Source organism: Mobilicoccus pelagius NBRC 104925 (genome assembly GCF_000247995.1).
GTDB classification, from domain to species: domain Bacteria; phylum Actinomycetota; class Actinomycetes; order Actinomycetales; family Dermatophilaceae; genus Mobilicoccus; species Mobilicoccus pelagius.
Genome location: NZ_BAFE01000051.1, coordinates 1 through 57171 on the forward strand (window position 1 = coordinate 1; position 57171 = coordinate 57171).

The following is a 57171-nucleotide window of genomic DNA, read 5'->3' on the forward strand; positions in this document are numbered from 1 at the left end:
CGCGCAGCCCGACACGGCATCCCGAGGCCGGGGTGATCGTTCCCACGGACGCCTCCGTGAAGGCGTCGGTCGTGGGTTCGGATCGCGCGGGGGCCAGGGGTGAGTCCGGGGGTGCGCCGGAGCGTGTTCGCCGGGCAGGGCGGGGCGACGGGGCGGTGTCCCCGCGTGGTCTCGACATCTCGGCATCACGGGCGGGGCGACGAAGCGGGGCCGGCGTGGGGTGCAGGGCGTTCCCAGTCCGCCTCCAGGGTCCTCTCCCACCTCGCTCGTAGAGTGGCCCCACCCGGCGTGTGCCCGCGCGGTCGGGGGATCTCGTGAGGCCGGTGCGGTCCTCGTGCTCGCATGTGGCGACCGATCCGGTCGTCCCGACGTCGACGACCGCGATCGATCCTCACGACGTGGAAGAGGGAGGAAAGCCCGTGACGACCCAGCCCGTCGACCCGACAGGCGCCGTGGCGCGTCTCGGCGAGTACCGCCTGCACGGCGTCCTCGGCGAGGGCGGCATGGGGGTCGTCCATCTCGGCACCGATCCTTCGGGGCGGGCCGTCGCCGTCAAGGTCCTCCGCGACCACGTCGCCCACGACCCCGTCGCGAGGGCCCGCCTCGCGCGGGAGGTCTCGACGCTCCGGCGGGTCGACCACCCTGCCGTCGCGCCGTTCCTCGGCGCCGACGTCGACGGGCCCCGCCCCTACCTCGTCACCCGGTACGTTCCCGGGGAGCCGCTCGACGCGTGGGTGCGGGAGCACGGCCCCCTGCACGGCCGGGAGTTGCGCGACATGGCGCGCACCCTCGCGGACGCCCTCGACGCGATCCACGCCGCGGGTGTCGTCCACCGCGATCTCAAACCGGGCAACGTCCTCGTCGCGGGTGGGTCGCCCGTCGTCATCGACTTCGGCATCGCCCACGTCGCCGACGAATCGCGCCTCACGTCGACCGGACTCGTCATGGGCACGCCCGGGTATCTCCCGCCCGAACTTCTCGACGGGCAGGACGTCTCGCCCGCGACCGACCTCTGGGGCTACGCCGCCACGCTCGCGTTCGCGGGCACCGGCCGGCCGCCCTTCGGCGGTGGTCGCACCGAGGCGATCCTCGACCGCGTCCGTCGCGGTGCCTCCGACCTCGACGGTCTCGAGCCGTGGATGCAGCAGGTCGTGCGTGCCGGCCTCGACCCCGACCCCGCGGGGCGGCCGTCGCTCGGCACGATCCGTCGGGTACTCGAGGATCCGGCGTCGGCGCCCCGTCTGCTGCCGCCGCTGCCCGTGCCGTCACGTGGCGGGTCGTCCGCGGTCGGCGCCGCTGCAACCGAGCCCGTCCCGTCGGGGGGCGCGGCCTCCGCCGTCACTCCGGCCGGCCGGGTCGACGCGTTCGTGTCGGGCGCGACCGCACCCGTCGGTGCCCCCCGGGTGTCGGTGTCCGGGGCCGGTGCAGCCCGCCCCGTGGGCGTCGGGGCGACGGAGCCCGTGGTCACCGACCCCGACGCGGACGATGCACCGTCGCGTCCCCTCGACCGGTTGACCGCCTGGGCGTCGCGGGTCGGGCGCCCGGGCCGTTCCACGACTTCCGAGGCCCCGCTGCCTCCGAGCGCACCTCTCGCGCAGTCGACTTCCGTGGGGGAGGCGCCCACCGCCGCCCAGCCGGTCGTCGCGACACGCGTGATGCCCGCCGTGCCCACCCCGCCCGTGGCGCGTCCCACGACCCCGGCCGGCCCGCCCCCGCAGCGGTACGCGACGTTCCGCCCGGAGGCCTCCGCGCCCGTGCCGACGCCCGCACGGGCCGCGCCGCCCGTCCGGCCCGGCGGCCCCTGGACGGGTCGACCGGCGGGCGGGACGTTCACGGCCGGACCGTACGGGGCATCACCCGCGCCGGTCGCGCCCCGCCCCGTCTCGATGCGTGGCGGCACGGTGTTCGCGCTCGGTCTGCTCCTCGTCGCGCTCACGGCCCATCGGCCGGGGCTCGGCATCCTCGTCGCGCTCGGATGGTCGTGGCTCGCCCGGTTCGTCGACCGCGTCGTCACCTCCGTCCTCCTCCGCCGTGCCGCGCGAGGACGCCGTGACACCGACGTCGCCGTCGCGACGCTCGCGAGCCCGTGGCACCTCGTCGGGTCGGGGTTCTCCGCCCTCGTCGCGGGAGTCGTCCCGGTGCTCGTCGGTGCGGGATTCGTCGTCGGGTTGCGGGCGATGGCGGGGGATGTCGTCGGCCTGCCCGTGGGCACCGCCTCGCGACTCATGGTGGGTGCGGCGGCCGCGGCCGTGGTCGCCTGGTGGGGTCCGGGCGGTTCGACGGTGCGGAGGGGGACGCGCACGATCGTGCGGTCGGTCGCGCCGGGCCGGGCGGGTGCGGTCGTCCTCACGGTCGCCGCGGTGGTGTCGGCGGCGGTGCTCGCGCTCCTCACGCAGTCGACCGGGTGGGAGCTCACGTGGTGGCCGTTGGACGGCCTGGAACGCCTCGTCCCGGCGGCCGCCCGCGCACTCGGTCTCTGAGGTTGGCAAGGGCGCGTCAAGGTCATGCGTCCATGTCGCGTTGGTCACGATGAGGTCACGGACGAGGATGCCGGTGTGCACGTCGACGTGCACGGATGTCCCCGGCACGAGCATCGCCCGTGACCTTTTCGTTGCGCAATCGTGACGGAGCTATTGCTCAGCCGGGATCGCTGGCCTAGAGTCGCCAGCGTTTGGCCGACAGGTTTGGTCCTGTCCTCGGGGGCCGACATCAACTACACACATCCACACTGCGCACTCCCGCGCTGAGCTTCGTCGGGGAGTGCCTCGCCGGAGACACCGGGCAGACGAAGGTGGGGGACCCAGTGGCCGCGATCCGGCCCGGTCGTCGTGAGACGACCTCGGGGTGAAGCCGAGTTTCTCGGCCGGGCAGCCTGACGCCCGAACCCGACAGCTAACCCCACAAGCGCCGTCAGGAGAGGATCCGACCATCCACATGTACAACGCCAAGCACCGCGTCGCCACCCCTGCCACCAAGGTCCGTCGCACGTTCATGACGGCCGTCGTCGGCGGCGCCACCCTCATCGGCGGCATGGCCGCCGGTGCCCCGCAGGCCCAGGCCGCCGGGGGCGGCGTCTGGGACCGTGTCGCGGCTTGTGAGAGCGGCGGCAACTGGAAGACCTCGACGGGCAACGGCTACCACGGTGGCCTGCAGTTCTCGAAGGGCAGCTGGCGCGCCGCGGGCGGTAGCCGTTACGCGTCGATGCCGCACCACGCCACCAAGTCGCAGCAGATCGCCGCCGCGAAGAACCTGCTCCGCATGCAGGGTCCGGGCGCCTGGCCGGTCTGCAGCCGCAAGGCGGGCCTGACCCGTGCGAACGGCATGTCCGGTGGCGGCTCCGTCGCCGCGTCCCGCAGCACGAAGCGCGTCGCGAAGAAGCACACGTCGAACCACGTGGGCCTTTCGCGTGCGGAGGTCCGCAAGCTGCAGCGCAAGGTCGGCGCTCGCGTCGACGGCGTCGTCGGCCCGGAGACCGTCCGCAAGACCGAGCGTTACCTCGGCCTGCGCATCACCCACAAGCGTCACCTCAGCGGCGCCGCCCTCCGTGGCGCGAACCGCCTCGTCTGAGTCCTCTCCGCACGACGGCCCGATCTCCTCACGGAGGTCGGGCCGTCGTCGTGCACGCACCCAACCCGGCGCGTCGAGCCGGTATCCTCGACAAGTCCGCCCACGTCCCACGGGGCCCCGCGGACGCCGCTGGAGTGGCGCAATCGGTAGCGCACCTGTCTTGTAAACAGGTGGTTGAGGGTTCGAGTCCCTTCTCCAGCTCCACATCGGTCCTTCTCCGCCGGGTGGCGGGCGTGTCGGCGGTTCCCACGCGAGACGGATCCGCGGCTGACGTCGCATGGCTCACGGCGCGAAGAGAGCAGGTCCGTCGGGCTGTCGGGTATGCCCCGGTCGTTTAGGCTCTGGCCCAGCAGCGGGAGGGGCGGGCGTGAAATCACTACCGGTACAAGGGGTACGCGAGGCCGTCCAGGTGGGCGCCCGGCTCCGCAGCGCGCGGCTCGAGCGGCGGTACACCCTCGAGCAGGTCGCGCAGCTGTCCGGCATGACGAAGGGGTTCCTCAGCCGCGTCGAACGCGACATCACGTCGCCGTCGGTCGCCTCGCTCGTCACCCTCTGTCACGTCCTCCAGATCGAGGTCGGCTCGCTGTTCACCGCTCCCCGCACGACCCTCGTTCGGCTCGAGGACGCCCTCGAGGTCGACCTTGGCGGCATCGGCATCGACGAGCGCCTCGTCACTGCGCACGACGAACGCTCCGTCCAGGTGCTCCGCAGCGTCATCCAGCCCGGCGGCCACGGCGAGGACGAGCTCTACTCCATCGACTGCGAGATCGAGATCTGCCACGTCGCCACCGGCCGTATCGAGATCGTCCTCAACGAGGAGACCCACGCCCTCGACGCCGGCGACACCCTCACCTTCCCCGGCCGTGAACCCCACACCTGGCGCAACCTCGGCGACACCGAGGCCGTCGTCCTCTTCGTCCTCCTCCCCGGCCGCGACAGCCGTGCCGCCCCGGTCGACTGACGCGGAATGCCGTTCGGCCCCGCCGGAGCGATCACCGACGGGGCCGAACGGAGGGGCGACAGAGCATGAGGAAGAAGATCCCGGCCGTCTCGATGAAGAACTGGGCCTGCTCGGCGAGGGTGATCGACCACATGCCGCCGACGACGGAGTACACGAGGACGACCGTGCCGCCGAGAACGATGCACGCGGAACTCCTCGCCGCGATCCGGGCGGTGCACGGCGGGAACTCCGTCGTCGCGCCGAGCACGCCCACCCACCCGAGCAGCGGCCTGCGGGGCCTCGACCTCGTCGGCGCGGACGTCGTCGAGGTGGCGCCCGCCTACGGCCATGCCGAACTCGCCGGCCTCGCCGCGGCGAACGTCGTCTGCGAGTTCGTCTCGCTCCTCGCCCCCAGCTCCGGTGCGGCGCCCGGCCGCCCCGCCTACGGTGCGTCGAAGCCGGTCTACGGCGCCTGAAGCGCCATCAGAACGGAGTCGATCACGTGTATCGCGCCCTGCCCCTACGTGTTGACAGGTCAGGGGGTTGTCGTCCGGTGGGCCCTCGGATCGAGTCCGTTCGGATGGCGTCACGGTGCGGGGCGCGAGGCTCAGGCCGTCCCGACGACACGACGGCGGCCCGCCACCCCTTTCGGGTGACAGGCCGCCGTCCTGCGTCGCGAGGCGTGTCGCCGGTGGTCAGCGCGGCATCGCGACGTACTTGATCTCGAGGTACTCGTCGATGCCCTCGAACCCGCCCTCGCGGCCGAAGCCGGAGGCCTTGACCCCACCGAACGGTGCGGCCGGGTTCGAGATGACGCCGGCGTTGACGCCGACCATGCCGTACGCGAGCTTCTCCGCGACGCGCATCGCCCGGGCGTTGTCCCGCGTGTAGAAGTACGACGCGAGGCCGTACTCCGTGTCGTTCGCGCGGGCGATGACGTCGTCCTCGTCGGTGAACGTCTGGATCGGCGCCACCGGGCCGAAGATCTCCTCACGGGCGATGTCGGAGGTCGGCGGCACGTCGAGGAGCACCGTCGGGGCGAGGAAGTTGCCCTGCTGGGGCACCTCCTCGTCGCCGCACACCTTCGTAGCGCCCGCCTCGACGGCGTCGTCGACGAGGCGACGGACGTTCGCGACGGCCTTCTCCGTGATGAGCGGACCGACGTCGACGCCCTCCTCCATGCCGTCACCGACCGTGAGGCCGCGCATGCGGGCGGCGAACTTCTCGCCGAACTCCTTCGCGACGGACTCGTGGACGAACAGCCGGTTGGCGGCCGTGCAGGCCTCGCCGATGTTCCGCATCTTCGCGGCCATCGCGCCGTCGACGGCGGCGTCGACGTCCGCGTCCTCGAAGACGATGAACGGCGCGTTGCCGCCGAGCTCCATCGAGAGACGCAGCAGCTGCTCGGCCGACTGCTCGGCGAGCTTGCGGCCCACCCCGGTCGAGCCGGTGAACGTGAGCTTGCGGGCGCGCGGGTCGCGGATGAGCGGCTCCATGACGCCGCCCGAGTTGCTCGTCGTGACGACGTTGACGACACCGGCGGGCACGCCCGCCTCACGGAGGAGCTCGACGAGCGCGAGCATCGTCAGCGGTGTCTCGCTCGCCGGCTTGATCACCATGGTGCAGCCCGCCGCGAGGGCCGGGCCGATCTTGCGGGTGCCCATCGCGAGGGGGAAGTTCCACGGCGTCACCATGAGGCACGGCCCGACGGGCTGCTTCATCGTGAGCAGGTGCGACGCGCCGTTCGGGGCCGTCATGTACGTGCCGTGGATGCGGACGGCCTCCTCGGAGAACCACCGGAAGAACTCGCCGCCGTACGTCACCTCGCCACGTGCCTCCGGAAGGGGCTTGCCCATCTCGAGGGTCATGAGCGTCGCGAAGTCCTCCGCGCGCTCGGTGAGGAGGTCGTAGGCGCGGCGCAGGATCTCCGACCGCTCCCGCGGGGGAGTGGCGGCCCACTCCGTCTGTGCGTCCGCCGCGGCCGTGAGGGCGGCGAGGCCGTCGTCCGGGGTGGCGTCGGCGACGGAGGCGAGCACCCCGCCCGTCGCCGGGTTGCGCACCTCGAGGGTCGCCCCTCCGGTCGCCTCACGCCACTCCCCACCGATGAACAGGCCGGTGGGGACGGCGTCGACGATCTCCTGGACGTCCTTCTTGTCGGTCATCGTGACTCCTTCTGCGTCAGAGGGACTCGGTGAAGACCTCGTCGAGGACGTCGAGCCCCTCGTTGAGGAGGTCCTCGCCGATGACGAGCGGCGGCAGGAACCGCAGCACGTTGCCGTACGTCCCCGCGGTGAGCGTGACGACGCCCTTCGCGTGGCATGCGGCGTTGATCTTCTTCGTGAGGTCGGCGTCCGGCTCGGTCGTGCCCGGCTTGACGATCTCCACCGCCATCATCGCCCCACGGCCACGGATGTCGCCGATGACCCCGTGCTTCTCCGCCATCGCGCCGAGGCGCTCGCGGAAGATCTGCTCGATGCGCTTCGCCTTGCCCGCCAGGGCCTCCTCGCTCATCGTCTCGATCGCGCCGAGCGCACCCGCACACGCGACGGGGTTGCCGCCGTAGGTGCCGCCGAGGCCACCGGAGTGGACGGAGTCCATCATCTCCGCCCGGCCGGTGACCGCGGCGAGCGGCAGGCCGCCTGCGATGCCCTTGGCCATCGTCATGAGGTCGGGCACGACGCCCTCGGCCTCGCAGGCGAACCAGTCACCGGTGCGGCAGAACCCGGTCTGCACCTCGTCCGCGATGAACACGATGCCGTTCTCGCGGCACCAGTCGGCGATGCGACCCAGCCATCCCTTCGGCGGCACGATGAACCCGCCCTCGCCCTGGATCGGCTCGATGAGCACGGCCGCGACGTTCTCCTCGCCGACCTGCGCGTGAACGGCGTTCGTGAACGCGGCGAACGCGTCGTCCGTCATCGTCGCCTCGTCGCCCGCCCAGCGGTACGGGTACGCCATCGGCATGCGGTACACCTCGCCCGCGAACGGCCCGAAGCCCTTCTTGTACGGCATGTTCTTGGCCGTCAGCGCCATCGTGAGGTTCGTGCGGCCGTGGTAGGCGTGGTCGAACACGACGATCGCGTCGCGCTTCGTGTGCGAGCGGGCGATCTTCACCGCGTTCTCGACGGCCTCGGCGCCGGAGTTGAACAGGGCGGTGCGCTTCTCGTGGTCGCCGGGTGTGAGCTCGTTGAGCTTCTCGCAGACGGCCGTGTACTCCTCGTAGGGCGTCACCATGAAGCACGTGTGCGTGAAGTCGTCGAGCTGCGCCTTCGCCTTCTCGACGACCTTGGGGGCGGAGTTGCCGACGCTCGTGACGGCGATGCCCGACCCGAGGTCGATGAACTGGTTGCCGTCGACGTCGACGAGGATGCCGCCGCCGGCGCGCTCGACGTAGACGGGCAGACCGATGCCGACACCGGCCGAGACGGCGGCCTTGGTGCGGGCGTGGAGTTCCTGGCTCTTCGGGCCGGGGATCTGCGTGACGAGCTTGCGCTCCTGGGGGACGGGCACGGTTCCTCCTGGATGTCGCCGGGAGCCGGCGGGTCGGTGAGAAGGGCTGAGGGCCCTCCCATTCCATCGTTCTTCCTGCTCACCCTGGGGGCCCGCAGGTATTCTGTCCAATATCGATTCTCGATGATTTCCATGCCGGGTAGGAATGGTCGGAGGTGACGGTGACGGGAAATGCGGCAGGCACGGGGTCGCGCCCGCGGTCGGGCGCTCCGGCGCGCGCGGGCATGGCCGTGGGTGAGGCGCGTGCCGTGAGTACGTCGTCCTCCGAGGGCGACCGCACCGCGAGCCGCCCGGTGCCGGACGGCGGCGCGCGATGAGCGCCGTCGACCTCCGCGCGCTGGAGTGCTTCGTCGCAGTCGCAGAGGCGGGCACCGTCACCGCCGGTGCCGAAGCCCTCGGCGTCGGGCAGCCCGCCGTCACCCGTCAACTGCAGCAGCTCGAACGCCGCCTGCGTCTCCGGCTCTTCCACCGGGAGGGCGGCCGGGTCCGCCTCACCGCGGCCGGGCGTGAGCTCCTCGACCCCGCCCGCCAGGCCCTCGGGCGTGTCGACGACGTCGCGACGACGGCACGCGCGCTCGCCGCGGGACGGCTCCAGGAGGTGCGCATCGCCGCGACGAGCACGACGAGCGACGACATCCTCGCCCCGTGGATCGCGACGTGGGACTCGGATGCGCCACTGCCCGCGATCGAGGAGTCCCCCGTCGACGGACTCGCCGCAGCCCTCCATGCGGGCGCCGACCTCGCCGTCATGCCGATCGCCCCGCCACCCGGGCTCGCCGTCCGCACCGTCACCGAGCTCCCCGTGTGGGCGTGCGTGGCCGCCGACCATCCCTGGGCGTCACGGGAATCCGTGCCCATCGAGGAGCTCGCCGTCGCCGATCTGCTCCTCCTGCCCCGCACCTTCCATGCCCGACGACGCCTCGACGCGGCCCTCGAGGCGGCCGGTCTCGCCGTCGATCCGCTCGCCGTCGTCGGGTCCCCGGTCGTCGCGCAGGCGCTCGCCGCCTCCGGTCGTGGTGTGTGCGTCCTCACCGACGACCCGCGATTCGGCCTCGTACCCCTGACGATCCAGAACCCCGGCGGCGCACCCGTGACGATCCGCCTCCACGTCGCGTGGGAGCCCGGCCACCACGCCGCCGACACCCTCTCCGCCCTCGCCGACGACCTCGCCCGCTTCACCCGCGCCCGCTACCGCACCGACCCCACCCAGGAGTCCGCATGACCCCTTCTCCGATGCCCGACGGCCTCGACGCCCGTGGGAAAACCCCCTCGACGTCGGTCGCGGGTGCGCCCGACGCGTCCGAGGCATCCGAGACGCCCGGACGGGGGCCGCAGGAGGTCCACGTGATGACGGAGCCGGGGTTCGACACCCCGATCTGGATCGACGGGATCCCCACGCCACCCGAGGATCTCGGCCTCCGCGACGAGGTCGCGGAGCGCATCCGGGACTGGGCGCGGGTCGTCGACGTCGTCCGTGAGGGCGCCGATGCCGGCCCGGAGGGCACCGTCGCGATGCTCGCCGACTGGATGGGGGCCTGCTCCCTCGGGAGTCGTCACGCCCTCCTCGGTCGCTGGGTGGGCGACCGGGTCAAGGACGCCGTCGGTGACGTCCCCGTCGTCCTCCACCTCGATCCGCCGCATCCCGGCGATCACCGCCGCCCCGAGCCCGTCGTGGTCCCGCCGCACCGGGAACGGGAGACGATCCCCGTGCGACTCATGAACGAGCACGGCGCCGACCTGCCCGTGCGGGGCGACACCGTGACGGCCTGGGGCGTGGGGCGGTTCTCCCCGGCGCTCGAGGAACGGCTCACCGCGTGGGCGCGGCAGTGGGCCGAGCTCGCCGACCCGAGCGACGAGAGCCCGTTGCGCGACGACGTGGTGCGGGCCCACGAGGAGGAAGGGGCCGCGCTCCGGGACGCCCTCGCCGCGGAACTGGGGCCGGACTACGTCGTCACCCTCGTGCCGTGAGACCTGCGGGTGCGATCCAGGTGGGGTGGCGGATGCGGGTGGAAGAGCGCGGGAGGCGTGTCGTTCGTACGCTGGACGGGTGGCATCCCTTCCCGCCCTCGCCGTCGACCAGGCGCGTTCCCTCTCGCGCGCCGCGCAGAACAAGCTCGGCCACGCCCTGCGTGACCGTGTCGCCGGGGAGGACGCCCCCGCCGCGGCGCGCCGCATCTGGCAGACGCCGGGCCTGCGCTGGTTCACCGAGGACGACCCCATCTGGATCGTCAACCAGGACGCCGCGATGTTCCCCGGCGGGATCACCTCGCTGCTGCTGCAGTCGCTCCACCCCGGCGCGATGGCGGGCGTCGCCGGTCACTCCGGCTACAAGGGCGACCCGTGGGGGCGGCTGCAACGCACGAGCACCTATCTCGCGACCGTCACGTTCGGCACGATCGAGCACGCGCAGGAGGCGATCGCGCACGTGCGGGGCATCCACGAGCGCGTCCGCGGCAAGGACCACCGCGGCCGCCCCTACCGCGCGAGCGACCCACACCTGCTTCGCTGGGTGCACATCGCCGAGAACTGGTCGTTCCTCACCGCCCACCAGAACTTCTCCGACCGGCCCCTCACCCCCGCGCAGGCCGACACGTTCGTCGACCAGACCCGCGTGAGCGGTGAACTTCTCGGCGCCACCGACCTGCCCCGCACGGTCGCCGAGCTCGAGGCGCAGATCGAGGGCTACCGGCCCGAGCTCGAGGCCTCGCCCGCCGCGAAGGACGCCGCCCAGTTCCTCCTCCGCGAACCTCCGCTCCCACTCGCCGCCAAGCCCGGGTACGCCCTCCTCGCCGCCGGGGGTGTCGCCCTCCTCCCGCCGTGGGCCCGAGAGGAACTCGGCATCCCCCTGCCGCGACTCGTCCGGCCCCTCGCCCACGGGGCGGGCCGGTTCGGCGTCGCCGCCGTCCGCTGGGGCATGGCCGGACTCGACGACGACGAACGCCTCCGCCACGGCGACACCCACTGAGTGCGTGACGTGCCCGCCCCGGCGGGCAGCCTGCTCCGACCCCTCGTCGAGCGGGCGGTGTCGGCGGGGCGCGTCTCCCCGCAGGCCACGGACATCCTCGACCGCCTCACGCCGCGGGTCGAGGACCTCTGCGGTCCGACCGAACCCCCGGCGCCCGTCCACGGCGACCTGTGGGCCGGCAACCGCCTCGTCGACGTCGAGGGACGCTCCTGGCTCGTCGACCCCGCCTGCCACTACGCCCACCGCGAGATCGACATCGCGATGATGCACCTCCTCGGCGGCTTCGGCCCCGAGGTGATGAGCGCCTACGACGTGGAGTGCCCCCTCGCCGACGCCTGGCAGGAGCGCATCCCCTGGTACCAGCTGTCGCCGCTGCTCGTCCACGTGATCCTCGTCGGCGGCGGCTACGGTCAGGCCGTCGTCGACGCCCTCCGCCGCTACGTGTGAGTGGTCGCGTGCCGGAACCCCCGGGTGGGCTCGTGCGGGCGCAGGCTGCGAAACCGCCTGGACGCGTCGGGGAGAATGAACACATGAGCCTCAAGGAAACGATCCAGGGCGACCTCACGATCGCCATCCGCGAGCGCGACCAGGTCCGCTCCGCGACGCTGCGCCTCGCCCTCACCGCCCTGACCAACGCGGAGGTCGGCGGCAAGGAGCACCGCGACCTCACCGACGACGACGTCCTCGGCGTCCTCGCCAAGGAGGCGAAGAAGCGCAAGGAGTCCGCCGCCGCCTACGACGGCGCCGGCCGCCCGGAGCTCGCCGAGCGGGAGCGGGCGGAGCTCGCCGTGCTCGAGGCCTACCTGCCCGCGCAGCTCGAGGACGCCGAGCTCGACGCCATCGCCGCCGAGGCCAAGGCCGAGGTGGGCGCGACGGGCATGACCCAGATGGGTCAGGTCATGAAGGCCGCCCAGGCCACGGTCGCCGGCCGGGCCGAGGGCGGTCGTGTCGCCGCCGCCGTGAAGAAGGCCCTCGCGGGCTGACGCTCACCTCCCGGTGGCTCTGCCTCGTGCGGGGCGGGCCGCCGAGGTCGAGCCACCCGGCCCGCACGGTGCCGGAGAGGCGCCGGGAATCTCGTGCCACCTCCCGCACCGACGATCGGCACAGGATGGGGCGCCGCCGGCGAGGGCCACTGCCGTGTCGATCCTCGCCGACGTCGACGACCACGGCGGCGCGGCGGCGGTGAACGTCGATCCACACGACCGTCACCGCCGAGTGCTCAGATCGAACGGTCGCCTGCCGTACGAGAACACATGAGTTCGCCGCGCCGAGACATCGCCGAGGCAGAGGCCCGGATGCGCGTGACGTTCGGGACGCGCACTGCCATCAAGAACCTCCACGAGATCATCGATCCCGACGAGACCGTCCAGGAGCTCGCCGCCTGCCTCTACGCCGGCGGCGACGGCGTGCTGATCCTCACCGACAAGCGCATCCTCGGCCTCCGCGACGACTACTCGAAGTACCACTACCGCGACCACGCCCTGGTCGGCGCGCAGAAGCTCGACTACGACCCCGTCGTCCACGACGGGTTCGCGTTGACGACGGCCTCCGGTCGCCTCGTCGTCCGCAAGATGCACGTCGAGGACTCGGGTCGTCTTGTCGCGCGGTTACGTGAGCTCGTGCCGCGCCTCGTCCTCGAGGTGACCCGACCGGGCGCGCGGGGCCGGGTGCCGATCCGGACCGAGGCCCCGTCCGCGCCGCCGGCAGCACCCGCCGCCGCGCCCGCGACGCCGCCGATCGACTCCGCCGCGGCCACGCAGGCCCAGGCCGCCGGTGCGGCGACCGCTGCCGTCGCTCCACCTGCCGCGGCGCAGCCGGCCCCGGCCGCCGCCCCCGAGCCGGCACCGGCCGAGGCCGACAAGACCGTCCTCATGGGCGTTCTCGCCGACCTCCACGCCAAGGGTCTGCTCTCCGACGCCGAACTCGCCGCCAAGCTCGCCCAGGTGGCGGCCCAGCCCTGAGCGGCAGTGCGGCCGTGGAGCGGACGGGGTCTGGCGTGCCCCGGTGCGGCCCGAGTCGGCGTCTGGCACCCGCCCACCGGGGCACGCCTCCTGGAGCCCCGGCACCCGACCGTCGTGAACGACGACCACAATCCGCGTCTCGCCGCGTCAGTGGGGCGCTGACCTGCAACGCCGTCGGCGAGGGTGAGGTTCTGGTCGTCGTTCGATGCACGTGACGGCGACGCGCATCCTGGTACACACGAACGCAGCGGGGCGGTCGCCGTCGCGACCACCCCGCTGCGTGTCTGCTGCGTCCGCGCCTCGGCTCACGTGAGCAGGTGGCGGGAGATGACGAGGCGCTGGATCTGGTTCGTGCCCTCGAAGATCTGCGTCACCTTGGCCTCGCGCATGTAGCGCTCGACGGGGTAGTCCTTTGTATAGCCGTAGCCGCCGAAGACCTGGACGGCGTCGGTGGTGACGCGCATGGCGGCGTCGGTGCAGATCATCTTGGCGACCGAGGCCTCCTTGCTCATCGGCTTGCCGGCGTCCTTGAGGCGGGCGGCGTGGAGGTAGCTCGCGCGGGCGCTCGTGACGGCGGCCTCCATCTCGGCGAGGAGGAACGCGAGGCCCTGGAACTCCGAGATCGGCTTGCCGAACGCCTTGCGCTCCTTGGAGTAGGCGACGGCCTGGTCGAGGGCGGCCTGGGCGAGACCCGTGGCGGCCGCGGCGATGCCGAGGCGACCCGCGTCGAGGGCGGAGAGGGCGATCGACATGCCCTGCCCCTCCGTGCCGACGAGGTGGTCGGCGGGCACCCGCACGTCGTTGAAGATCACCTGACCGACGGTGTCGCAGTCGAGGCCCATCTTGCGTTCGGGCTTGGCGAACTCCAGGCCGGGGGTGTCGGCGGGCACGTGGAAGCAGGAGAGACCGCGGGGGCCGTCGTCGCTCGTGCGGGCGAACGTCGTGTAGAAGTCGGCGTGGCCCGCGTGGGAGATCCACGCCTTGACGCCGTTGACGACGTAGTCGTCGCCGTCGCGGCGGGCGCGCGTGGAGATGGCCGCGACGTCGGACCCGGCGTCGGGCTCGGAGAGGCAATAGGCGCCGAGTTTGCTTCCGTCGAGCATGGATTCGAGGAATCGGGACTTCTGTTCGTCGGTGCCGAACGCGAAGATCGGGTTGCACGTGAGGGAGTGCACCGAGACACCGACGGCGACGCTCATCCACGCCGACGCGATCTCCTCCAATGCCTGCAGGTAGACCTCGTACGGTTGTCCGCCGCCACCGACCTCCTCGGGGTAGGGGAGGGTGAGCAGGCCCTGGTCGCCGAGGAATCGGAAGATCTCGCGGGGGAACTCGGCCTTGGCCTCCATCTCGTCGACGATGGGGCGGAGGCGTTCGTCGCACACCTCGCGGGTCATGGCGATGAGGTCTTCGGCCTCGGAGCTGGGGAGAAGTCGCGTGGCAGTCATGAGGCCAGGCTAGGGGAGTCGCGCGCCCGGCACGGCGCCCGCGCGCGGGGCGTGGACGACGGGCGGGCCGGTCGGCGGTGAGTCGCGCCCTGCCGACGTCCCCGCCAGCTCGGGCCCACGGCCGTGGGGCAGGGATGTCGCGAGCGGGACGACGCGTGCACAGGCGCAGATGCGGTTAGAGTGCTGGGGTGACAGACGCATCTGCGCCCCGAGACTCCTTCGACGTGCGAACCGCCGCCGCCCTCCTGGGCGTCAGTGACGACACGCTGCGGCGGGCCGTCGCCAAGGGTGAACTCGCCGCGGCCAAGGATGTCGGGGGCCGGTTGCAGATCTCCGGCGCCGACCTCATCACCTACGCCGAGGAGCGCGATTCCGCTGTGCCGCAGGGCGGCACGGCGAGCTCGGCGCGCAACCGTCTCGTCGGTCTGGTCACCGACGTCCGTACCGACACGGTGATGGCCCAGGTGCAGATGCGATGCGGCCCGCACCTCATCACCTCGCTCATGAGCGCCGACTCCGCGCGCGAACTCGGCCTGCGGCGAGGGGTTCTCGCCGCCGCCGTCGTCAAGTCCACCACCGTCGTCGTCGAATCCGTGGGAGACCTCGCATGACCACCACCCGCACCCGCCTGTTCGCCCTCGCCGGGGCGCTCACTCTCGCGCTCTCCGCATGCGGCGGCAACGACGCCCCCGTGCCCGCCGACAAGGCCGCCGCGTCGCCGTCGGGCGGCTCCGGCTCGTACGCCCCGATCACCGTGTTCGCCGCCGCCTCGCTGCACACGGTGTTCGACGAGATCGGCGCCGACGTCGAGAAGCAGACCGGCGCGAAGATCACGTTCTCCTACGCCGGCTCCTCCGACCTCGCCGCCCAGCTCAACTCGGGCGCGCTGGGCGACGTGTTCGCCTCCGCGAACGAGAAGCAGATGACGGTGGCCGTCTCCGGTGGCTCCGTCGCGAAGGATGCTCCGACGCCGTTCGCGACGAACACACTGACGATCGTCACGCCGAAGGGGAACCCCGCGCACGTCACCGCACTCGCCGATCTGCGGAAGCCCGAGGTCAAGACGGTCGTCTGCGCGCCGCAGGTGCCGTGCGGGGCGGCGACCGGGGAGCTCTTCACCGAGGCCGGGCTCACCGTCACACCCGTGAGCGAGGAGTCGGCCGTCACCGACGTGCTCGGCAAGGTGACCTCCGGGCAGGCCGACGCCGGACTCGTGTACGTCACCGACGCGACGGGCGCGGGGGACGACGTGACGGTCGTGAAGACTCCCGAGGCGGCGAAGATCGTCAACGTCTACCCGATCGCGATCACGGCGCACGGCGTCGAGGATGCGGGGCGGCAAGCGACGGCCGAGGCGTTCGTCGAGGCGGTGCGGAGCACGGAGGGGCAGCAGCTGTTGAGCCGCGCCGGGTTCGGCGCCCCCACCTCGTGACCCCGGGGCCCCGCTGGCTCCTCCCGGCGGCGATCGTCTCGCTCCTCGTCGTCGTCGGGCCGCTCGTCGGTCTGCTCGGGCGGGTCGACTGGGTGGAGCTGCCCGCGCTGCTCACGAGCGAGTCGTCGCTCGCGGCCCTGTGGTTGAGCCTCCGCACCGCAGTGGTGAGCACGCTGCTGTGTCTCGTGCTGGGCACCCCCCTCGCCGTGGTCCTCGCCCGCGCACCGTCGGCGGGGTGGGTGCGCTGGTTGCGAGGTCTGGTCCTCCTGCCCCTCGTCCTGCCGCCGGTCGTCGGCGGCCTCGCACTGCTCGCGACGTTCGGACGCACCGGGCTCGTCGGACGGCACCTCGAGGCCTCAGGAGTGCACATCGCGTTCACGACGATCGCCGTCGTCCTCGCGCAGACGTTCGTCGCGATGCCGTTCCTCGTCGTCGGATTGGAGGGGGCCCTGCGCACGGGCGGCACGCGGTACGAGCGGGCCGCGGCCACCCTCGGTGCGTCACCGACGCGGGTGCTCGCCCACGTGACGCTTCCGCTCGCCTGGCCCGGGCTGCGCTCGGGGGCGACGCTCGCGTTCGCACGGTGCCTCGGGGAGTTCGGGGCGACGCTCACGTTCGCCGGGTCGCTCCAGGGCGTCACCCGCACGCTGCCTCTCGAGATCTACCTCCAGCGGGAGGTCGCCCCCGACGCGGCGATGGCGCTCTCGCTCGCCCTCGTCGTCGTCGCCGTCCTCATCGTCGGGATCACTTACGACACCGGCGGATCCACCGACCGTCGCGGGGAGGGCGCATGAGCGGGGCGACGTCCCGGGGCGCGCGAGGTCGTGTCGTCGGCGGCCACAGGGGTAGAGACCGCCGGCGTGGAGACGGCGGGGGTGCGTTGTCGTGGAGGGGGGAGTTCGCGCCGCGTGACCACGTGACGAGCCTGACCGTCGCGCCGGGACGCACGCTCGCGCTCGTCGGGCCGAACGGCGCGGGCAAGAGCACGACGTTCGACCTCCTCACGGGGTTGCTGCGGCCCACGCGTGGTCGCCTCACGGTGGGCGAGACGGTGCTCTGCGACACCGACCGCGGCGTCGACGTGCCGACTCACCGTCGCCGCATCGCGCTCCTCGGACAGGAGCCGTTGCTCTTCCCGCATCTCGACGTCGCCGCCAACATCGCGTTCGGGATGCGGAGTCGCGGTGTGCCGCGGGCGGAGTCGCAGACCCTTGCGCAGGAGTGGGCGGAGCGTGTCGGTGTCGCGGAGTTCGCGCGGCGCCGACCCCACCAGCTGTCCGGGGGACAGGCGGCGCGGGTGGCGCTCGCGCGGGCGCTCGCGAGCGAACCCCGGGTGCTTCTGCTCGATGAGCCGTTCGCGGCGCTCGACGTCGACGTCGCCCCGTCGATGCGGCGCGTCGTCGTCCGAGAACTCGAACGCACGCAGGTGCCGACGATCCTCGTCACCCACGACCTCCTCGACGTCGTCGCCCTCGCCGACCACGTGGCCGTGATCGACGGCGGACGCCTCGTCGAATGCGCCCCGACCCCCCAATTCCTCCGGGCGCCGACGAGCGCGTTCGGGGCCTCCCTCGTCGGTGTCGACCATGTCCGCGGGACGGTCGTCGAGGAGGGGCTCCTCCGCTCGGGCGCGGGGCTCCTCGTGCGGGGGATCGGCGCGGACGTCCTCCCCGGATCCGCCGCGGTGGCGGTGTGGTCGCCGAGCGCCGTGGCGCTGTATCCCACTGCGCCACTGGGAAGTCCGCGGAACGTGTGGCGCGGGGTCGTGGTCGACCTCGCCGACCGTGGCGGCGTCGTCCGCGTGCGGGTGGAGCTCGGCCCGGGGACGACGATCGCCGCCGACCTCAGCCCCGCCGCCGTCGCCGACCTCGCCCTATCGCCCGGGGGTATCGTCCACGCCGTCGTCAAGGCGCAGGAGGTGCATCTCCACCCCGCCCGGTGACCGGCCACGTCCCCTGGGCCTCTGCGCCGGCCTCGGTCGCGGACGCCGCATGGCCATGCCGCAGCTCGGGGAAGGGTCGGAGACCGCCGCGACTAACGGGCGACCTCGCGGTGGCCGGCGTCGAGACGACGGGTCCAGCCCTTCGCGTCGAGGTGTTCGAGGAGGGGGATGGCGACGCGGCGGGTGGTGTCGAGCGCCTTGCGGGCCTCGCTCGTCGTGAACGGCTGCGGCAGGCCCGCGAGGATGCGCATCGCCTTCGCGGGGGCGATGGGCTGGAGCAGGACGCCGTCGTCGAGACGCAGGAGACGCCCGGCGCGCACCGCGGCGGCGACCTCCCGTGGGCCGAGGCCCGCCGCGTCGAGTTCGGGCTGCTCGGGAGCGGCGAACGGCTGCGCCGCGAGTCGTGCCTCGATGCGGGCGAGTCCGGCCTCGGCGGCACCGAGGTCGGCCCGGATGCCGGGCTCGTGGACCCGCCCACCCTCGTGCGTGAGGCCCGCGGCCTCGGCGAGCGGTCCGACGAGGTCGAGACGGGGGATCCCGGCGGCGGTGCGAGCGGCGTCGGCGGGCATCCACGGTTCGAGGGGGTGGGTGCGGGCGTAGTCGGCCGTGACGTCGCTAAGGGCCTCCTGCCAGCGTGACCACACGCGCTCGTCGACGAGCAGGTCGGCGCGGCGGACGATCCCGGCCGGAAGGGTGGTGAGGTCGTCGTCGCCGACCCCGAGGCGTCGCGCCTCCTCGACGCCGAGGTACCCGCGGGCACGGACCTCGATCGTGAGGTCGACCCCGGCGGCCCGTGCGGCGAGCTCCTCGGCACGGCGGGCCCCGGCCCCGCGACGCCGCAGCTCGGGCGGGTCGACGTCGAGGACGAGGGCGCCGGCGACGCGGCCCGTACCCGGGTCGCGGAGGATGGCGCGATCTCCTGCGGCGAGGGGCAGCGGCTCGGCGAGCGTGAGCCGCGCGCCGTCGCTGCCCAGCGGGCGGACGCGGGCCTCATGGGCGGCGGTGCCGATGTGGAGCATGAGGTGCTCGGGGAGGTCGGCCGCCGTGCGGGCCCCCTCGGGCAGCGTGAGGCGGACGTCGAGGACGGACGTCGCGTGCCACGCCCCCGGGGTGAGCAGCGCCTGGCCGCGGTGGAGGTCCGCGGTCGCGACGCCGCGGAGGTTGACGGCGACCCGGGCGACCCCGCTCACCGCGTCGCGGGGCTGCTCGAGGGAATGGAGGCCGCGGACGGAGACACGGCGGCCGAGGAGGTCGAGGGTGTCGCCGACGCGGATCGTGCCCGCGGGGAGGGTGCCGGTGACGACGGTGCCGGCGCCGTTGATCGTGAACGCCCGGTCGATCCACAGCCGGACGCGGGCCGCCGGATCGGGGGCGGGGAGTGCGGCCACGAGGTCGGCGACGGCGGCGCGGAGCTCGTCCATCCCGGCGCCCGCGCGGGCGGAGACGGCGAGGGCGGCGCGCGGGGCGAGGCCCGCCTCGGAGAGTTCCGCGCGGGCCCGGGCGAGGGCGGGGGCGGGGTCGGCGAGGTCGGCGCGGGTGACGACGAGGAGCGCGTGCTCGACACCGAGGGCCGCTGCGGCGGCGAGGTGTTCGGCGCTCTGCGGCATCCACGACTCGTCGGCGGCGACGACGAACATCACCGCGGGCACCGGGCCGAGACCGGCGAGCATGTTGCCGATGAACCGGCGGTGCCCGGGCACGTCGACGAACGCCACGGTGCCGCCGCCCGGGAGCGTCGTCCACGCGTACCCGAGGTCGATGGTGAGCGCGCGCCGCTGCTCCTCCTCCCATCGGTCGGGCTCGATGCCGGTGAGGGCCTTGACGAGGGTCGACTTGCCGTGGTCGACGTGGCCGGCGGTGGCGACGACGGACATCGAGCTCATCGGGCGTCTCCTTCGTGGGCGACGGTGAGGATCGCGGTGAGGAGGCGTGCCTCGTCGTCGGCCTCGACACCGCGGAGGTCGACGAGGCACGCGCCGCCGGTGACCTGGGCGACGACGCCCTCGCGGCGCAGCGGCGCGCCCCAGCGGTCGGGGAGGGCGACCGCGACGCTCGGCAGGACGACCCCCGGTGCACCTCCGCCACCGACCGCGGCGTCGTGTGCGACGACCCGCCCCCCGACGCCCTGCTCGGCGAGGCGGCGCGCGAACTCCTCGGTGCGGCGCCGGAGTTCGGCGACGTCGGCGCGGAGTGCCGCGGCGGTCGGTGTCGGTCCGCCGCGGAGGGTCGCCTCGAGGGCGGCGAGGGCGAGCTTGTCGACGCGGACCGCGCGGGCGAGGGGGGACCGGCGCATCGCCTCGACGAGATCGGCCCGCCCGAGGACGAGCCCCGCCTGCGGACCGCCGAGGAGCTTGTCGCCGCTCGCGGTGACGAGGTCGGCCCCGCCGGTGAGAGCGGTGTGCGCGTCGGGTTCGTCGGGGAGGAGCGGCTCGGGGCGCAGCAGGCCGCTGCCGATGTCGGCGAGGAGCGGGACGTCGAGGCCACGCTCGGCCCGGACGTCCGCGAGCGTGCGGGACAGCTCGGGGACGTCGACGCCGTGAGTGAAGCCGTGGACGACGAAGTTGCTCGGGTGGACCTTGACGACGAGTCCGGTCCACTCGGTGACGGCACGCGAATAGTCCTGTGCCCACGTGCGATTCGTCGTGCCGACCTCGACGATGGTCGCGCCCGTCGACTCGATGAGCTCGTGGAGGCGGAAGTTGTCGCCGATCTCGACGATCTCGCCGCGGCTCATGACGATCTCGGGGCGACCCTGAGCGACGGCGAGGGCCGTCGTCGCGAGGACGAGTGCGGCGGCGCCGTTGTTGACGGCGAGGACGTCTCCGGCGGCGGGCACGGCCTCGCGGAGCGCGGCGAGCGTTCCCCGTCCGCGCCGTGCTCGGGCCCCGGTGCCGAGGTCGAACTCGACGTCGACGTGCCCGGCGGCCGCGAGGAGCGCGCGGCGCGCGTCGGCGGAGAGGGCGGCCCGGCCGATGTTCGTGTGGAGGACGACACCGGTGGCGTTGACGAGGGGGTGCAGCGTCGTCGGGGTGCGGGCGGCGAGCACGGCACGCGTGGCCGACTCGACGTCCTCCGGCGTGATCCTCCCGGAGCGGGCGTCGGCCTGCGCCGTCGTCACCGCCGCCTTGACGGCGTCCACCCCGTGCACGCCGACGAGATCGCCGAGCGTGGCGAGCAAGGCGTCGGTGCGCGGGATCCGGCGTCGTGGGTCGTCGTGCGTCATCGTCTCCTCCTCCGCGCGGGGCGTCGTGCCCGACTGCCGGAGAGTATCGGCTCCACCTGCGCGCCCCGTGCCCGACGGGCCGCCGCGGCCGGTCATGATGGGACGGAGGAAGAGGAGGAGCCATGGACGCAGGAGGCCTCTCGCCCGCCGAGCTCCCGTTCGGTGCGCGGGTCCACGCCGTGTTCACGAAGTACGACGGCAGCCCGCACTGGGAGTACGACCTCGTCGTCGTCGGCGTCGACGAGTACGGCGTGTGGGTCGGAGGTGCGCCCGGCGGCTCCATCGCCCGCCCCGGGCTCGAGTTCACCTCGGACGCGCACTGGGTGACGCTCTACCCCCACGACGGGATGTGGGTCGCGACGTTCAACGACTCCGCGGGCACGTTCTCCTCACGCATCTATGTCGACGTGACGACGCAGGCGACGTGGTGGCACCGCCCCGACGGGGTGCTCAGCGTCTCGGCCGTCGACCTCGACCTCGACGTCATCCGGCGGTTCTCGGGCGAGCTCTTCGTCGACGACGAGGACGAGTTCGACGAACACCGTCGCGAGATGTCCTATCCCGCCGACGTCGTCGAGGGCGCGCGTGCCGCGACCGCGTGGCTGGTCGACCGGATGGGGGAACGGGCCGAGCCGTTCGAGGACGTCGCCGAGTCCTGGCTCACGCTCTGCCGTGAGCGGGTCGCGAGCGACGAGCGGGGCCGCGCCGTCCTCACGTCGTCGGCGCACGTCGAGGACGAGCCCGTCGACGCCGGGCCGTCCTGGGTGTCGTCGTCGCAGGCCGACGAGGCCCCCGGGACCCCCGCTCGCGTCGGCGACCCGTTCGTCGCGGAGCCGTCCGCCACCCTCACCGACGAGGAGACCGCGGCGCCCGCCGACGCCCCCGTGGTCGACGGGCCCGTGTCCGAGGGGTCCGTGGCCGAGCCTGCAGCCGTGTCCTCACCCTCGCCCCCGGCGGAGGAGGATCTGCTCGCCGTGTGGTCCGACGAGGCGGGCGACGCTCCGCTCGTGGAGGTCGACGAGGACGACGAACCCGCCGTCGAGGTCGAGCGGGATGGTGGGGAGTCCTGGTCCGGGCATGGTCGGTCGGGCGGCGACCGCGGCGTCGTCGTCGCCGACGTCTCCCACGACCTCGAGGACATCGACACGACACCCGTCGACCCGTCGGAGGTGACGGGGGTCCTCCTCACGACCGAGACGGGGCGCGAGTCGCCGCTCTACTTCGACGGTCGGCCGATCGAGCCCGAGGAGCTCGATCTCTCACCGGAACTCGTCGACCACCTGCGTGACTGGTCGGACCGCTGGACCCGCGACTTCGACCCGGTGCGCGGATGGCAGCCGCGGGCGGTCATCGCCGACTACGAGGCGCTCGGCCGGTGGCTCGGCCGCCGCGTCAAGGACGAGGTCGGCGGCCTCGCCGTGACGGTGCAGCTCGCCCACCTCGGTCGATCGAGTCTCTTTCCGATCGCGGCCGCGGAGGACCGCCCGGCGGAGGTCGTCGAGCTCGACGCGGACGCCCCGGGGGAGCTCCCGGTGCGTGGTGACGTCGTGACGCGGGTGGGCACGGTCGGGTGCTTCACCTCCGAGGTCAACGCGCGACTGCTCGACTGGCGCGCGCTCGGTGGCGCGGACGAGGCCGAGGCCGACGAGCTGCGGCGGTTCATGTCCGACGAGCTCGGTCCGGACTACGAGGTGCGCTGAGCGTCACCGGGTTCGACGTCGGTGCCCGAGCCCGCCGGTCGTGACGACGTCCGCCGGGGCGCGGGACCGGTGCTCTCGCGCACGACGAGGTGCGCGGGGACGAGCGTCGTCGAGGTTGCAGTCGTCGTGGCAGCCGTCGTCGAGGCCACTGGCGGGGCGGCGCCTGCGTCCGCCGGGTCCACGCCGCCGCCCACGTCGTGGACGTCGATGCGTCGGAGGAGTTCGCGGACGAGGTTGGCGCCGACGCCGGCGAAGTCCTGGTGCACGGTCGTGAGCGGCGGCCACAGGTGCTCGGCGAGCACGTCGTCGAACCCCACGACGGAGACCTCCTCCGGGATTCGTCGTCCCGCCTCGTGGAGGGCGCGGAGGAGCCCGGCGGCCATCTCGTCGTTGGCGGCGAACACGGCGGTGACGGAGGGGTCGGCGGCGAGGCGGCGGCCGACCTCGTAGCCGGAGGTGGGCGTCCAGTCGCCACGGCGCAGCGCCGGGACCTCCCGGCCGGCCGCGGTGAGCATCGCCCGCCACGCCTCCTCGCGTTCGCGGGACTGGAGCGAGTCGGCCGGCCCGGCGAGCATGTGGACGGTCTCGTGGTCGAGGCCGAGGAGGTGGGCGACGGCCGCCTGGGCGCCGCCGCGCTGGTCGAACCCGACCGCAGGGTGGACGAGGGAGCGCGAGTCGGCGACGACGACGGGCAACCGTGCGGGGACGTGCAAACGGTCGACGTCGGCCGTCTCCAACCCGAGGACGACGACGCCCGCGACCCCGCCGAGGCGGCGGAGAGCGGCGTTGAGGTGCTCGACGGTGCCGTCGGGGGCGTCGACGAGGGTCGTCGCGTACCCGTGGGCGTGGGCCGTGGCGACGACGGCGTCGACGATGCGGGCCTCACCGGTGCGGGCGACGTGGTGGACGACGACCCCGATGAGATCGGAGCGGCCCGAGCGCAGCGCCCGGGCGGCCGCGTTGGGGGTGTACCCGAGCTTCGTCATCGCATCGAGGACCTTCTCCCGCGTCTCGGGACGCACGTTCGTCGCGTCGGCGGCGACGCGGGAGACGGTCTGCGGCGAGACCCCTGCGAGGGCGGCCACGTCACGAGCGGTGGTGCGGGACGTCCATCCGACGCCGCCTCGACGGCCGGTCACGGCTCCTCCGCGCTCGCGAGTCCGAGGTCGAAGCGGCACGTGTGCGAGGCGCCGGGGGCGAGGGTGACGAGGCGGCGGCCGGTGCGGAAGGCGTCGGCGGCGCACGTCATCGGTTCGGCGGCGAGGCCGGTGCGCTCCCACCCGTCGGGGAGCCCGTCGCCGGTGAACACCTGCCAACACGTGAACCCCTCGCGGGCGCGGATGAACGCCGTCACGCCGTCGGGTGCGGTGAGTGCGATCACCGGGTCCTTCGCCATGACGTACGTGTCGTCGAGGTGGACGTCGCGCAGCGGCCGTGTCGTGCGGAGGTCGACGACGGCCGGGACGTCGGGTATCTCCTCGACGGGCAGCAGGCGATCGTCGACGCGGATCCAGCCCGTCGCGGCGATCGTCGCGGTGCACTCGTCGAGGGTGTACCCGCCGGGGGAGAGCCACGGGTGGAACCCGGCACCGTACGGCGAGGACTCCCGGCCGGTGTTCGTCGTCGTGAGTGTCACCGTGAGGGCGTCCTCGCCGAGCTCGTACCGCAGGTGGACGTGGAGGGGGAAGGGATAGCCGACGCGGGGGACGAGGTCGAGGGTGAGGTCGACGGCCTCGTCGGTGCGGGCGGCCACCTGCCAGCGGGTGTGGCGGACGAGACCGTGGATCGCGTTGCCCCGCTCGGGCTCGGAGAGGTCGAGCTGCCGCTCGCGGCCCCCGGCGGTGTACCGGCCGTCGCGGATGCGTCCCGGCCAGGGCAGGAGGACCGCGCCGTGCGCCGCAGGGGGCAGCGACTCCTCGTCGAACGGCACGACGACGTCGCGCTCGCCGACCCGGTAGCGACGGAGGGTACCGCCGACCCCGGTGACGACGGCTTCGCTCATGCCGCGGCGCAGCGTGATCTGCTCGCCCGTCGGCGGGGGCGTCGGCGGGGGCGTCGGCGGGGGCGTCGGCAGGGGCGTCGGCAGGGGTGCGTGCGTGGGGGTGGGGGCCGTGGGGGAGTCGTTCATGCGACACGCTCCCCGGAGGCCGAGGGAACGGCGACGTGGAACGCGGGCTCACGAAGGCCCCGCTCGCGGGCCGCGGCCGTGACGGCGCCGGCGACCTGCTCGGTGAGGTCCAGCGGGACGAGGGCGATGGCGCTGCCCCCGAAGCCCCCACCGGTCATGCGGGCACCGAGCGCACCGGCCGCCCGCGCCGCCTCCACGGCGACGTCGAGCTCGACGCAACTCACCTCGTAGTCGACCCGGAGCGACTCGTGGGAGGCATCCATCGCCGTGCCCATCCGCGTCCAGTCCTGCGCGCGGGCCGCGTCGACGACCTCCCGCACGCGGGCGATCTCGGTGAGGACGTGGCGGGCCCGCCTCGCCTCCTCGCCGTCGAGACGGGCGAGGGCGGTCTGACGGCCGTTCTCGGTGTCGATGCTGTCGAGGTCGCCGAGCTGGGTGACGCCGAGTCGCGCCGCCGCCGTCTCGCACGTCGTCCGACGCCGGCCGTACTGGCCGTCGGCGAGACTGTGGTGGACCCGCGTGTCGACGACGAGGAGAGCGAGACCCGCGGCCTCGAGGTCGAGGGCGACGTGCTCGACGGAGTCGTCGCGGCAGTCGAGCAGGAGGGCGTGACCTGCCTTGGCGCGCAGGCTCGTCGCCTGGTCCATCCCTCCGGTCGGGGCGCCCGCGACCTCGTTCTCCGCCCGGACGCACAGCGCCGCGAGGCGGGCACGCGCCGCGTCGTCGTCGGTCGACTCACCGGCGAGGGACGTGAGGGCGAGTGCCACCGCGCACTCCACCGCGGCGGAGGACGAGAGGCCCGCACCCGTGGGGACGCACGAGGCGAGGGCGAGGTCGAAACCGGAGAGCTCGACGCCGTCCTCCCGCAGCGCCCACGCCGGGCCGGCGCAGTACGCGACCCAGTCGCTCACCCCGCCGGGCCGGATGTCGTCGAGCGTGCCCTCCCAGCGGTGTCCGTCGTCGAGGCCGGAGACGAGCCGCACCGTGCGGTCGCTCCGCGGCGCGATCGCGGCGAACGTGCGGTGCGGCAACGCGATCGGCAGGGCGAGCCCGCCGTTGTAGTCGGTGTGCTCCCCGACGAGGTTGACCCGCCCGGGGGAGGCCCACACCTGCTCGGGTGCGGCGTCGAACGCCGCCCGGAACGCCTCGGTCGCCCGCGACACACCGTCGGGGTCGGGCCACGCCTGCTCGCTCATCTCGGTACCTCTTCGTCCTCGATCGCTCCCGGAGCGGGAATGCGGCAAGAGTACCGATCCCGTGGGAAAAATGTTGACGTCACCATGACTGTCCTTGCTGCGGCCTCGCCGGGGTCGTGCGGGGCAAGGACCAAGGTCACGACACCCTTGACAGGTCTCATGGGGGCGAGGATCATCGGCGCCAGCGCGGCAATGGTGACGCAATCATTTTCCTTCTGGTCTCCGGCCGCATCCCTCGCGGCTCTGCCGCCCGACACCACAAGGAGGTGGCATGGCCACCGAGACACTCATCCATGCCGGTCTCGTCGACTACGCGATCCTCGCGATCTACTTCGCGTTCGTCCTCGGCATCGGCGTCCTCGCGAGGCGCCAGGTCTCCGGTTCTCTCGACTTCTTCCTCTCCGGCCGATCCCTGCCCGCCTGGGTCACCGGTCTCGCGTTCGTCTCCGCCAACCTCGGCGCCGTCGAGATCATGGGCATGTCGGCCACCGGCGCCGAGATCGGCCTGCCGACGGTCCACTACTTCTGGATCGGCGCCATCCCGGCGATGATCTTCCTCGGCGTCGTGATGATGCCCTTCTACTACGGCTCCAAGGTGCGCTCGGTGCCGGAGTTCATGCTCCGCCGCTTCGGGCCCGGGGCTCACCTCGTCAACGCGGTGTCGTTCGCGCTGGCGCAGCTCCTCATCGCGGGCATCAACCTCTACCTGCTCGGCAGCATCGTCCACGCCCTGCTCGGCTGGCCGCTGTGGACCGCGCTCATCGTCGCCGCCGCGATCGTCCTCTCCTACATCATGTTCGGCGGGCTGTCGGCGGCGATCTACAACGAGGTGCTCCAGTTCTTCGTCATCGTCGCCTCGCTCCTGCCGCTCACCCTTCTCGGCCTCCACCGCGTCGGCGGATGGCAGGGCATGGTCGACCGCATCACCGCGGCCGCCGCCGCCAACCCCGACACGATCGCCCCCGCCGCCCAGCAGCTCAACTCCTGGCCCGGTCAGGCGCTCTCGGGCTTCCACAGCCCGATCCTGTCGGTGTTCGGCATCGTCTTCGGCCTCGGGTTCGTCCTCTCCTTCGGTTACTGGACGACGAACTTCGTCGAGGTGCAGCGCGCGATGGCGTCCGAGTCCGTCTCGGCGGCCCGCAAGACGCCGATCATCGGCGCCTTCCCCAAGATGTTCGTCCCGTTCATCACGATCGTGCCGGGCATGCTCGCTGCGGTGCTCGTCAACGAGATCGCGACGATCAAGGCCGGCGGCATCGTCCCCGGCGGCGCCTCCGGCAACGGCGTGCAGTACAACGACGCACTGCTGCTCCTCATGCGTGACCTGCTCCCCAACGGCCTCCTCGGCCTCGCGATCACCGGTCTGCTCGCCGCGTTCATGGCCGGCATGGCCGCCAACGTCTCGGCGTTCAACACCGTGTTCAGCGTCGACATCTGGGAGCACTACGTCGTCCGTGACCGCGACGACGACTACTACGTGAAGATCGGCCGCGTCGCCACGGTGCTCGCCACCGTCGTCGCCGTGTTCACCGCGCTCATCGCCGCGAGCTTCTCGAACATCATGGACTACCTCCAGACGCTGTTCGGATTCTTCAACGCGCCCCTGTTCGCGACGTTCATCCTCGGAATGTTCTGGAAGCGGATGACGCCCACCGCCGGCTGGGTCGGCCTCGTCGTCGGTACCGCGAGCGCCGTGTTCACGTGGCTCCTCGGCCAGTGGGGGATCCTCGTCCTCCCCGGTCAGGGCATGGCGTTCCTCGCCGCGTCCGTCGGATTCGTCCTCGACATCGTCGTGAGCGTCCTCGTGTCGCTCGTGACGAAGCCCAAGACGAGTGCCGAGCTCAAGGGCCTCGTCTACTCCGAGACCCCGCGTGAGGACCTCGTCGACCCCGACGAGGCCGCCCTCCCGTGGTTCCGGCGCACCCTGCCCCTCGCCGGCGTCGCGCTCGTCCTCGTCACCATCCTCAACTTCCTGTTCTGACCCAAGGAGACGACCATGTCGACCACTGCCGACCGGACTCCGACGCGCCACACCGCGGGGGTCTTCGACATCCGCACGATCATCGGGACGCTGCTCGGGATCTACGGGATCATCCTCACGGCCATGGGCCTGTTGGGCGACCCGGCCTACGACCGCACCGGTGGGGTGAACGCCAACCTCATCGCGGGTATCGCCCTGCTCGTCGCCGGGCTCGTGTTCCTCGCCTGGGCCAAGGCCCGCCCCGTCGTCGTCGACGAGCGGGAGCTCGCCCGCGGTGACGACGGCAACGCCGTCCACGAGGCCCGCTGAGGTCCGGCCGCACCCGGCCCTCACGCCCTCACGCGAAGAGCGGGGCCGTCGACCACGTGGTCGACGGCCCCGCTCTCGTACGTCGTTGGCGGAGGCGGACGGGAATCGAACCCGCCAGACCGAGATGCTCGGCCTCACCGGTTTTGAAGACCGGGGGGCCCACCAGGAACCCAGACGCCTCCGCGGTCCACTGTAGAGGCACCCACCGGCGACGACGAACGAGTGACCGTGACGGCGCGGTCGTGCCGATGGTCGGACTGCCGGTCGTGGCGCGGTCGACGCGACTGCCGTCTCCGGGCGTCACGCGGGGAGGGGCACCGGGAGTTCTCGCCGCGCCGCCCGCCGCGCACGCCTCCGTCGGTCGGCCGGGCTAGGGTGCCGCTCGACGCCGCACCCGCGTCGCACGCTCGTCGGAAGGCCGATCATCATGCCGGACACCACGCTTCGCCTCACGCAATTCGCCGCCGGGGGAGGGTGCGCCTGTAAGCTGCCCGCCGGCCAGCTCGAGAGCGTCGTCGCGGGACTCGTCGGTCAGGACGCCCCCGACCTCCTCGTCGGCCTCGACGCGGGCGACGACGCGTGCGCCGTCCGCCTCGAGAGCGGCTCCGACGGGTGCGGCACCGCCGTCATCTCGACGGCCGACTTCTTCACCCCGATGATCGACTCCCCCTACGACTGGGGGCGCATCGCCGCCGCCAACGCCCTCTCCGACGTCTACGCGATGGGCGGGCGCCCCGTCCTCGCGATCAACCTCGTCGGCTGGCCCGTCGACCTCCTCCCCGACGACGTCCTCACCGAGGTCCTCCGCGGTGGCTTCGACGTCGGCCGCGCCGCCGGGTGCCCCGTCGCCGGTGGCCACTCGATCACCGCGCCCGAGCCGATCTACGGGATGGCCGTCACCGGCGTCGCCGACCCGGAGCGGCTCCTCCGCAACGACGCAGCCGAGGCCGGGCTGCCGATCAGCCTCACCAAGCCCATCGGCGTCGGCCTCCTCAACAACCGGCACAAGGCGACGGGGGAACGGTTCGAGGAGGCCGTCGAGACGATGACGACCCTCAACGATGCCGCCAGCCGTGCCGCCCTCGACGCCGGTGTCCGCGCCGCGACCGACGTCACCGGGTTCGGGCTGCTCGGTCACCTGCACAAGATGATGCGGGCCTCCGGCGTGACGGCGGTGCTCGACCGCGCGGCGGTGCCGGTGCTCGACGCGGCGCGCGACGCCCTGCGCGACGGGTTCGTCCCCGGCGGCAGCCGCCGCAACCTCGACTGGGTGCGCCCTCACCTCGTGGTGGAGGGGAGCGGTGTCGGGGAGGACGACCTCGTGCTCCTCGCCGACGCACAGACCTCGGGAGGGCTGCTCGTCGTGGGCGAGGTTCCCGGAGCGCCCGTCGTCGGCGAGACCGTGCCCGCCCGGGAGGGCGTCACCGTCGTCGTGCGGTGACCCGGCCCGGGCCGGCCGGATCCCGCGCGCGGCCGGGCTCGCCGGACGCCGAGTGCGGCCATATGACCACATCCGCCGCGCGTCGCCCCGTCGAGATGCCACCTTTCGCCGGTCGAGGCCCCGCTTCACCTGCACGATGTGGCATCTCGACGGCGGGGTGCGCCTCGGGTGTGTGGCGAATCGGCCGCACTCGGTGACGAGGTGATCGGTGGGGCGGGTTCGGTGACGGGCGGAGTCGGCGTGCCAGCGCGGACCCCATCGCGGCGATCGCCGACCCGGCCACCGCGCCCGGGTGGCGCTGCCCCTCCCCGAACAGGCCGGCCATGAGCCGTGTCGCCACGGTCGCGCACACGACCGCGGCGTCAAGGGCGACGAAGAAGCCCCACGAGGTGGTCGAGTTCATCCGGTCCTCCCGTCGGACGTCGGGTACTGACGAACACGACAGCCGTGCCCCTGCGCGGCCCCGGGGCGGCTCCGGCGCCGCACCGAGGGTCAGTCGTCCGGGCCGGGGTGGTGGCAGGCGACCCGGTGCCCGCCGCCGAGGTGCTCCAGTGGGGGCATGTCCGTCCGGCACCGGTCGTCGGCGCGGGGGCAGCGCGGCGCGAACGGGCACCCGCGCTCGGGGGGGCCGCCGATCTCGCCGCGCACGACCGCGGGGCGGGGGCGTCCCGGGTCGGGGCGGGGGACGGCGGCGAGCAGCGCCTGCGTGTACGGGTGCCGCGGGTCGCGATACAGCAGCTCGGCAGGGGCCTCCTCCACGATGTGGCCGAGGTACATGACGGCCACCCGGTCGGCGACGGCACGGACGACGGCCAGGTCGTGCGCCACGACGAGCAACCCCAGGTCGTGCTCGTCGCGCAGGTCGGTGAGCAGGTTGAGCACCTGCGCCCGGACCGACACGTCGAGCGCCGAGACCGGCTCGTCCGCGACGAGGAGCGAGGGCCGCCCGGCGAGCGCCCGGGCGATGCCGATGCGCTGGCGCTGCCCGCCGCTGAACTCGTGCGGGTAGCGGTCGAGCATGTCGGCGCCGAGCCCGACCTGCGTGAGCAGCCCCTCCAGGGTGGCGCGGTCCCGCGGCATCCCGTGGTTGCGCAGCACCCGGGCGAGGATCACCCCGACGGTGTGGCGCGGGTTGAGGGACGAGTACGGGTCCTGGAACACCATCGCCATGCGGCGGCGCAGGGGCCGCAGACGGCGCTCGCCCAGGCGGGTGATGTCCTGGCCCTCGAACCGGACGGTGCCGGAGTCCGGGTCGTGCAGGCGCAGGGCGATGCGCGCGACGGTGGTCTTGCCCGAGCCGGATTCGCCGACGAGCGCGACCGTCTCCCCGCGGTGCACGTCGAGGTCGACGTCGACGGCCGCGCGGGTGAGGGTAGGCCGGGCGAAGGGGGAGCGGCGGCTGCGGAAGGTCTTGGTCACGCCGCGCAGGCTGAGCAGGGCGGTCTCGGTCATGCGGGCTCCTGGGTGGCGTGGCAGGCCGCGAGGTGCGGCGCGACCCCCGGGCGTGGGGTGAGGGCGGGGCGGCGGACCAGACACGCCTCGCCGACCGTGGGCTGCAGCGGGCACCGGGGATGGAACGGGCACCCGGAGGGGCGATCCGCGCCGGAGGCGGGCACCCCGGGGATGGCGGCGAGCCGTGCGGGCGGGGCGTCCATGTCGGGTGTCGCGGCGTGCAGGCCCCGCGTGTAGGGGTGCGCGGGGCGGGCGAACAGGTCGGTGGTGCCGCCTACCTCGGCCACCTGACCGGCGTACATGACGAGCACGTCGTCGGCGGTCTGCGCGACCACGCCCAGGTCGTGGGTGATGAGCACCATCGCCATGTGCATCTGCCGCACGAGGTCGTTCAGCACGTCGAGGACCTGGGCCTGCACGGTCACGTCGAGGGCGGTCGTGGGTTCGTCGGCGATGAGGACGCGTGGCTCGTTGACGATGGCGGTGGCGATCATGGCGCGTTGGCGCATCCCGCCGCTGAGCTCGTGCGGGTACTGGTCGGCCTGGGCGCGGGGGTTCGACATGCCGACGAGCGCGAGCGTCTCCACGGCGCGGGCATGCGCGGCCCTGCGGGACACGCCGTGGCGCAGCCTGTGGGCCGCAGCGATCTGGGCGCCGACGGTGCGGAACGGGTTGAGGGCCGCGGTGGCGTCCTGGAAGACCATCGCGATGTCACCCCCGCGCACGCGCTCCCTCTGCGGCTCGTCGGCGGTGACCATGTCGATCCCGCCGACGCGGACGTGGCCGTCGACGCGGGCCGTGTCGGGCAGCAGCCCCATCGTGGCCAGGGCGAGCGTGGACTTGCCCGACCCGGATTCGCCGACGACGCCGAGCACACGCCCCCCGTCGACCCCGAGGCTCACGTCGTCGACGGCCCGCACCTCGCCCCTGCCGGATCGGAACGCGACGCTCAGGCCCTCGACCGTGAGGGCGGGCGAGGCGGTGGGTGCGGGATCAGGCACGACGGATCCTCGGGTCGATCAGGCCGTGGACGATGTCCACGACGAGGTTGGCGGCGATGACGAGGGCGGCGCCGAACAGGGCCGTGCCGACGACGAGGCCGAGGTCGCGGCGTCCCACGGCGTCGATGAGCAGGTCGCCGAGCCCGTGCATGCCGAACACGCGCTCGGTGAACACGGCGCCGCCGAGCAGCCCGGCCAGGTCGAGGCCGAACATCGTGATGATCGGCACCCACACGCCGCGACGCGCGGTGCGGAGCACGTGCCGCCGCGGGGCGCCGGTCGCGCGTTCGGTGCGCAGGTGCTCGGCGGAGAGCTCCTCGAGCATCTGGTTGCGGGCGAACCGCAGGTAGGTGGCGGCGTTGAGCGCCCCGATGACGAGCCACGGGAGCACGAGGTGCCAGGCCCACCCGACGGGGCTCTCCCGGAACGGCACATACCCGGAGACCGGAACCATGTCGAGGTAGAACCCGAAGATCAGCACGGCGACGAGCCCCAGCAGGTAGGTCGGCGTGGCGATGAGGGCCAGGGAGACGCCTCGCGCGGCGTGGTCGAACGGCCGCCCGCGCCGCAGGGCCGCGTGCACGCCGCCGCCGAACCCGAGGGCCAGGGCGGTGAGGGCACCGCCGAACGCGATGGACGCGGTGACGGGCAGGCGTTCGAGGATGAGCTCGGTGACGGGGCGGCGCAGCTCGAACGAGAACCCGACGCACGGGGCGACGCACGTGACCGCCTCGGCACCCGAGCCGAACGTGCGCCCCTGGAACAGCCCGGCCAGGAAGTCGAGCCACTGGTGGAACGCGTCCCGGTCGGTCTGCATGAAGCTCTTGATCTGCGCGAGACGGTCCGGGCGGCACGGGCGCCCGCACATCACGCGGGCCGGGTCGACGGCCGAGCTGTAGAAGAGCATGTACACGCAGAACGAGATCGCGACGAGCACGAGCACGCTGGCGAGGACGCGACGCGCGACGAACCGGGTCATGCGACGCCTCCGTCCAGGCGCACGTCGAAGGCGTCGCGCAGGCTGTCGCCGAGGAGGGTCGAGCCGAGAACGAGCAGGAACAGCGTGGCGCCGGGGAAGAGCAGGTACCAGGGGTCGGCGCCGGTGTAGGTCCAGGTGATCGACTGGCCGATGAGGCGGCCCAGCTCGGGGGTCTGCGGGCCCACCCCGATCCCGAGGAACGACAGGCCCGCTCCGACCCCGACCGTTCCGGGGAACTGCAGGGCCACGACCACGACGACGGTGCCGACGAGGTTGGGCAGCAGCTCGCCCGTGAGGATGCGGTGCACGGGCGTGCCGGATGCGCGGGCGGCGAGCACGAACTCGCGCCGGGAGAGCGCGGCGGCCTGGCCGTGCACGAGCCGGGCCGTGCCCACCCAGCCGAAGAACGCGAGGGCCAGGGTGATGAGCAGCGCGCGCGGGAACTCCGGCGGCACGATGAGCTGCACGGCGATGAGGAAGAGCAGGCTCGGGAACCCGAACATGAAGTCGACGAAACGCCCCATCACGGCCTCGAACCAGCCGCCCGAGTAGCCCATGGCCAGGCCGACGAGCACGCCGAACGACGCGGCGAGGAGGGTCGCGCCGGCGGCGATGCCGATGGACGTGCGGGTCCCGTACGCGATGAGGGCGAGCAGGTCGCGTCCCGTTCCGGGCTCCACCCCCAGCCAGTGCCGGGACGAGACGCCCCCGAACGGGCCGATGGGGGTGCCGCCGGTGGCGGCGTCGACGGCCGCCCCGTCGAACTGGCCGACGTGCTGCCCCTCGAGGGCCACGAGCAGCGGCGCCAGCAGCGCCAACCCCAGCACGAGGCCGAGGCACACCAGGCCCGCGCGCGCCTGGGTGCCGCGGAGGGCACGGTGCAGGGCGGCCCGCGTGGGCGAGACCGTGCGGTCCCGCCCACGCGGCATCACAGCAGACGTCGTCACGGCTTCTTCAGGCCCTGGACCAGCGCGTCGGTGTACGACGGGAAGCTCGGCACGTAGCTGCCGCCCACGTTCGAGCCGTAGATGAACGCGTTGCGCGAGTAGTACAGCGGCACGATCGGCGCGTGCTTCATCGCCATCTCGTCGATGGCGCCCCACTGCGCCTCGGCCTCGGCCGGGTCGGTCTCGGAGGACGCGGTGCGGATCGCGGTGTCGATCTTCGGGTCGTCGAGCCGCGACGCGTTGTAGTTGCCGTCGCCGATCTGGCTCGACTCGACGAGCGGCTGGAGCGCGGCGTACGCCGACGGGTAGTCGGCCTGCCAGGAGCCGAAGCCGAGGTCGAAGTCGCCGTTCTTGTACTTGGTGTCGGTGACCTTGTCGGTGTCCTGCGCGACGACGTTCACGGTGATGCCGATCTCGCCGAGGTCGTTGGCGATGGAGCTCGCCATCTGGCCCTCCTCGGTGGAGGCGGCGTCCACGACGAACGTCAGCGGGGGCACCTTGGTGCCGCCGAGCAACTCCCGGGCCTTGGCGGGGTCCCCCGCGGGTGGCGCCGGGTACAGGTCGAACTTCTTGTGGCCCTTCACGCCCGGGGGCATGAAGGTCGTGGAGAGCTCGCCGCCGTACGTGGGGCCGCCGGCGATGGTCTGGATCTGCTGCTTGTCGACCGCGTAGTTGATGGCCTGGCGCACCTTGAGGTCCTTCAGCCCGGGGCGCGACATGTTGAGCACCAGGTAGCTGGACGCGCCGGACGGGGAGACGTACACGCGGCTCTTGAGCGCCGGGTCGGCGTTGACCTTGGGGATGAGCGCCGCCGACACGGTGGGGCCGGTCGCGTTCTTGTCGTCGCCGGAGTCGTCCGCCATGCGCTGCCCGACGGTGTCGGGGTTGAGGCCCATCTCGTAGGTGATGGCGTCGGGGTAGGCGGGGCGGATCGGGTCGGTCTCGGGCTTCCACGCCGGGTTGCGCGCGAGGGTGACCTTGGATCCCACCTGGTAGTCCTGGACCTGGTAGGGGCCGCTCGCGGGCGGGGTGTGGTCGTAGGCCGGGATGCCCATGCCCTTGTTCGCCGGGACGGGTGCGAAGGCGGGCATCGAGGCGACCCACGGCCAGTCGGCGAACCTGCGGTTGAGGTGGAACACGAGGGTCTTGTCGTCCTTCGCCTCGATGGAGGCCAGGTGGGCGCCCTTGGCGGGTCCGCGGTATGCGTCGCCTCCTTCGAGCAGCACCTTGTGGTAGCTGAGGCCGCCCTGCAGCTGTTCGTCGAAGGAGCGCTCGAGGCCGAACTTCACGTCCGCGGCCGTGATGGGGGTGCCGTCGGCGTAGACCAGGCCGTCACGCAGTCGGAACGTCCACGTCCTGCCCCCGTCGCTCGTGGTGCCCGTGTCGGTGGCGAGGTCGGCCGCGAGCTCGGTCTGCTTGTGCGGATCGGTCTTCCAGGCCGTGAGGCTCCGGGTGATGTAATGCAGCCCCGATGTGGCGAGGTTCTGGCTCATCGCGGGATCGAAGTGGATCTCCTTGGCGGTGCTGAGCATCTTCAGGGTGCCGCCCCGGGCCGGGGTTTGGGTAGTGCTGCCCGCGGCCGCGCCGGGGCCAGCATCCGTCTTCGCGTTGGCGCCGCAGGCGCTGGCGGCGAGCGCGAGCGCGAGGGTGGGCACGAGCAGGGCTGTGCGACGCATGGGTGAGGCCTTTCTGAACGCTGGGCGAGGCCGAGCGGCTCACGCCAAGAATAATGAAACGTTATGAAAAGCATACATCTGTGTCAGGGTGGGCTTTTCGCCGCCGCGACGGGCGATATCGAGCGCGAGGCGGATCCGTGGCCGCGGGGCCGGTGGGGTGCCCTCCTCGCTTTCGACGGGTCGAGCCGTGTCACCAGCACCGCACACGACGACGCGCCGTCACCCCGATGGGGGTGACGGCGCGTCGTCGTGTGCGGTGGTCGCTGCCGGGTGGTCCGGTCAGTCGCCGATGGCGGTGGTGGCGCCGCTCCGCACGGCCTCGGCCGCGTCGGCCTGCCGCCGGGCGATGCGCTCGCGCTGCGGCACGACCGTGTACTTGGGGTCCTTGGCCGACGCGATGCCGGCCTCGAACACACCGAATCGGGTGAGGGCCGACCCCGCGTTGAGCGCCAGCCCTGCCAGCACGGCGAGCGGGCGGCGCCGCCCGCCGACCGCGGTGAGCGCCGCACCGGCGTACATGCAGGCCTTGCTCACCTTCAGGTACGTCGCAGCCTTGCCGGTGTGCAGCGGCTCGGCCGTCAGGCCCATGCTGCGCTCCATCAGGCGGTGCGCCCCGACCTCGAGCACGGCGCCGCCGAGCGCCATCCGGCGCGCGGGGGCGGTCTCGCGGGGCGACGTCGTCACCATGGCCGCGCCGCCGGCGGCGGCCATGGCCGACCCGACGAACACGAATGGCAGCTCCTTGTACGACGAGTGCCACGTGGGGGTGGCGGTGTCGGCCAACAGCACGGCCGTGTACGCCGCGAGCGGGGCCGAGAACGCGCCCGCGCCCAGGCTGGCCAGCCGGTCGCCGATGGGCCACAGCCGCGCGCCCGGCACGTCCTCGGGCAGCACCTGCTTCATGACCTCCGAGAACGCCGCCACGCCCGTGAACGCGCCGAACCCGGCCAGGATCCACGAACCGACGCTCATGGGCGACGTCAGCTTGACCGTCCGCATCATGTTGTAGAAGCGGCTGGGCTTGCCCAGGTCGCTGACCAGCGCGACCGTGCTGCCGCCCAGCGCGGCGAGCGCCACCAGGCGGCCGTTGCGCTGCAGCTCGGTGCGGCCCGTCATCTCGCCGCCAGCCGCGACGAGCGCCGACCCGGCGGCCAGGCCACCCATGTACAGGTAGGCGGGGATCTCGTTCTTCCACGGCGCGGGCTTGACGATCTGCCGGCCGTAGTACGACGAGAACTCCACCTCGGGCACCATGATGTCGTCGCGCTGCCGCTTGCGGCGGCCCTTGCCGCGGCGACCGCCTGCGGGGCCGGTGCCGCCCGAGGCCGGGAGAACGGGTGCGGGGTTGACGTCGCTCATGGCCGCCGTCCGAGGAAGCTCAGGGCCGCGCCGACGAGCATGGTGAGCCCGGCGAATCCGGCCTTGCGGAAGATGTCGGGAAGGTCCGCGGTGGTGACGCGGGGGTCCGGCGGCAGGCCGTACACCTCGGGCTCATCGAGGAGCAGGAACACCGAACCCGTGCCGCCGACGCCGTCGTGGGTGTTGCCGCCATACACGCGGGCCTCGGTGAAGCCCTTCTCGTGCAGCGCGGCCACCCGCTCGGCGGCGCGGCGACGCATCTCGTCCAGGTCGCCGAACTGGATGGACGTCGTCGGGCACGCCTGGGCGCACGCCGGCTTGGCGTCGGCCTGCAGCCGGTCGTAGCAGAGCGTGCACTTCTGGGCTATGCCCTCGTTCTTGACGGCCGTCTTCTCGGGCTTGCCGTCGGGGCCGGTCGGGCGCTCGCGGCGCTCGATGACACCGAACGGGCACGCGGGCACGCAGTACCCGCAGCCGTTGCAGACGTCGTCCTGGACGACGACCGTGCCGAACTCCGTGCGGAACAGCGCGCCCGTGGGGCACACGTCCAGGCAGGCCGCGTGCGTGCAGTGCTTGCAGACGTCCGACGCCATGAGCCAGCGGAAGTCGGGCAGCGTGCCGTCGTGGGCGGCCTGTCGGGCGGCCAGCTCGGCCGCGTCCAGGTCGCCGACTCCGGGACCCACGGGCGCGGACGGCCGGTCGGCCGTCGCGACACCCGTCGCAGCAGCGGACCCGCCGGAGCCGCAGCACCCGCCGTTCGACCCGCACCCGCAGCCGCCGCCGGAGGCGCCGACGACGCCCTCGGGGTCCTGCGGGATCGACTCGGGCGCCGACGCCGCGGTGCCCGGCCCGTCCAGAGGCAGGACCCCCGGCGTGGCCCGGTCCGTGATCATCGCGGTCGCGCGACGCAGCGGCGCCGGGGGCTCGGCCGGCCGCGGCGGGCGCACCGACGGCATGCCCATGTCGACCAGGCGGCGCCCCGACTCGCGGGCGGCGGCCACACGGTCGCCGCTCTGCTCGACGAACGCCACGTGACGCCACGTGCTGGCGCCGAGCGAGATGGAGTTGTCGTACGAGTCGCCCGTCATCCCCAGGCGGTCCATGGGGATGCCGTTCCACTCCTTGCACGCCACCTCGCACGCCTTGCAGCCGATGCAGATGGACGTGTCGGTGAAGAACCCCTTGCGCGGCGGCGGGTCCTCCCACCCGGCGTCACGCGCGGGGTCGGTGGGTCCGGAGAGCTGGTTGCGCCAGAACCCCATGGGTCAGTCCCTTCCCTGGATCGGGGAGGAGTCCGTCGACGAGTCGTCGGCGTCTCCACCGTCGTCGCGCGTCTCCGAGCCCTGCGGCACCGCGCCGGTCGCACGCAACGAGTTGCCCGTGTCGGCGGTGACGCCGGCGAGCGAGGCGTACTCCTCCACGAGGTGCATGAGGGCCTCACCCGTGGGGCGACGCCCCGGTCGGATGTCGCAGCTCGCGACCTTGGACTCTTGAATGGCGACGTTGGGGTCGAGCGTGACGCCGAGGAGGTCGTTGGCACCGTCGCCGGTGACGACGGCCCCCTCGCCGCCCTGGCCCCAGTGGTAGGGCAGGCCGATCTGGTGGATCGTCTGCTCCCCGATGCGCATCGGGCGCACCCGTTCGGTGACGAGAACGCGCGCCTCGATCGCCGAACGGGCGGAGATGATCGTCGCCCACCCGCCGTTCTCGAGACCCCGCAGGGTCGCGAGCTCGGGGGACACCTCGCAGAAGAACTCCGGCTGGAGTTCCGAGAGGTAGGGCACCCAGCGGCTCATGCCGCCCGCCGTGTGGTGCTCGGTGAGGCGGTACGTCGTGAACACGAACGGGTACACGTCGGCGCCGCGCTCCTCGCCCGAGGGGGCGGTGAGGTTGTCCGCACGCGGGTAGACCATGCGCGAGGGGTTGCGCTGCTGGCTGTAGAGCGGGTTCGAGACCGGTGACTCCTGAGCCTCGTAGTGGCTCGGCATCGGCCCGTCGACCATGCCCTTGGGTGCGTACAACCACCCCTTGCCGTCGGCCTGCATGATGAACGGGTCGTCACCGGCGATGCCGGCGGCGCCGCCCGTGCCGGGCTCGGGTCGGTGGTCCGGTCGGGTCTTGGCCGGGAAGTCGGGGATGTCGTGCCCCGTCCACTCGCCCTTCTCCTCGTCCCACCAGACGTAGGCCTTGCGCTCGCTCCACGGCTTGCCGTCGGGGTCGGCCGACGCGCGGTTGTAGAGGATGCGCCGGTTGGCCGGCCAGGCCCAACCCCACTCGGGGGAGACCCAGCTCTGCTCGGCGTCGGGCTTGCGACGACGGGCCTGGTTGACACCGTCCTTGAAGACGCCGGTGTAGATCCAGCATCCGCCGTCGGTGCTGCCGTCGTCCTTCATCTCGCCGTAGGCGGGCAGGAGCTGCCCGGCCTTCTCGCCGGTGAGGTACCGACCGTTGATCTCGGCGAGGACGGCCTCGGCGTCGATCTCGCCCTTCTCGTCGGTGCGGTAGTCCCACGTCAGGTCGAGGATCGCCCGGTCGCGGGGCTCGGTGCTGCCGTCGAGCTTGCGCCGGATGATCTTGCCCAACTCGTAGAAGAACTGGAGCTCGGACGCGGCCTCGCCCGGGGGCGCCACCGCGGCCTCACGCCACTGCAACAGTCGCTGGGTCTGGGTGAACGTGCCCGACTTCTCCGCGTAGGCCGCGGCGGGCAGGAAGAAGACCTCGGTACCGATCTCCTCGGTCTTCATCTCGCCCGTGGCGATCTCGGGGCCGGACTTCCAGAACGTGGCCGACTCGATGAGGTTCATGTCGCGCACGACGAGCCACTTGAGGTTGCTCATCGCGTGCCGTTGGAGTCGGCCGTGCGACGAGCCGACCGCCGGGTTCTGCCCGAGGAGGAAGTACCCCTCGACCGTGCCATCGATCATGCCCATCGCCGTGGCGTACGTGTTGTGGTTGCCGGTCAGCCTGGGCAGCATGTCGAACCCGAAGTCGTTCTCGGGCGTGGCCGCGTCGCCGTAGTACGCCTTGAGCAGGCTCACCGCGTACTTGCGGGCGTCGGCCCAGTAACCCTTCTGGTCCGGCGACGCGATCGACGCGATGTAGTGGTGGAACGTGTCGTGCGTGCCTGCCTTCGGCATGGGCAGGTAGCCCGGCAGCAGGTTGAACAGCGTCGGGATGTCGGTGCTGCCCTGGATGCTCGCGTGGCCGCGCAGCGCCATGATGCCGCCGCCCGGACGTCCGATGTTGCCGAGGAGCAGCTGCAGGATGCTCGCCGTGCGGATGAACTGCGCGCCCAGGGTGTGCTGGGTCCAGCCCACCGCGTACGCGAAGCACGTCGTGCGCTCCCGGCCGCTGTTCTCGGTGATGGTGCGGGCCACCTCGAGGAAGTCCTCACGGCTCACGCCGCACATCTCTTCGACGAGTTCCGGCGTGTACCGCGCGAAGTGCCGCTTGACGACCTGGAACACGCACCGGGGGTGCTGCAGGGTGTCGTCGCGCAGGACGACGGCATGGTCGAGCGCGGGACCACCGGAGCCGTGCTCGTCACCGGCGGAACGTTCGCGCTTCTCGCTGCCGTGCTCGTGGCCGCCGTCGGGGCCGCCGACCTCGTCCTCGCGCGTGGACGGGGAGTCGTACGCCCACGACCTCATGTCGTACGCGCCCGTCTCCGGGTCGTAGCCCGAGAACACGCCGTCGAGCTCGTCGACGTCCTTGAAGTCCTCGTCGACCAGCGTCGCCGCGTTGGTGAACGCCTTGACGTACTCCTCGAAGTAGAGGTCGTTGTCGAGGACGTACTTGATGAGGGCGCCGAGGAAGACGATGTCGGTGCCCACACGGATCGGCACGTGCTTGTCCGCGACCGCGGACGTGCGCGTGAAGCGTGGGTCGATGTGCAGGATCTTCGCCCCGCGCATCTTGGCCTCGGTCACCCACTGGTACGCGACCGGGTGGTTCTCGGCCATGTTCGAGCCCTGGATGACGATGCAGTCCGCATTCGCCATGTCCTGCACGAACTGGGTGGCGCCGCCGCGCCCGAACGAGGCTCCCAGACTGGGAACCGTGGCGGAGTGTCAAATGCGGGCCTGGTTCTCGATCTGTACCGCTCCGAGGCCGGTGAACAACTTCTTGATGAGGTAGTTCTCCTCGTTGTCCAGTGTGGCACCGCCGAGGGACGCGATGCTCATCGTGCGGTTGAGCTTGCGGCCCTCGTCGTCGACGTCCTGCCACGTCCGGGCACGCGTCTCGATGATGCGGTCGGCGATCATCTCGGTCGCCTCGGCGAGGTCGAGGTGCTGCCAGTCGGTGGCGTGCGGCGCGCGGTAGAGCACCTTCGTCGCCCGGTTGGGGTTGTTGACGAGCTGCTCGCTCGCGCTGCCCTTGGGGCACAGTCGGCCGCGCGAGATGGGGGAGTCGGGGTCGCCCTCGATCTGGACGATCTTCTCGTCCTTGACGAAGATGCGCTGGCCGCAGCCGACGGCGCAGTACGGGCAGACGCTCTTGGCGACACGGTCGGCCCCGACCGTGCGAGGCGTGAGGTTCTTGGTGCGGGTCGAGGCCACTGCAGGCCCACGACCGAGGAAGTCTCCCTCCTTGAGCTGCCGGAGGACCGGCCAGCCCAGGAAGGTCGAGGCGATGGACATGCCGCTTCCCTTCGTCGATGGTCAATATCACTGTAAGTGGCGTCACCGACAACCGCCGTCCCGATGGTGTGCGTCGAGACGGTGGACAAAACCGGCCCGCGTGCTCGACGCTGAGAAGGACCGTCCGGACGGTACAGTCCGGGACCCACCCCTGAAGTCACCGGAAGAGAAGAGGAGTCGGCCATGAGCGTGTTCCCTCGTGTCCTCGTCGACGAGTCGCACAGCGAGGCGTGGTCGCTCGACCCGCAGGTCGCGGCCCGCATCAACCCCGCACAGCCGGCCGACGCGAGCTACGCGCAGGCCGCCGAGGTGCTGCGTCAGCGCGGCTACGACGTCACCGCCCACACGACGGGTGGGCTCGCCGCGGACGTGCTCGGCGAGGCCGACGTCCTCGTCGTCGCCCACCCCGCGGACACCGGCGCGGAGCGCACGAGCGGTGCCGGCAGCCCCGTCTTCACCGAGGCCGAGCTCGACGCAATCGAGACCTACGTCCGCGGTGGCGGCGGCCTCGTCGTCCTCGGCGAGTGCCAGCAGGGCTCCTACGGCTCGAACCTCCTCGACCTCGTCGGCCGGTTCGGTCTCTCGATCCGCAACACGACGGTCCACGACGGCATCCACCGCTTCAACGGTGTCTCCACGTGGGTCCTCGCCGACCTCGACGACGACGGCAACGGCCGCCGCGGCGGCATCCTCTCCGGCGTCGACGAGGCCTGCTTCTACCGCGCGGGCACGATCGTCGTCGACGACGCCGACAAGGCCGGCGAGGTCACCGTCCTCGCCCGGACCCGCGCGACCGCGGACCCGGCGGGGGAGCCCCTCGCCGTCACCGCCCGGCCGGGGGACGGACGTGTCGTCCTCCTCGCCGACTCCGACCTCTTCGGCGACGACTCCATCGACGACCTCGACCACCGCGCCCTCTGGGCCAACCTCGTCACGTGGGCCGCGGGCGCCGGACGCGGCGGCAGCGACGCCTCCCTCGAGGCCGCGTGGCTCGCCGTCGACCCCCGCTGGCTCGACCTCAAGGCCGCCGTCGAGGAGATCCGCCCGCTGCAGAACAAGGACGGCTCCATCGACGGCGAGACCCACGACCTCGACGCCGCCCGCCGCATCGTCGAACGCATCTGCACCGGCATCGAGGCCCTCGCGCCCGAGTTCCCCCACGACGCCGCCTACCTCACGCAGTGCGTCGCCGATTTCCGTCGCTGGGCCGACGAGGGCTTCGGCGTCCCCGACTTCCTCGACTCCATCCTCGTGTTCGACCCGGCCGCCCACCGCGAGGACGGCCTCGCCCACCTCGTCGTCTTCCCGATGTACACGCAGAACGGCAACCTCGACCGCAACATCGAGGCCGTGCTCGTGAGCGTCTACTGGCCCGACTGGCTGGCCGAGCTCGAGAAGACGTACACGAACAAGGCGTTCCTCTCGATCGATTTCATCGACTTCACCCCCGGCTACGACACCGACTCCGCCGTGCTCTTCCCCGAGACCGTCGCGATGCGTGAGGTGCCGCAGTTCACGTGGGGCGCGATCTTCTCCGACCGCGAGGCCGCCCGCTTCCGTCGCGTCACCGCCGCGGCCGCCGAGCTGCTCTCCCTCGACCTGCCGCCGGACGCCGAGCGACTCCTCCACAGCCAGGAGTACTGCCAGGGCATGTTCGCGATGTGGGACATGATCCACGACCGCACCCACATGCGCGGTGACCTGCCGTTCGACCCGTTCATGATCAAGCAGCGCATGCCGTACTGGATGTACTCCCTCGAGGAGCTCCGCTGCGACCTCAACACGTTCGTCGAGGCCACGAAGCTCGAGAAGGAGGGTCAGCCGTTCGCCAAGGGCGTGCAGTACGGCGTGATCTTCGACCGCATCTTCCGGTTCTCCATCACCGGCGGCCGGGTGCGCAACTACGACGGTCTCGGTGGTCAGCTCCTCTTCGCGTGGCTCCACAAGCACGACGCGCTGCGCTGGACCGACAACCGCCTCACGTTCGACTGGGCCGCGGTGCCCGGAAGCGTGTGCGAGCTCGCCGAGGCCGTCAACACGCTGTACCGCGAAGGCATCGACCGCAGCAAGGTCGCCCACTGGATCGCCTCGTACGACTTCGTCTCCGAGTACGTCGCCCCGCACCCGCGCTCGACGTGGGCCAAGGGTGCCGACGCCCTCCCGCTCGAGGGCAAGCCGAAGGAGCTCGTCGACCTCGTCCTGCCCGACGAGTTCCCCCTCAACGTCTTTTTCGAGGCGCTGAACAAGAAGCTCGGGCCGGTCATCACCTCCACCAAGGGCATCACCGCCGAGAGCGAGAAGCAGTACGCCGCCGAGCACGGGAGCGTCGCATGAGCACCTCGACCGTCGACCTGAGCGGCAAGGTCGTCCTCGTCGCCGGTGCCGCCGGTGCGGCCGGACCTCCCACGCTCGCCCGCCTCGTCGAGGCCGGAGCGACCGTCGTCGCGATCGACAACGATGCGAGCCGCCTCGACCCCGTCGTCGCCACCGCGAACGAGACGCAGGGGGAGGGCCGCGCCCAGGGCGTCGTCGTCGACCTCCTCGAGGAGGGCGCCACGAAGCCCGCGCTCACCGCCGTCCGTGAGGAGCAGGGCCGCATCGACGGTCTGCTCCACCTCGTCGGCGGCTGGCGGGGTGGCAAGGGCATCGTCGAGTCCGACCTCGCCGACTGGGAGCTCATGCAGAACCTCCTCGTGCGCACCCTCCAGCACACGAGCCGGGCCTGCCACGACGCCCTCGTCGAATCCGGCGGGCGACTCGCGATCATCTCGACGCCTCAGGCGCAGACGCCCGGCGCGAAGAACGCGTCCTACGCCGCGGCCAAGGCCGCCGCCGAGACGTGGACCCTCGCCGTTGCCGACTCCTTCGCCGCGGCCGCCAAGGCCGCCGCCGAGGAGGGGCGCGACGCCGAGGACGCGGCGGCCGTCATCGTGCAGATCAAGGCGCTGCTCACCGACGCGATGAAGGAGGAGCGTCCCGACCGCAAGTTCCCCGGCTACAGCCACGTCGACGACGTCGCCGCCGAACTCGTCGGTCTCTTCGCCCTTCCCGCCGCCGACCTCAACGGCACCCGCCGTAGCCTGGCGCCATGATCGAACGCCTCCACGACCCGGCCTTCCGCGGCTTCGCCAGCGACAACTACTCCGGTGTGCTCCCCGAGATCCTCGAGGCGCTCGCCCTCGTCAACGGCGGCCACCAGAAGGCGTACGGCGAGGACGTCTACACGGCCGCCCTCGGCGACCTCGTCACGGAGCAGTTCGGGCCCGACGCGTCGATCTACCCCGTGTTCAACGGCACGGGCGCGAACATCGTCTCCCTCGACCTCGTCACGCCCCGCTGGGGCGCGGTCGTGTGCGCCCGTTCGGCGCACATCAACGTCGACGAGTGCGGCGCGCCGGAGAAGATCGCCGGTCTCAAGCTCCTGCCCGTCGACACCCCCGAGGGCAAGCTCACCCCCGAGCTCGTCGAGCAGGTCGCCTGGGGCTTCGACGACGAGCATCACGCCCAGGCATCCGTCGTGTCGATCACGCAGAGCACCGAGCTCGGCACGCTCTACACGGTCGAGGAGATCCGCGCGCTCGCCGACCATGCGCACTCCCTCGGCATGCGGCTCCACCTCGACGGGGCCCGCCTGTTCATCGGTGCCGCGGCGCTGGGTGTCTCGCTCAAGGAGCTCACGACCGACGCAGGTGTCGACGTGCTCTCCCTCGGCGGGACCAAGCACGGGCTCATGGGGGCCGAGGCCGTCGTCGTGCTCGACCCCGACATCCTCGACCACCCCAAGCGGGCGCTGTTCATCCGCAAGCTCGACGCGCAGCTCAACAGCAAGATGCGCTTCACCTCCGCCCAGCTCATGACGATCCTCTCGGGCGACCTGTGGCGTCGCGGATCGGAGCATGCGATCGCGATGGCGAAGCGTCTTTCCGACGCGGTGCGCGACGTCGACGGCGTCACCGTCACGCGTGAGCCCGAGGCCAACGCCGTGTTCGCGATCCTCCCCGAGGCCGTCACCGAACGCCTGCAGCAGCGGTACCCGTTCTACGTGTGGGACGAGGCCACCGGCGAGGTGCGCTGGATGTGCAGCTTCGACACCACCGAGGACGACGTCGACGCCTTCGCCGCCGCCCTCCGCGAGGAGATGGCCACGGCCTGAGCCCGACCTCGTCGCGCGCCCGTCCCGAGCTCGGGGCGGGCGCGCGGTCGTGTGGGGGGACGTGTGCGGGGATGTGCGGGGAAATCCGAGGGTCCGTACCCACGGTCGTCGGGGCCGGATTTGGGTATCGGTGCTCAGGCGCGGGGCACCCGTCCTTGGTGGGATGAAGTCGTCCACCGGTTCTGACGAGGAGCCCGACATGCCCCCACCCACGACGTCCCCCCACGCGACGGATCCCCTCGGTGTGCTCGTCACCGAGGTCTGCGCACTGCGCCGCCAGTTCGAGGCCGTGAGCGTCGCGCTCGGCGTGCCCCCGGTCACCTGCGACCCCGCCACCGACTCGGAGGTGCCCGACGGGCACCGGCCCGCCGCCGCGCCCGCGGGGGATGCCGCCCGGCGCGTCTCGTCCCTCATCGCCGGTGCGGCATCGACGGATCCCTCGACGCCCGCAGCCCCTCCCGCGGAGCCGTGGGTGCCTCCCACTGCGGCGGTGTCTCCCCGGACCGCGGATCGAACCACGGACGAACCGGCCGACACCGCCGGTACCGAATCGAGCGACGTGTGGCGGCGCACGGCCCCGGCGAAGCGATCGACCCCGGCGCGCCCGGCGGTGATGCCGCGGCCGCGACTGCGCTCGGCATCGGCGTCGGCGTCGGCGTCGGCACACACCCGACCCACGGAGACCCCCGCCCGCCCCGTCGGCGGCGGGGCGTCGGTCTTCACCCCCGCACGTCTCCTCGCGGCAGGTGGGGCGATCGTCACGATCCTCGGCGTCGGGTTCCTCCTCGCCGTCGCGATCGCCGCCGGCCTGTTCGGTCCCGTGCCGCGCGTCCTGTCGCTCGTCGCCCTGTCGGTCGTCCTCGGGGCCGTCGCGACGAAGGTCCGTTCCGGCAACCCCGAGGCGGGCGTGGCGCTCGCGTCCACCTCGGCCGCCGCCGGTTTCGGCGTGGTCGTCGCCGCGACGACCCTCTACCACTGGTTCCCGCCGCTCGTCGGCATCGGCGCCGGTCTCGCGATGTCCGTCGCGGGCGCCGCGGTCGCGCATCGGTGGCGGAGCGAACTCCTCGCGTGCCTCCTCCAGATCGAGGTGTTCGTCGTCCTGCCGATCGTCCTCGTGCCCCTCGACGCCGGGGCCCGGGTCCAGCTCCTCCTCTTCTCCACGCTCGCCTACGCACCCGTCATCCGGCTCGTCCACGAGCACCGGTGGCTCCGGCTCTTCCGCGTCGCGGCCGCGATCCTCCTCGTCGTCGCCCTGGTCGCGCTCCTCACGCTCCCTGCCGTCGCCGACGTGGGCATCGGATGGGCCGGTCTCGCCTCCTCGTGGATGGTCGTGCTTCTCGTCGTCGCCCACGCGGCGCACGTCGACGAACCGGTCGTCACCTCCGCCGGGCTCGTCGCCTCCGTCCTGGCTGCCGCCACGCTGCACGACCGCGTGGACCAGGCCGGCCCCGGGTGGGGTGACGCGCCGCTGACCGTGGCCCTCGCCCTCGTGCTCGGCGTCGCCGCCTGGCGGTACGGGGGTCGCGTGCGGGGCGTCCTCACCATCGGTGCCGCCGTCCACCTCCTCCTCGGGACGGGGTTCCTCGACACCTCGCCCGGGACCGTGACGGCGCTCGTCGCCCTCGAGGCCCTGCTCCTGCTCGCCGCGGCGCGTCGGGGCCGGTCGCCGCACCTCGTCGTCACCTCGGTCGTGTTCACGGCCCTGTCGCTGATCGGCTCGGCGACCCTCGTCCGTCCGGTGAGCGTCGTGTGGGCCGCGTTCGAGGCGGGGAGTGGCACCGCCACCGGCGTCGCGCTCGGTGTCCTCCTCGGCGCCACCGCCGTGCTCCACCTCCGCTCCCGCCGTATCCTCCCGCTTCCGGGCGTGAACGAGTCGACACGCTGCGCGGTCGCCGCGCTTCTCGGCCTCTACGGCGGGAGCATCGCGCTCGTCTCCCTCGGCACGCTGCCGGGCGCGACGTCCACGGGCGTCATGTTCGCGAACGTCGGCGTGACCGTCCTGTGGGTGGTCGGCGCGCTCGCGATGATCCTCACCCCGCGCGTCGGTCTCACTCGGGTCGGGTACGCCGTGCTCGCCCTCGCCGTCGGCAAGCTGTTCCTCGCCGACCTCCACGCCGTGAGCGGCGTCCTGCGCGCCGTCCTCTTCGTGTTCACCGGTTTGGCGCTCATCGCCGCGTCGTCGGGGATGCGGCGGACGACCTCGACCGACCCCGGCCGGTCCGGTGGATCTCCGGTGGAGGCGACGGAGACGCCCGGAACGGTCGGCGAAGGGCCCCCGGCCCAGGACGTGGCTGCGGCGCCCGGCGGTGCGGCCGGGCAGGGCGAGTTCCCGGGTGGCGAGGCGGGCGCGCCGCAGAGGGGCGCCGACGACTGACCCCCTGCCGTGACCTTCGCTGGTCACGGGGACGACGAGAGCCGCCCACCGCGCACGATGCGGGATGGGCGGCTCTCACGCGTGGGCGGCGAGACCGGGGGGATCGGTGCCACCACCCACCTCGGTCAGGAGCGACCGAAGAACGTCTGCGGGACGGTGTGGCGGGGGCCCCACGCCTTCTTCACGGTCGCGCCACGGCCGAGCTCCCAGGCGACCGTGTACCCACGGCCGGCCTTCGCGGAGGAGGGACGCGCGCCGGTGCGGATGTCACCGATCGCCCCCGACGTCTTCGCGTTGATCGCCGCGGCGACCTGGTCGTTCGTCGCCGTCACCGGGACGGTGATCGTGACGAACTGGTAGCGGCTCGCGCCCCCACATCGGACGGTCCTCGCGGTAACGGAGCTTGCCGTCGTCGTCGAAGGCCGCGACGAAGCGGGCCTGACGTGCCGTACGCGGCAGGTAACGGTCGACCTGGAACGTGCGGGTGACCATCTTCGGGCCCTTGCCCGGCTTGGTGGGCTTCACCGGGGCGGGCTTGTCAGGGCGCGTGAGCACCGGCGCGTCGGGCGTGGTGGGCGCGTCGGGACGCGTGAGCTCCGGCTCGTCGGGCGTCGACGGGGCGGGCTTCGGGGTCACCGGCGTCCCGGGAAACGTTCGGCGTCGTCGGCGCCGGGGCCGTCGTCGTGGGCGCAGGCGTGGTGGGCTCGGGCGTCGTCGGCGTCGGAGCCGGAGTGGTCGGCTCGGGCGTCATCGGTGTGGGCTCGGGCTTGGGGGCCTCGACGGTCACCGTCTGCGGTGCGGAGTCGATGTCCTTGTGCTCGGCGACGACACCCGCCTTGTCCGAGATCGTCTCGAAGACGACGAGGGTCTTGCCCGCGGCGGAGGCGGGGACCGGGAGGGTGACCTCGACCGTGCCGTGGGCGGGCGGCGGTGGGCGTGAACGTCACGCGCACGGGCTCGCCGACCACCTCGCCGGCCTTTCCGTCGACCTTCTCCACGAGGATTCCCTCGGCCGTGTACTCCTTGCCCGGGGTGAGGCCGGTGTACGCGATGACGTCCTTGACCGTGCCGCCCGTCGCCGGAAGCACCTTGTCGGAGACGTCGTCGCCGCTGCCGTCACGTGCCGTCGTCGCGGCGGTGGGCACCGCGCCGACCGTGACGGTCTGCGCCTCGTCCGTGATGTCCTCGTGGGTGGCGACCGGGGTGGTGCCGGTGATCTCGAAGAGCTTCTCGAACGCGACGAGGGTCTTCTCCGCATAGCCGGAGGGAATCTTGAAGAACACCTCGACCGCCCCGTCGGCGGCGCTCGGGATGAACGTGGACTCCCCGGTGATCCCGGTGCCCTTGCCCGTCGTGGCGTCGACGAGTTCACCCTCGATGCGGTACTGCTTGCCGGGCACGAGGTTGCGGTAGGTGACGACGTCCGCCACGGTGCCGCCGCGGGAGTCGATGACCTTGTCGCCGTCCGCCTGGTCCTTCGCCGACGTGCCGATCACGGGCGGAGCCGGGTTGACGACCTTGGCCGCCCAGTCGATGTGCGCCGTCGACGTGAACTCCTTGGTCGTCGACTTCGCCGTGATGAGCGCCTGCGTCGAGGTTCGCGGGGTGTCCCACACCATACCGAGCGGCACGCCCGCCGAGGTGGTCTTCGCAGAGAACTGTGCCGTGCCGGCCGCCTGGGTCTCGGGCACCTGCAGGTAGATCTCCGAGCCGTTGCCGAGCGAGGAGAGGTCGAGCGGGTTGCCGGCCTTGTCGACGGCCGTGACACCCTCGGGGATCTGCGAGGCGACGGACACCGTGTCCAAGGTCTTGAGCGTCACCGGTCCGATGATCGAGCCGGCCTCGCCCGCGGCGTGCGAGGGGTCGAACGACAGCGCGGTCGGGCCGGTGATCTTCGTCGCGTTGGCGGCGGCCTCGCGGAGGAGGCACTCGTACACCTTGCGCTGCAAGTAGGAGGCGCGGGCGGTGTCGCTGCGGGAGGCCTCGTAGGCGGTGGGGTTCGCGATGTCGATGCCGTTGGTCAGGTGTCAGACGGCGGCCTGCGTCGCGGCGACGACGAGGGACTCACGGGTGAAGCTCGCGCTCGCGACCAGAGTGGGGTCGACCCCGGCGGACTTGAGGATGTCGTCGGCGGAGACCTGCGGGTAGGACTGGCCGAGCAGCCAGGCGACCTTGGCCTTGTTCATGTTCCAGTAGGGCGCGGAGGCCCGGGACGGCTGGTAGGTGTTCCAGTCGTACGAGAAGTAGCCGCCGTAGGCGTTCACGTCCATGTTGACGGGGACCGTGAGCTCGATGCAGCAGACGTCGGTCTCGTAGGAGCCGTTGCGGTCGGTGTCGAGCTGCATGAGGCCGGTGGTCTCGAGCTGGTTGTCGGCGAGGCGCACCCAGCCCTTCTGGGAAGGGCCGGGTTGAACGCGGCACCGCTGGTGTCGACGGCGTGCGCGGTGCTCCCGCCGGCGGCGAGGAGGCCGGCGGCGAGGCTCATGGTGGCGGCGGTCGCGATGGTGCGGCGCGTGGTCTCCGCGGTGGTCATCAGGTCCCCCTCAGGACTGCCGGGCGGTGTCTGTACCCGGTTCGTGGTGCGTCCGGTGGACGCGCTCCCCGACGGCGGGCCGTTCGGCCCGTCGGTCGCTCCGCGTGGCCCCCCTCGCGGTGGCGACGTCATCACTATCGCCCGTCTTGGACGGCTCTCACACAGTCGTCCGGCTCGAACGGGTGGTCGTGAGCGACAAGGCGCCCCGGCGGTGATGCCGATGGCCGCGCCCTCGTCGCGAACGACGTTGGGACACAGCGCGCGTCGCGCCCACCCCGGGTGTGGGATGGGCGCGACGGTTGTGTCTATGTGGGTGGTCGGAGGGCGTCGGAACGGGCCCCGCGGGGCCTCAGATCGGCGGGGTGAGGGTGGGGCGCTTGGGGTTGAGCCCGTCGCCGGAGGAACGCCCGGTGAGGCGGCGGCCGATCCACGGTCGGAGGTGGGTGCGGGTCCACTCGCGGTCACCGCGGAGACGCTCGGCGCGGGAGAGCATCGGTGCGGGCGGCATGGGGGCGTCGGGGTCGGCGTCGCCGTCGGTGTGGCCGAGTGCGGCGTAGGCGGCGAGCGCGACGCGTCGGTGGCCCTCGGCGTTCATGTGGAGGCGGTCCTCCGACCAGCAGCCCCAGTCCTTGAGGGCGTTCATGCCCCACTGGTCGACGACGGCACAGCCGTGCCGACGTGCGATCGACCAGATGCACGCCGTGTACGTCGCATGACGCCCGCGGACGGCACGGATGACGGGGGCGTCCTTGGGGTCGGTCGACGTGACGAGGAGGACGTCGGCGCCGGTCGCGCGGATCCGCGCGACGGCGTCCTCGAGTTGCGCTGCGAGAGCGCCGATGTCGGCGCGCGGACGGAGGATGTCGTTGCCGCCGCCGACGATGCTCACGAGGTCGGGCTGCAGGGCGAGCGCCGCGTCGAGTTGCCGACCGACGACGTCGTCGAGCTTGCGGCCTCGGATCGCGAGGTTGGCGTACTCGAGCGACCCGCCGCGAGCGACCGCGGACTCGTGGAGCATCGCGGCGAGGCGGTCTGCCCAGCCGCGGAACTCGCCGGGACGCTCGGGGTCGGGGTCGTTCATGCCCTCGGTGAAGGAGTCGCCGATCGCGACGTAGCGGCGCCGGCCCTGCTCGGGCGGGGTGAGGAACTGCATCAGGGGAGACTCCAGTCGATCGAGTCGGCGCCCTGCTTCTGCAGGAGGGTGTTCGCGCGGCTGAACGGGCGGGAGCCGAAGAAGCCGTTGTGTGCCGACAGGGGGGAGGGGTGGGCGCTCTCGACGCGGGGCATGTCGCCGAGCGCCGGTGCGAGGGAACGGGCGTCGCGTCCCCAGAGGATCGCGACCATCGGTTGGCCGCCGGCGTGCGCACGGGCGAGGGCGTCGATCGCGCACGACGTCACCGTCTCCCAGCCCTTGCCGCGGTGACTCGCCGAGGCGCCGGGCCGCACCGTGAGGACACGGTTGAGGAGCATGACGCCCCGATCCGCCCAGGGGGACAGGTCGCCGGTGCTCGGTGTGGGGACGCCGAGGTCGGTGCCCATCTCCTTGTAGATGTTGACGAGGGACTTGGGCACCGGACGCACGTCGGGCGCGACAGAGAACGACAGCCCGACCGCGTGTCCCGGTGTGGGATAGGGGTCCTGGCCGACGATGAGGATGCGCACGGCGTCGAGGGGACGCTCGAACGCGCGGAGGACGTGCTTTCCGGCCGGGAGGTAGGGGCGTCCGGCCTCGAGCTCGGCGCGGAGGAACTCACCCAGGCGGTGGACGTCCTCCTCGACGGGCGCGAGCGCCTCGGCCCAGGACGGATGCACGAGATCGGCGAGCGGCGCAGGCATGGCGCCGACCCTATCGCCGCGCGCTCGGGAGGTCGCGCCGACCTCGCGTCTCGGCGATCGCGGCCGGAGCCCGTCTGCGGAGCGGAGGGTGGCTCGACGAGCACGCGTCGTGCCCACGCGGGTCGTCCCCACGTGGGGCGGGGTGCCCGCTCAGGCCGTGCCGGGCTCCGGGCGCCACTCGTAGGGCGTCGTGGTCGTCACCTCGACGAATCCGGAGCGGGCGAGGATCGGGCGGGAGTAGGGGCTGCAGTCGCTGTGCAGCAGGGTGAAACCGAGATCGAGCGCGTGGCGGGCGCGGGCGGCGGTGAGGGCCCGGTAGATGCCGCGTCTGCGCAGGTCGGCGCGGGTGGCCCCGCCCCACAGGCCCGCGACCTCGGTGCCGGGGACGGGCTCGAGTCGGCCGCACGACACGATCTCGCCGTTCGTCTCGGCGACCCAGAGGCTCATGCCCTCGGGGGCTCCCGCCTCGCGGTCGAGGCGGTGGAGCAGCTCGTTCGCGATGCGGTCCGAGGGCGGGTCGCCGAACACCGCGTCGGCCATCGCGGACATGGCCCGCACGTCGGCTTCATCGGTGACACGACGGATGCTCACGCCGTCGGGCAGGGGCACCTCGACCGCGAGATCTGCAGCGTGGCCGAGCATCACGGACTCGATCTCGTCCGGCACCAACCCGTGGGCAAGGAGGGCGTCGTGGAGTGCGGGCTGCACGGGGTCGTGGCCGCGGGTCTTCCACTCGACGTTCGTCACGTCCGCCCCGGCGAGGAGCGGGGTGAGAACGTCCTCGACGACCCGGGCGACCTCGCTCGCGGGGGCCTGCCAGTCGGGGTCGTGGACGACGAACCCCCGTCCGCTGCCGTACCGGCCGACGAGCACGGGTCCGTGCCGCTCGACCCCTGCGGCGGAGGAGAACTCGCGTTCACCGCGCAGGTCGTGGTCGTAGACGTGGAGAAGGTCAGTGGTGTCGCTCACCGGTTCAGCATGACGGTGGGATCGTGCGGCGTCACCTCGTTTCTCGGCCGCGCGTGGGGGTGGCCGTTCTGCGTCGGGACGTCATCGGCGTGGGGCGCAGGAGCACCACCCGGTCCGCCGGGCTGCGTGCCGCCGTGTCGTGGCAGGTCGACGCAGCCGTGGAAGGTGGCCGGCTCTAGCCTTGGGGCGTGACCTCCGAGCGCGGCTCCTCCCGCACGACCACCTCCACCGGCGCGAACGGTGGCGTCGACGTCTCCGATCTGCGCGACGACGACGGGTACGCGCCGTTGCGCACGTATGCCGCGATCGGCGACGGCCGCACGGTGGCCCTCATCGCGCAGGACGGCGGGATCGACTGGCTGCCGCTGCCCGGCATCGACGGGATCCCCGCGTTCTCCGCGCTTGTCGACGCCCCCCTGGGTGGGCGCCTCACGCTGCGCCCGGTGGAGGACTTCACCACCACGCGGGAGTACGTCGAGGGGACGAACGTGCTGGTCACGACGTTCACGACAGCCTCGGGCGTCGTGCGCGTCACCGACGCCCTCACGACGGGTCTGGCGGGGCGGCTGCCGTGGAGTCAGCTCGCCCGCCGGGTCGACGGCGTACGTGGCAAGGTCGAGATGACGGCCGAGTTCGCGCCCGGCACGGCGTTCCGGTGCGCCTCCCCGTGGGTGCGCGAGACGATCCACGGCCACGTGCTGCGCCTCGGCGGACTCACCCTGGCGGTGCGCGCGGGGGAGGATATCGAGGTCGACGTCCACGACAACCACATCGGCGTCCGGCTCACGCTGTCGAAGGGGTCGCGGCACGTCCTCGGGCTCGTCGCCACGCAGGACGAGCCGCTGTTCCTCGCCCCGCCGGACGACGTCGACCGCGCCGTGGACCGCACGATCGACTCGTGGGAGCGGTGGAGCTCCGAGGTCTCGTGCTCGGGACCGTGGGACGAGGAGGTGCGGCGCAGCATCCTCGCCCTCAAGATGCTCGTCCACGCGCCCACGGGTGCGCTCGTCGCGGCGGCCACGACGTCGTTGCCGGAATGCGCGACGGCGGAGAAGAACTGGGACTACCGGTTCGCGTGGGTGCGTGACACGGCGTACGCGCTCAAGGCGATGTTCCGGTTCGGGCTGCGCGAGGAGACGCACGCAGCGATCAGCTGGATGCTGCGCCGGATCCGGGAGCAGGGGCCCGAGCCGCAGATCTTCTACACCCTCGACGGTGAGAAGCCACCGCCGACCGAGACGATCACCGACGCGCCCGGCTGGCGCGGCATCGGGCCGGTGAAGAACGGCAACGGCGCCGCCGACCAGCTGCAGCTCGGCATCTTCGGCGACCTGTTCACGATCGTGCGGCTCTACGTCGACAACGGGCACGTGCTCGACACGCCCACCGGGCGCGCGCTTGCGGACATCGCCGACCAGGCGTGCGACTGGTGGCGCCGCCCCGACGCGGGCATGTGGGAGTTGCCGCAGACCGAGCACTACACGACCTCGCGGCTCGGGGCGTGGGAGGCGCTCACGAGCGCGGCGCACCTGGCGGAGGCGGGGCAGATTCCCGGCGACGCCGAGCGGTGGAGGGCCGAGGCGGACCGCATCCGCACGTGGGTCGAGGAGAACTGCTGGGACGAGACGCGCAAGACGTACACGTGGTACCCGGGCTCGCAGGGGCTCGACGCGTCGATCCTGCTGCACGCGGTGAGCGGGTTCGACCGCGGCGAACGCATGAGCTCGACCATCGACGCCCTGCGCACGGAGCTCGGCGCCGGCCCGCACCTGTACCGCTACTCCGGCATGCGGGAGGAGGAAGGCGCGTTCGTCGCGTGTTCGTTCTGGATGGTGTCGGCGCTGCACCTGGTCGGCCGCACCGACGAGGCCCGCGCGCTCATGGACGAGCTCGTCGCCACCGTCCCCAACGACGTCGGCATGATGGCCGAGATGATCGACCCCGCCACCGGCGAGTTCTGGGGCAATCTGCCCCAGGCCCTCTCCCACCTGGCGCTCGTCAACGCGGCCATGACGCTCGAATCCGAGGACGGCGGCGCCGAGGGCGCGACCGACTGACGCCGCCCTGCACCGAGGGAACCGGCCCGGGGCGCGAGGTTCGGGCGGCGGGTTCCGCCTCGTCACACGGCCCGGACGTCGAGGAGTTCCTCCAAGCCGGCGAAGTCGCCGGGGTTGCGGGTGTAGAGGGTGGCGTCGTGAGTGTGGGCGGTCGCCGCGATGAGGAGGTCCATGTCGCGGCCGCGCGGGCGGCGGCCCGCCTCGACGACCGCGGCCGCGAGCCGCCCGTAGCTCGCCGCGACGTTCTCGTCGAGGGGGAGCGGGTCGAAGCGACGCTGCAGCACGCTGAGGCGTCGCAGTCGCTCCGCCCGGACCTGAGCGGTCTTCGCGACAAGGACGCCGAAGTGCAATTCGGCGAGGGTGGCGGCGCTGATGGCGAGCGCACCGGGCAGGGGCGCGACGTCGTTCGCGATGACCACGCTGGTGTCGAGGACTCCGCGCTCTGGGAGCGGTCGGTCGGTCACCGTGCTTCCCACGGGTCCGTGAGATCGCCGTCGAGCTGATCCATGTCGGAGGCCCAATCGGGGTCGCCCTGGCCGTTGAAGAGTTCCGCCGCGTCGGACCACGCGCACCAGCGGAGGGGCCGCGCGGGAACGAGGCGCGCGCTGGGGCGTCCCGAGACCGTGATGGTGATCTCCTCACCGTTCTCGACGCGTCGGACGAGGCCCGATGCGTCCTGCCGTAGCTCACGCAGACCTACCGTTGTCATGGATTCAATGTAGCTCTTGTGCTACACGGTGTCTCCTCCGCGCCGCGACCGTTGTCACGCGGCCAAGGGGGTCACCTGACACGTGTGGTGGACGGCGCGGTACGTCTCCCACTCCTCCTCGACGAGGGGGCGGATCCTCATGCCCCCGCCGGGCCGTCGGGGGTGGGGAGGTGGTCGACGACCTCGAACGCGACGCAGACGACCTCTGTGTCGTCGTCGAGAGCGACGGGCGGGTCGCCGAGGGAGGCGACGAATTCCGGGCTGTTCCAGAACTCCTCGTGGGCAGCTCGCCACGCGGTGGCGTCGGCGAATCCTTCGCCCTCGGCGCGGGCGTGGGCCGCAGTGACGTCCGCCATGCGGCACACCTGGACCTCGGTGTTGCGGATGACGCACACGGGCCGCCCCGTCGAGTCGAGGACGGCCTCGAGGTCGCCCGGCTCGGGAAGCCGCTCACCGTCGCGCTCCCACTCGACGACGAGCGACGTGGTCGACGTCTTCGCGGCGAGGAGGATCGCCCCCACGAGCCGATCCCGTAGAGGCCCGGGAAAGGCGTACTCGCCCGCGGGGATCGCGCCCCACCCCGGCACCTCGACGAGTCCGTCGGAAGGCGGGGGAGGCGGCGCGGCATCGGTGGTCATGTCCCGACGGTAACGGTGGGCGGCGGTTCCGGCCGGGTGGAGGCGCCTCGACCCTTCAGGACGCAGGATGGGGTCATGAACCAGGGGGAGAAGCAGCCCGCGCCC

The 57171-nt window shown here is 72.5% G+C and carries 48 protein-coding genes, 2 tRNA genes, 2 pseudogenes and 1 riboswitch (1 of these 53 only partly in view); of the genes and pseudogenes, 25 read left to right on the forward strand and 27 right to left on the reverse strand.

The window, feature by feature from the left end:
- The first annotated feature begins 419 nt into the window (after positions 1-419).
- From MOPEL_RS15880 to MOPEL_RS18945, 5 genes are all read left to right on the forward strand, one after another.
- Entirely contained in the window at positions 420-2480 is a 2061-nt protein-coding gene (locus MOPEL_RS15880; protein WP_009482185.1) for a serine/threonine-protein kinase, read from the forward strand.
- Between the two features lie 285 nt (positions 2481-2765).
- A riboswitch (cyclic di-AMP (ydaO/yuaA leader) is annotated at positions 2766-2922 on the forward strand.
- Between the two features lie 12 nt (positions 2923-2934).
- A complete protein-coding gene (locus MOPEL_RS18735; protein ID WP_009482186.1) occupies positions 2935-3567 on the forward strand; it encodes a transglycosylase family protein in 633 nt (210 codons plus the stop codon).
- A gap of 128 nt (positions 3568-3695) precedes the next feature.
- Positions 3696-3771: transfer RNA gene (locus tag MOPEL_RS07050), tRNA-Thr, on the forward strand.
- Positions 3772-3934: 163 nt separating this feature from the next.
- On the forward strand, positions 3935-4528 hold the full coding sequence (locus MOPEL_RS07055; protein WP_009482187.1) for a helix-turn-helix domain-containing protein: 594 nt from the start codon (positions 3935-3937) through the stop codon (positions 4526-4528).
- A gap of 65 nt (positions 4529-4593) precedes the next feature.
- Positions 4594-4983 carry an arginase family protein gene (locus MOPEL_RS18945; protein ID WP_174270585.1) on the forward strand — a complete coding sequence of 130 codons (390 nt, stop codon included), beginning with the start codon at positions 4594-4596 and terminating at the stop codon, positions 4981-4983.
- Between the two features lie 219 nt (positions 4984-5202).
- Here MOPEL_RS18945 and MOPEL_RS07070 read toward each other — a convergent pair whose 3' ends face one another.
- Both MOPEL_RS07070 and gabT read right to left on the reverse strand, forming a co-directional pair.
- Positions 5203-6669, reverse strand: coding sequence for an NAD-dependent succinate-semialdehyde dehydrogenase (locus tag MOPEL_RS07070; protein ID WP_009482190.1), 1467 nt, complete (start codon positions 6667-6669; stop codon positions 5203-5205).
- Positions 6670-6685: 16 nt separating this feature from the next.
- Entirely contained in the window at positions 6686-8017 is a 1332-nt protein-coding gene (gabT, locus tag MOPEL_RS07075; protein WP_009482191.1) for a 4-aminobutyrate--2-oxoglutarate transaminase, read from the reverse strand.
- A 313-nt stretch (positions 8018-8330) separates the two neighbouring features.
- On the opposite strand from gabT, the gene MOPEL_RS07080 reads away from it, so the two are divergent.
- From MOPEL_RS07080 to MOPEL_RS07105, 6 genes are all read left to right on the forward strand, one after another.
- A complete protein-coding gene (locus MOPEL_RS07080; RefSeq protein ID WP_009482192.1) occupies positions 8331-9239 on the forward strand; it encodes a LysR family transcriptional regulator in 909 nt (302 codons plus the stop codon).
- Complete coding sequence (locus tag MOPEL_RS07085) at positions 9236-9985, forward strand: immunity protein CdiI family protein (protein ID WP_009482193.1); 750 nt, start codon at positions 9236-9238, stop codon at positions 9983-9985. The genes MOPEL_RS07080 and MOPEL_RS07085 overlap by 4 nt, the downstream gene beginning before the upstream one ends.
- Positions 9986-10064: 79 nt before the next feature.
- Complete coding sequence (locus MOPEL_RS07090) at positions 10065-10982, forward strand: oxygenase MpaB family protein (RefSeq protein WP_009482194.1); 918 nt, start codon at positions 10065-10067, stop codon at positions 10980-10982.
- Positions 10983-11429 carry a fructosamine kinase family protein gene (locus MOPEL_RS07095; RefSeq protein WP_009482195.1) on the forward strand — a complete coding sequence of 149 codons (447 nt, stop codon included), beginning with the start codon at positions 10983-10985 and terminating at the stop codon, positions 11427-11429.
- A gap of 83 nt (positions 11430-11512) precedes the next feature.
- The gene (locus tag MOPEL_RS07100) at positions 11513-11965 is read left to right on the forward strand and encodes a GatB/YqeY domain-containing protein (protein ID WP_040633416.1); all 453 of its coding nucleotides are present in this window, start codon (positions 11513-11515) and stop codon (positions 11963-11965) included.
- A 270-nt stretch (positions 11966-12235) separates the two neighbouring features.
- Positions 12236-12943: a hypothetical protein gene (locus tag MOPEL_RS07105; protein ID WP_009482197.1), complete on the forward strand. Its 708-nt coding sequence runs from the start codon at positions 12236-12238 to the stop codon at positions 12941-12943.
- Between the two features lie 305 nt (positions 12944-13248).
- On the opposite strand, the gene MOPEL_RS07110 is transcribed toward MOPEL_RS07105, so the two are convergent.
- The gene (locus tag MOPEL_RS07110; RefSeq protein ID WP_009482198.1) at positions 13249-14391 is read right to left on the reverse strand and encodes an acyl-CoA dehydrogenase family protein; all 1143 of its coding nucleotides are present in this window, start codon (positions 14389-14391) and stop codon (positions 13249-13251) included.
- Between the two features lie 188 nt (positions 14392-14579).
- On the opposite strand from MOPEL_RS07110, the gene MOPEL_RS07115 reads away from it, so the two are divergent.
- The 4 genes from MOPEL_RS07115 (at position 14580) to MOPEL_RS07130 (ending at position 17765) form a co-directional block, all read left to right on the forward strand.
- Positions 14580-15002 (forward strand): TOBE domain-containing protein, encoded by a 423-nt coding sequence (locus MOPEL_RS07115; protein ID WP_245544737.1) that lies wholly within the window; start codon positions 14580-14582, stop codon positions 15000-15002.
- The gene (gene modA, locus MOPEL_RS18455; RefSeq protein ID WP_009482201.1) at positions 14999-15823 is read left to right on the forward strand and encodes a molybdate ABC transporter substrate-binding protein; all 825 of its coding nucleotides are present in this window, start codon (positions 14999-15001) and stop codon (positions 15821-15823) included. Before MOPEL_RS07115 ends, modA begins: the two co-directional genes overlap by 4 nt.
- Positions 15820-16617, forward strand: coding sequence for an ABC transporter permease (locus tag MOPEL_RS18460; RefSeq protein WP_009482202.1), 798 nt, complete (start codon positions 15820-15822; stop codon positions 16615-16617). Before modA ends, MOPEL_RS18460 begins: the two co-directional genes overlap by 4 nt.
- 122 nt (positions 16618-16739) lie before the next feature.
- Positions 16740-17765, forward strand: a complete 1026-nt coding sequence (locus tag MOPEL_RS07130) for a sulfate/molybdate ABC transporter ATP-binding protein (RefSeq protein ID WP_040633419.1) — start codon at positions 16740-16742, stop codon at positions 17763-17765.
- A gap of 92 nt (positions 17766-17857) precedes the next feature.
- Here the strand turns inward: MOPEL_RS07130 and selB are convergent, their stop codons facing one another.
- The gene (gene selB / locus MOPEL_RS07135; RefSeq protein WP_009482204.1) at positions 17858-19648 is read right to left on the reverse strand and encodes a selenocysteine-specific translation elongation factor; all 1791 of its coding nucleotides are present in this window, start codon (positions 19646-19648) and stop codon (positions 17858-17860) included.
- Entirely contained in the window at positions 19645-20988 is a 1344-nt protein-coding gene (selA, locus tag MOPEL_RS07140) for an L-seryl-tRNA(Sec) selenium transferase (protein ID WP_009482205.1), read from the reverse strand. The genes selB and selA overlap by 4 nt, the downstream gene beginning before the upstream one ends.
- Before the next feature lie 122 nt (positions 20989-21110).
- On the opposite strand from selA, the gene MOPEL_RS15885 reads away from it, so the two are divergent.
- Positions 21111-22688 (forward strand): DUF402 domain-containing protein, encoded by a 1578-nt coding sequence (locus MOPEL_RS15885; RefSeq protein WP_009482206.1) that lies wholly within the window; start codon positions 21111-21113, stop codon positions 22686-22688.
- Here the strand turns inward: MOPEL_RS15885 and MOPEL_RS07150 are convergent.
- The 3 genes from MOPEL_RS07150 to galK are packed head-to-tail and all read right to left on the reverse strand — an operon-like array spanning position 22673 to position 26012.
- A complete protein-coding gene (locus tag MOPEL_RS07150) occupies positions 22673-23827 on the reverse strand; it encodes a LacI family DNA-binding transcriptional regulator (RefSeq protein WP_009482207.1) in 1155 nt (384 codons plus the stop codon). The genes MOPEL_RS15885 and MOPEL_RS07150 overlap by 16 nt on opposite strands.
- Entirely contained in the window at positions 23824-24816 is a 993-nt protein-coding gene (locus MOPEL_RS07155) for an aldose 1-epimerase family protein (RefSeq protein ID WP_009482208.1), read from the reverse strand. The genes MOPEL_RS07150 and MOPEL_RS07155 overlap by 4 nt, the downstream gene beginning before the upstream one ends.
- On the reverse strand, positions 24813-26012 hold the full coding sequence (gene galK / locus MOPEL_RS07160) for a galactokinase (RefSeq protein WP_009482209.1): 1200 nt from the start codon (positions 26010-26012) through the stop codon (positions 24813-24815). Before galK ends, MOPEL_RS07155 begins: the two co-directional genes overlap by 4 nt.
- Before the next feature lie 271 nt (positions 26013-26283).
- Between galK and MOPEL_RS07165 the strand changes: the two genes are divergently transcribed.
- Positions 26284-27993, forward strand: a complete 1710-nt coding sequence (locus MOPEL_RS07165; protein WP_009482210.1) for a sodium:solute symporter family protein — start codon at positions 26284-26286, stop codon at positions 27991-27993.
- Positions 27994-28008: 15 nt separating this feature from the next.
- Complete coding sequence (locus tag MOPEL_RS07170; RefSeq protein WP_009482211.1) at positions 28009-28302, forward strand: hypothetical protein; 294 nt, start codon at positions 28009-28011, stop codon at positions 28300-28302.
- Positions 28303-28388: 86 nt separating this feature from the next.
- Here MOPEL_RS07170 and MOPEL_RS07175 read toward each other — a convergent pair.
- A tRNA-Sec gene (locus MOPEL_RS07175) sits at positions 28389-28484 on the reverse strand.
- A gap of 245 nt (positions 28485-28729) precedes the next feature.
- Between MOPEL_RS07175 and selD the strand changes: the two genes are divergently transcribed.
- Positions 28730-29743 (forward strand): selenide, water dikinase SelD, encoded by a 1014-nt coding sequence (gene selD, locus MOPEL_RS07180; RefSeq protein ID WP_009482212.1) that lies wholly within the window; start codon positions 28730-28732, stop codon positions 29741-29743.
- Between the two features lie 492 nt (positions 29744-30235).
- Here selD and MOPEL_RS07185 read toward each other — a convergent pair whose 3' ends face one another.
- The 8 genes from MOPEL_RS07185 to fdh all read right to left on the reverse strand — a co-directional run bounded on the left by MOPEL_RS07185 (position 30236) and on the right by fdh (position 41797).
- The gene (locus tag MOPEL_RS07185; RefSeq protein WP_009482213.1) at positions 30236-31195 is read right to left on the reverse strand and encodes an ABC transporter ATP-binding protein; all 960 of its coding nucleotides are present in this window, start codon (positions 31193-31195) and stop codon (positions 30236-30238) included.
- Positions 31192-32196 carry an ABC transporter ATP-binding protein gene (locus MOPEL_RS07190; RefSeq protein WP_009482214.1) on the reverse strand — a complete coding sequence of 335 codons (1005 nt, stop codon included), beginning with the start codon at positions 32194-32196 and terminating at the stop codon, positions 31192-31194. The genes MOPEL_RS07185 and MOPEL_RS07190 overlap by 4 nt, the downstream gene beginning before the upstream one ends.
- Complete coding sequence (locus MOPEL_RS07195; protein WP_009482215.1) at positions 32189-33175, reverse strand: ABC transporter permease; 987 nt, start codon at positions 33173-33175, stop codon at positions 32189-32191. The genes MOPEL_RS07190 and MOPEL_RS07195 overlap by 8 nt, the downstream gene beginning before the upstream one ends.
- A complete protein-coding gene (locus tag MOPEL_RS07200) occupies positions 33172-34122 on the reverse strand; it encodes an ABC transporter permease (protein WP_217994524.1) in 951 nt (316 codons plus the stop codon). The genes MOPEL_RS07195 and MOPEL_RS07200 overlap by 4 nt, the downstream gene beginning before the upstream one ends.
- Positions 34119-35798, reverse strand: a complete 1680-nt coding sequence (locus MOPEL_RS07205) for an ABC transporter substrate-binding protein (RefSeq protein WP_009482217.1) — start codon at positions 35796-35798, stop codon at positions 34119-34121. The genes MOPEL_RS07200 and MOPEL_RS07205 overlap by 4 nt, the downstream gene beginning before the upstream one ends.
- Positions 35799-36077: 279 nt before the next feature.
- Complete coding sequence (gene nrfD, locus MOPEL_RS07210; protein WP_009482218.1) at positions 36078-37157, reverse strand: NrfD/PsrC family molybdoenzyme membrane anchor subunit; 1080 nt, start codon at positions 37155-37157, stop codon at positions 36078-36080.
- Positions 37154-38419, reverse strand: coding sequence for a 4Fe-4S dicluster domain-containing protein (locus tag MOPEL_RS07215; RefSeq protein ID WP_009482219.1), 1266 nt, complete (start codon positions 38417-38419; stop codon positions 37154-37156). The genes nrfD and MOPEL_RS07215 overlap by 4 nt, the downstream gene beginning before the upstream one ends.
- A gap of 3 nt (positions 38420-38422) precedes the next feature.
- Positions 38423-41797 (reverse strand): formate dehydrogenase, encoded by a 3375-nt coding sequence (gene fdh, locus MOPEL_RS07220; protein WP_174270586.1) that lies wholly within the window; start codon positions 41795-41797, stop codon positions 38423-38425.
- Between the two features lie 183 nt (positions 41798-41980).
- On the opposite strand from fdh, the gene MOPEL_RS18825 reads away from it, so the two are divergent.
- The 4 genes from MOPEL_RS18825 to MOPEL_RS07245 all read left to right on the forward strand — a co-directional run bounded on the left by MOPEL_RS18825 (position 41981) and on the right by MOPEL_RS07245 (position 48324).
- Complete coding sequence (locus tag MOPEL_RS18825) at positions 41981-44131, forward strand: DUF6421 family protein (protein ID WP_009482221.1); 2151 nt, start codon at positions 41981-41983, stop codon at positions 44129-44131.
- On the forward strand, positions 44128-44889 hold the full coding sequence (locus tag MOPEL_RS07235; protein ID WP_009482222.1) for an SDR family NAD(P)-dependent oxidoreductase: 762 nt from the start codon (positions 44128-44130) through the stop codon (positions 44887-44889). Before MOPEL_RS18825 ends, MOPEL_RS07235 begins: the two co-directional genes overlap by 4 nt.
- Positions 44886-45950 carry a threonine aldolase family protein gene (locus MOPEL_RS07240; protein ID WP_009482223.1) on the forward strand — a complete coding sequence of 355 codons (1065 nt, stop codon included), beginning with the start codon at positions 44886-44888 and terminating at the stop codon, positions 45948-45950. The genes MOPEL_RS07235 and MOPEL_RS07240 overlap by 4 nt, the downstream gene beginning before the upstream one ends.
- Before the next feature lie 199 nt (positions 45951-46149).
- A complete protein-coding gene (locus MOPEL_RS07245) occupies positions 46150-48324 on the forward strand; it encodes a DUF2339 domain-containing protein (protein ID WP_009482224.1) in 2175 nt (724 codons plus the stop codon).
- A 125-nt stretch (positions 48325-48449) separates the two neighbouring features.
- On the opposite strand, the gene MOPEL_RS07250 is transcribed toward MOPEL_RS07245, so the two are convergent.
- The 7 genes and pseudogenes from MOPEL_RS07250 to MOPEL_RS07280 all read right to left on the reverse strand — a co-directional run bounded on the left by MOPEL_RS07250 (position 48450) and on the right by MOPEL_RS07280 (position 53662).
- Positions 48450-48656 carry a hypothetical protein gene (locus MOPEL_RS07250; protein ID WP_009482225.1) on the reverse strand — a complete coding sequence of 69 codons (207 nt, stop codon included), beginning with the start codon at positions 48654-48656 and terminating at the stop codon, positions 48450-48452.
- Between the two features lie 206 nt (positions 48657-48862).
- Positions 48863-49183 (reverse strand): annotated as a pseudogene (locus MOPEL_RS18950) (hypothetical protein); the annotation flags it as partial.
- A 76-nt stretch (positions 49184-49259) separates the two neighbouring features.
- Positions 49260-49943, reverse strand: a pseudogene (locus MOPEL_RS18955) (VaFE repeat-containing surface-anchored protein); the annotation flags it as partial.
- A 408-nt stretch (positions 49944-50351) separates the two neighbouring features.
- Positions 50352-50708, reverse strand: a complete 357-nt coding sequence (locus MOPEL_RS07265) for a hypothetical protein (RefSeq protein ID WP_009482228.1) — start codon at positions 50706-50708, stop codon at positions 50352-50354.
- Positions 50709-51206: 498 nt separating this feature from the next.
- Complete coding sequence (locus tag MOPEL_RS07270) at positions 51207-52010, reverse strand: SGNH/GDSL hydrolase family protein (protein WP_009482229.1); 804 nt, start codon at positions 52008-52010, stop codon at positions 51207-51209.
- Entirely contained in the window at positions 52010-52693 is a 684-nt protein-coding gene (locus MOPEL_RS07275) for a uracil-DNA glycosylase (RefSeq protein WP_009482230.1), read from the reverse strand. Before MOPEL_RS07275 ends, MOPEL_RS07270 begins: the two co-directional genes overlap by 1 nt.
- Before the next feature lie 150 nt (positions 52694-52843).
- Entirely contained in the window at positions 52844-53662 is an 819-nt protein-coding gene (locus tag MOPEL_RS07280; protein ID WP_009482231.1) for a GNAT family N-acetyltransferase, read from the reverse strand.
- 188 nt (positions 53663-53850) lie between these two features.
- Here MOPEL_RS07280 and MOPEL_RS07285 point away from each other — a divergent pair, with 188 nt between their 5' ends.
- Positions 53851-55719, forward strand: coding sequence for a glycoside hydrolase family 15 protein (locus MOPEL_RS07285; RefSeq protein ID WP_009482232.1), 1869 nt, complete (start codon positions 53851-53853; stop codon positions 55717-55719).
- Between the two features lie 62 nt (positions 55720-55781).
- Here MOPEL_RS07285 and MOPEL_RS07290 read toward each other — a convergent pair whose 3' ends face one another.
- The 3 genes from MOPEL_RS07290 to MOPEL_RS07300 form a co-directional block, all read right to left on the reverse strand.
- Positions 55782-56183: a type II toxin-antitoxin system VapC family toxin gene (locus tag MOPEL_RS07290; protein WP_009482233.1), complete on the reverse strand. Its 402-nt coding sequence runs from the start codon at positions 56181-56183 to the stop codon at positions 55782-55784.
- Positions 56180-56428: a type II toxin-antitoxin system Phd/YefM family antitoxin gene (locus MOPEL_RS07295; RefSeq protein ID WP_009482234.1), complete on the reverse strand. Its 249-nt coding sequence runs from the start codon at positions 56426-56428 to the stop codon at positions 56180-56182. Before MOPEL_RS07295 ends, MOPEL_RS07290 begins: the two co-directional genes overlap by 4 nt.
- Before the next feature lie 137 nt (positions 56429-56565).
- The gene (locus MOPEL_RS07300) at positions 56566-57066 is read right to left on the reverse strand and encodes an ASCH domain-containing protein (protein ID WP_083841783.1); all 501 of its coding nucleotides are present in this window, start codon (positions 57064-57066) and stop codon (positions 56566-56568) included.
- A gap of 75 nt (positions 57067-57141) precedes the next feature.
- Between MOPEL_RS07300 and MOPEL_RS07305 the strand changes: the two genes are divergently transcribed.
- Positions 57142-57171: the beginning of an epimerase gene (locus MOPEL_RS07305; protein ID WP_009482236.1), read on the forward strand. Its footprint extends 939 nt past the window's final position; 30 of the gene's 969 nt are visible here — the first part of the coding sequence; the start codon lies at positions 57142-57144; the stop codon falls past the right edge of the window.

Bases quoted from the DNA above. Each gene is read 5' to 3' on its own strand.
- MOPEL_RS07270 (WP_009482229.1), bottom strand. From the start codon at position 52,010: ATGCAGTTCCTCACCCCGCCCGAGCAGGGCCGGCGCCGCTACGTCGCG.
- MOPEL_RS07155 (WP_009482208.1), bottom strand. From the start codon at position 24,816: ATGAACGACTCCCCCACGGCCCCCACCCCCACGCACGCACCCCTGCCG.
- MOPEL_RS07165 (WP_009482210.1), top strand. From the start codon at position 26,284: ATGGCCACCGAGACACTCATCCATGCCGGTCTCGTCGACTACGCGATC.
- MOPEL_RS07195 (WP_009482215.1), bottom strand. From the start codon at position 33,175: ATGACCCGGTTCGTCGCGCGTCGCGTCCTCGCCAGCGTGCTCGTGCTC.
- MOPEL_RS07215 (WP_009482219.1), bottom strand. From the start codon at position 38,419: ATGGGGTTCTGGCGCAACCAGCTCTCCGGACCCACCGACCCCGCGCGT.
- MOPEL_RS18735 (WP_009482186.1), top strand. From the start codon at position 2,935: ATGTACAACGCCAAGCACCGCGTCGCCACCCCTGCCACCAAGGTCCGT.
- MOPEL_RS07275 (WP_009482230.1), bottom strand. From the start codon at position 52,693: ATGCCTGCGCCGCTCGCCGATCTCGTGCATCCGTCCTGGGCCGAGGCG.
- MOPEL_RS07235 (WP_009482222.1), top strand. From the start codon at position 44,128: ATGAGCACCTCGACCGTCGACCTGAGCGGCAAGGTCGTCCTCGTCGCC.
- nrfD (WP_009482218.1), bottom strand. From the start codon at position 37,157: ATGAGCGACGTCAACCCCGCACCCGTTCTCCCGGCCTCGGGCGGCACC.
- galK (WP_009482209.1), bottom strand. From the start codon at position 26,012: ATGAGCGAGCAGGCGTGGCCCGACCCCGACGGTGTGTCGCGGGCGACC.
- MOPEL_RS07085 (WP_009482193.1), top strand. From the start codon at position 9,236: ATGACCCCTTCTCCGATGCCCGACGGCCTCGACGCCCGTGGGAAAACC.
- MOPEL_RS07245 (WP_009482224.1), top strand. From the start codon at position 46,150: ATGCCCCCACCCACGACGTCCCCCCACGCGACGGATCCCCTCGGTGTG.
- MOPEL_RS07080 (WP_009482192.1), top strand. From the start codon at position 8,331: ATGAGCGCCGTCGACCTCCGCGCGCTGGAGTGCTTCGTCGCAGTCGCA.
- MOPEL_RS15885 (WP_009482206.1), top strand. From the start codon at position 21,111: ATGGACGCAGGAGGCCTCTCGCCCGCCGAGCTCCCGTTCGGTGCGCGG.
- MOPEL_RS07205 (WP_009482217.1), bottom strand. From the start codon at position 35,798: ATGCGTCGCACAGCCCTGCTCGTGCCCACCCTCGCGCTCGCGCTCGCC.
- MOPEL_RS07185 (WP_009482213.1), bottom strand. From the start codon at position 31,195: ATGACCGAGACCGCCCTGCTCAGCCTGCGCGGCGTGACCAAGACCTTC.
- MOPEL_RS07070 (WP_009482190.1), bottom strand. From the start codon at position 6,669: ATGACCGACAAGAAGGACGTCCAGGAGATCGTCGACGCCGTCCCCACC.
- selA (WP_009482205.1), bottom strand. From the start codon at position 20,988: ATGACGCACGACGACCCACGACGCCGGATCCCGCGCACCGACGCCTTG.
- MOPEL_RS07170 (WP_009482211.1), top strand. From the start codon at position 28,009: ATGTCGACCACTGCCGACCGGACTCCGACGCGCCACACCGCGGGGGTC.
- MOPEL_RS07100 (WP_040633416.1), top strand. From the start codon at position 11,513: ATGAGCCTCAAGGAAACGATCCAGGGCGACCTCACGATCGCCATCCGC.
- MOPEL_RS07295 (WP_009482234.1), bottom strand. From the start codon at position 56,428: ATGACAACGGTAGGTCTGCGTGAGCTACGGCAGGACGCATCGGGCCTC.
- selD (WP_009482212.1), top strand. From the start codon at position 28,730: ATGCCGGACACCACGCTTCGCCTCACGCAATTCGCCGCCGGGGGAGGG.
- MOPEL_RS07105 (WP_009482197.1), top strand. From the start codon at position 12,236: ATGAGTTCGCCGCGCCGAGACATCGCCGAGGCAGAGGCCCGGATGCGC.
- MOPEL_RS07110 (WP_009482198.1), bottom strand. From the start codon at position 14,391: ATGACTGCCACGCGACTTCTCCCCAGCTCCGAGGCCGAAGACCTCATC.
- MOPEL_RS07240 (WP_009482223.1), top strand. From the start codon at position 44,886: ATGATCGAACGCCTCCACGACCCGGCCTTCCGCGGCTTCGCCAGCGAC.
- selB (WP_009482204.1), bottom strand. From the start codon at position 19,648: ATGAGCTCGATGTCCGTCGTCGCCACCGCCGGCCACGTCGACCACGGC.
- modA (WP_009482201.1), top strand. From the start codon at position 14,999: ATGACCACCACCCGCACCCGCCTGTTCGCCCTCGCCGGGGCGCTCACT.
- MOPEL_RS07300 (WP_083841783.1), bottom strand. From the start codon at position 57,066: ATGACCACCGATGCCGCGCCGCCTCCCCCGCCTTCCGACGGACTCGTC.
- MOPEL_RS18945 (WP_174270585.1), top strand. From the start codon at position 4,594: ATGAGGAAGAAGATCCCGGCCGTCTCGATGAAGAACTGGGCCTGCTCG.
- MOPEL_RS18825 (WP_009482221.1), top strand. From the start codon at position 41,981: ATGAGCGTGTTCCCTCGTGTCCTCGTCGACGAGTCGCACAGCGAGGCG.